Source organism: Kribbella sp. NPDC051770 (assembly GCF_040681455.1).
GTDB lineage: Bacteria > Actinomycetota > Actinomycetes > Propionibacteriales > Kribbellaceae > Kribbella.
In genome coordinates this window covers 18516-65351 of the sequence record NZ_JBFAYT010000011.1, presented here as the reverse complement: position 1 = coordinate 65351, position 46836 = coordinate 18516, and the positions used below count along the sequence as shown (strand labels likewise).

Here is a 46836-nt window from a genome sequence, read left to right as displayed (position 1 = left end):
CAACCTGGGGTGGGTGTTTTGGTGTGTTTTGTCGGGTGTTCTGATAAACTCCCGCCCCATCGCAGACAACTACAAGTTGGGGGGGCGGTTCCCGATCTGGGAACCGCCCCACAGTCATTCCGTCTCAGTTTCCGTCTCAGTTGTTCTACGCCGTGGCGAGTACGCCCGCCGCTCCGTCGTCTGGGTCCTCGTTCTCCGACCGGATCTCGCCCTCGCCAGTGGCCCACAGCAGCCCGCCGACCCGCTTCGCGATGTCGCGGCGGATGGGGTCTGTCATGTGCTGGTAGCGGGCCGCCATCGCCGTCGAGGACCACCCCATGATTCCCATCGCCGCGCGCTCCGTGACGCCCAAAGCGAGCAGCATGGTCGCAGCCGTGTGCCGAGCATCGTGGAGGCGCATCTCTCGGACCTCAGCCCGCTTCAGCAGCGCCTTCCAATCGTGGTAGTCGGTGTTGGGATTCAGAGGTTCACCCGTTGGCGTTGCGAACACCCAACCTCCTTCGGTCCACATCTGCCGAGCCACCCGACGAGCTTCGTCTTGCTCCGCGCGGTGCCGGCGCAGGATCTCCACCAGCTCGTCCGGCAGACCGATCGTGCGCTTTCCTGCACGACTCTTTGTCTCACCGATTAGCGGGTTCGTCTGCACTCGTTCAGGGCAGTAGCCCGCGCCCGGCCGGCCACATTTCCCACCGCACCCGTGGTCGTAAACCGGGCGGAGTCGCGTCCATCTGACGCGCAGCTCGTGAGCCTCCAGCTTGACGTCAGTCCATCGCAATGCGAGCGCTTCACCCTGGCGCAGACCAAGCGACAGCGCGACCGCCCACCGCGCGCCATTCGGCTGCTTGCCTGCCTCCGTCATGATTCGCTGGGACTCCTCGACTGAGTACGGCTCGACATCCTCATCGGTAATCCGTGGCGGCTTTGCGATCGCTGCCGGATTTGCCTTGAGATGCCCGCGCCTCAACGCCTCTCCCAATGCGACCCTGACGGTGCGGTGCGCCTGATGAGCCGTCGCGGGCTTGCTGCCACTCGCCGTCATCCGTCGGTAGAACTTCTCCAGGTGTTCGGGTTCAAGCTTCTGGAGCTTGTGAGCACCGAGGCCCGGAATGAGGTGCGTGTAAACCGCAACGCGGTAGGCGGAGTAGCTGGTGTGCCGAAGGTGCGGCCGTGCGATGTTTTCGAGCCAATGCACCAACCACTCTTCGAGCGTCCACCTCTTGCCCGGTTTCGTGACGACACCCTCGTCACGCTCCTTCTCCAATTCCTTGACCCGGGCAACAACCGCCGCCTTGCTCTTTCGCTCGACGTGCCGCCTGTCCGGCGTCCCGTCGTCCTTCACTCCCATCGTCACCCGGCCATGCCAGTAGCCGTCCGCGCTCTGGTAGATGCTCGATCGACCGTTCGGATTTCGCTTCATCTGTTAGGTCTCCTTAAGCAGCGGTCGCGTTGGTACGTGCCAGGTCACGGAGGCGCTGTACGTAGTCACCGAGGCACTCAGTCGGAATGCGGCGGAGTCGGCCCACGGGTACGGACTCGATCTCGCCAGACATCACGAGCGCGTAGCAGGTTGTCCGGCCGATACCGAGCCGGTTGGCGGCCTCCGCAACAGTGAGCAGCAACTTGCTGGGCAGTACTTCTTCAGTCGTCGACATTCGCTCTGAACTCCCTTGCTCCGTGGTGAAGGTGCTTTGGGTGCTGCGAATCGGCGCGGTCACGCGCTCGCCCTGGTGGTGCTCGTGCCGTCGTCGTCGGCAATGGGTGGAACAGCTCGGGGGACCCAAGGCGTACCAGCCGTACCAGCCTCGTTTTGCCTGGTCAGGGTCGAGGAGGCTTGGTCGGTTGGTACGGCTTGAGCCGTACCAGTGGTGGAAGCCTCTTCGGGGCTGACCTGCGATGTTGAGGCTGGTACGGCTGGTACGGCTTCCCCAGCCGCTGGTTTCGGCTCGGGGCAGTAGCGGCTCCACGCGTCGATGAAGTCGTTGCGGTGGTAGCCCTTGGCTTGGCCGGTGGGGAACCGGATGGTGTCGCTGCGGATCTCGAACTCCCGCAGCAGGTTGCCCATGCGCATCGCGGTGAGTCCGGCCGGGCCCATGGTCGCCCAGGGCGCTTCCGTGTCACTGCGGAGCCGGTCGAGCAAGGTCTGTGTGGGCAGCGCGTCGGCGTCCTGGAACGCGGTGCGGCAGTCGGCCAGCAGCCGTGACGGGATGGAGGTCCCGTCGCCCGCATCGCGGTCGCTGGTGAGCGCTACAGCGGCCTTCCTCGCGGCCCGTGGCCACTGCCCGCCCGCCAGGTCGGCCACGGCGATCATGGGTTCCCAGGTGTCGGCCGCACGGTCTTCCAGCGGCATATCCGGCGTCGCTGCCCGCAGCTCGTTGACGTGACCGGTGAGCCACTGGTTGAGCCGCTGCCGCAGCTCGTCCAGCTCGGGACCGTCACGACGGACCCGGTACGGCGCGACCTCTTCACCAGAAGCGCGGCGACGCATCCGGATCACGGCGGCGCGGTCCTCGATCGTGTCCGGCATCGCTCCAATCCCTGCCAGAGCGGCCATCGCGAACGTCTGGATCTTCTCCACCGACCGCGACCCGGCGTCGTACCGCAGAGCCGGGCGGTTGCGCTGGTGCCCAGCGTTGAGCAAGCCCCGGAGGTCCTCGTTGTCGCCAGCCTTCGGGCCAAAGATCGTGTCCGCCTCATCGATCAGCAGCGTCGGCGGATCGGACGGCGCCATGCCGATCGACCGATAGACCGCCGACGGCGAGGCGTTCACGGTCATCAACGGCCGGTGACTCATCCCTTCGACCATGTCCAGCAGCCTCGACTTTCCACACCGCCGCTCGGGTGCACGGATGACCAGCCGCGGAGCACAGTTCCACGCTGCAACGGCATGCGTAGCGGCGATCCACAGCACGACAGCGGTCGCGGCCGATTGGCTCGGCAGGATGACGTACCGGTCGATCGTGGCGGCCACCTGGTCCAGCAGTTCGGCACCGTCGACCAGCTCGGCGGCGTCGGCCTGGTCGTGGTCGGTGGTGGTCATGCGGCGATCCCTTCGTCACGGAAACCGCCGGTGATGGCGGCATTGATGTCGCGTGGTGTCTGGGCGGCTCGGAGTCCTACGTCGGTCAGTGCGGCGATGGCAGTGGCCTGGTCGAGCGCTCCGGCCGCGACCATCCGCGCGACGCCTCTAGCGGCCCCGTAGAGCGTCGTGCGGCGCTTGCCCTTGGGTGCTTGCCGTACGGCGTCCAGGTGCGCACTCAGGAGCTTGTCGGGGTGGGAGATGCCCCGCCCCGGCGTGGTGGTGATTCGGCCGGCATTGGGCGGCGCGCCAGTCACGGGCGGCGGCGGAAGACACGCGGCGATGAGAGCCGGGGGCATCTCCACCGGGTCACCCGAGCCCTGCCGCCACTGATACGCACGGCCAGTCCGATGGTGAATCGACGGCGGAAGAACGACGTAGCCGCCGTCAGCCTTCACATCGATGCCCGGCCGCGACGGCATCGGACGAGACGGCATGTGCCAACCGGGGTGGCGGTAGTACAGGTGGGTTCCCCACGAGCCAGTGAGGACCTGCAGCGTGCGGGGCGCGATGCCTCTTACTGCAAGGTCAATCAGGCTCGGAGTGCCGCCATGGTCAGGATCGACGTCGACCACCAGGAGGCCAGACACGGCACCGGTACGGACGGCGAGCTGCCCGCCCGGAACGGCGGCGACGATGGCCGCGACGCGGGCCGGATCGGTGGTCGCGGCGTAGAAGCCGTGGCAGGTCAGGTGCCCACAGCTCGCGGGGTCGTGGTCGCCCCCGGCAACGAATGGGCGGCAGGCGCGGCAGTTGGCGACCGGCCGCTTTGACCTGCCGAGCATGAACACCGGCCAGCCACGTCCGGCCGCGTCCAGAGCAGCGGTGAGCATCGGGGGTGGTGTGGTCATCGTGGTTCCTCCCTTGCTGGGTGTTCTGGTCACTTGCGGTCGCCCTTGCTGGTCGCGTTGGTGCCCGCGCCGTGGGTGGCGCGGATGTGGTTGATGACGTGGCGGCCGACCCGGATGCGCAGGCCGGAGCCGTCGCAGCGGCCGCAGTGGCGGTAGGCGTTGCCGAACGGGGACTTGAACTTGCCGACGCCTTTGCAGCGGCGGCACTTCCCGAACGGCCAGATCAGGCACCCGAGCAGGTAGAGCGCGACGGCGAGGGTGACGATGAGTACGACGGCGGCGACCTGTCCGGCCGTCTGGGCGGTGGCGACGAGGTCGCTACCGTGGGTAGCGGCGGTGGAGATAGCGGTAGCGGGGTGGTTGGACACGAGAGGCCTCCAACGGGCTGTTTTTGGGCGTGAGGAGCCGGGGCCGCTACTCGCTACGCGTGAGCGAACGGCCTGGTCAGGTACGGGTTACGGGGTAGCGGGGCGGGTAGCGGGGCCGCTACCGGTAGCCGTGGGGCCGCTACTTCAGCACCCCGCCACCCTCTTGCTGACGATTACTCTGTGTTGCCCGCGGTCGTGGAGCTCGTGCCGTCGCGGCGGGCCATGGCCGCGCGCAGGTCGTCGGCCTTGACGCCCTTGCGGACCGCGCCGTCGCGCTTCACGTTCACGCTCGGGACGTTGAGCGCACGGGCCTGAGCCGAGATCGCCTCCGGCGTCGTGCCGTCGTACTGCTCCGGCATCTGATCGGCCAGCCGACCGGCGATGGTGTCCCAGTGCGCCGCGCTGTCCGGGCCCATCACCACCAGGACGTCGGCCAGGACGTCGCGGCTGCCGCGTTCCAGCTCTTCCCCGGCGGCCTGTCCGGTCAGGGTGCCGAGGCGTTCGCGGTGTGTCCGGGCGGCGGTCAGGATCTTGTCCGCGTCTGACGCGTCCGCGAGGAACGACCGGACGGTCGGGGTGTCGTCGGCCGCCCCGTACAGGTAGCCCACACCTCGGTACTCGTCCCCGACCGGAAGCGTGGAGGCGTCGAAGCCTTCCTGGTAGGCGTCTCCGCCCAGCACAGCTTCGGACACGGTGCGGTTGCCGCACTTGAGCGCGAACCGGACCGCGTGGTTGTCGCGGTAGCGGTTGAACAACCGGCCCACGTCACCCGCACCGACACCGGAGGGCTTCTGCGAGCTGGACAAGATGATGACGCCAGCCGACGGGCCGACGGCCTGGATCCGCGACAGTTTGCCCGCGATCTCCTTGTTGACGGCCTGGTCCTCGGTCTCGAAGTAGACCTGGAACTCTTCCATCACCAGTACCAGGACCCGCAGGTCTGGGTAACGGTGGTCGCGGGCCAGTTCCTCGGTGAGCTTGCCGTCGGGGCACATGTCCACCGGCAGCGTGGTCAGGATCGAGTTGACCTTGTCGATGTGGGTGAGGATCTCGTCCAGGATCGCGCGCAGGTGCTCGATCGGGTCGTCGTCGTTGGGGTTCGGGTGCGTGCCGAACACGGTCCGGTGGGCGACCTTGCGGAACCCGAGCCAGTCCGGGGAGTTCTTGCCGTCCGCAACGATCAACTTCACCCACGGATCCAACGCCGCGTGCAAGGCGACCAGGCGGGCGAAGAACGTCTTGCCCTTGCGGGGCTGGGCACCGACCAGGAGCGAGTTCCACATCAGCTTGAGCGTGACCAGGGCGTCGCGCTCGTCCTTGCCGAGCTTGACGGCCTGCCAGATCGAGCGGGGCTTGCAGTCGAGCAGGTCCGCCCGGCCGACCGCGACAGCCAGCGGGTCGCGGTCGGCGACGAACAGCAGGTGGCGGCGCGAGCTGGACTTGTCCGGGGTCAAGAACACCTGGTTCACGTGCACATCCAGGCCGGAGGCGATCTTCTCGCGGGCGTTGGCGACGTCGGACCAGCCCTTTCCGTACGGGAGATCCACCAGCACCTGAGACCCAGTGTTGCGAGCATCCCTGGACATCGCAGACCCGAACCGGACCTCCTGGTCGGCCCGGTTCGGGTTGCCCAGACCGGCCGCGTAGTAGGCGCGCAGCACGATGTCGGAGTTGAGCTTCCGGAAACGGGGCGCGACCACCGCCGTACCCACCAGGGTCTGACCTGCCGGGCGGCCGTAGTGAGCGAGCCCGGCGACCGCAGCCGCGCCGACAGCGGCCAGACCGGCCACTGGGGCGGCGTTCCAGGCGATCGGCACACCAACCAGCAGGCCCAGGTTCTGGGCCGTCAAAACCGCGCCCCGCCACAGCCGGGTTGCCTTGAGCTGGCGGTGGATCTTCTCCCACTCCTTCAGCTCGCCTGCGTCGGCGGCCTTTTGCTCCAGGGCGAACGAGTTCGGGACCCACCACCAGCGGAGCTGACTGCGCACCAGCCGCGTGAAGCCGCGCCCGGCGAACCAGGACAGCTTCGCGCCGTACCAGGGCGCACGAACCGTGTGGAACAAGGCTGTGTGCCCGGCCCGGTCGAGCGCGCGGCGGATCGTGACCCGCAGGTTCTCCGGCCGCAGGTGGACCGGCACGATCGGTACCCGCGCGGCCTCAGCGACTGCAACGGGCAGGGCCGGGGAGTCCACCGGGACCAGGACTTTGCCCAGCTCGGCATCGGTGGTCTCGTCGTCGTCCAGGACGACTTCGTAGGCGGTGTCACGCGACACCAGCTCGGTACTGGCAGCTGCGCCGGCCGAATCAGACGGGGTGTCGTCGCGGCGGGTGCGGTGGGCGTCCAGGTCGATCGGGTCAGCAACGTGCTCGACAGCTTCGGTCATGGTCACGACTCCCGGTTCTCGGAAGGGCAGGCGGTCTCGGGTGCGTGGATGAGGTGGGCCAGTGCAGCGCCCATGCCGAGCACGGCCACCGGCAGGCAGGCGACGACCGTGGTGATCTGCCAGGGCGCTTGAGTGACCCCGGCCGCCTCGAGGAGGTGATAGGCGACCTGCCCGAGCGCGCCCAGCACGAGCGCCGACAGGGCGGAGACCTTGGCGAACTTGCGGGCCTTGGCCGGGACCCGGCCGGACAGCCAGACCCGCAACGCGAACGCCGCGTAGGTCTCGACGCCGATGGGCAGCGTGATCGCGGAGTTGATCGTGAAGCCATCCGCGATACCGGGCAGCGGGTGAACCACCCCGAATCCGGTCAGCTCACCCAGTCCAACCCAGCCGGACCAGACCGCAACGAACGCGGGCAGCGCCAGCAACAGCACCGGCCAGGACCGAACCGGCTTGCCGTCGGCCGGGGTAGCCGCGGGAACCACCTCGGGCGCTGCCGTCTGGGCGGCAGGAGCCGGGTCTACAAGCGGCGTGACCTGCGAAGATGCCCCCTCCCCCGGCGCGGGAGGCATCTCCTCGTCAGCGTCACTGTGCTCGGGCTCAACCGGGTCCGGGACCGCGTGCAGCCACTGCTCCACCGGGTCCGGCGACGGCTCCGGGGTGGGCTCGGCCAGGGCGTCCAGGATCGTGCGGGCCTTCTCGGCACCGATCCGGAATTCCTTCATGACCCGGTTGCGAGACGGCGTCGAGCCCAGATCGGCGGCGAGCTTGCGCGCGGCCGGGATCAGGTCCTCAACCGGGATCGGGTAGGTGGAGCGAAGCGGGGTGCTCATGCCACGACCTCCGTCGTAGTGTCGTCGGCCAGGTCGTGGCGGGCGGCCAGGACGCGGCGCTCGGCGCGCCGGACTCGACGGCGGTCAAGCACCGACGGTGTGGGACCGGCGTTGAGGTAAGCGATCTCGGCGTCCAACAGGTCCAGCTCGGCGGCGATCAACGGCCATTCACGCTCGATCTCGGCCAGTTCTGCGGTGCTCGGGTCTTCGCTGTTCGCCAGCGGAAGGGAGATGATGCTCACGGGTTGCTCTCCTGTTCGTGAAGGGACGGGCGCAGCCCTGACGCCTCGGCGGGTGCCACCGCCGGGGCGTCGCTGTTCGCGGGCTTCTAGGTCTTGGTCCGCTTGTTCGACTTGTTGGAACAAGTTGCTTGAGTGACATGTTGGTACAAGCCGAATAAGCTTGTCAAGCAGCACACGAGAGGACTTGGGATGCCGGAGACGTTGCAAGAGCGGGTCGCACGCCTGATCCGCGACTCACTAGGCGAGCCGGGTTCACCCCTGCCCAGCGAAGCCGAGCTGGTCGACCGCTACGGCGCCAGCCGCAACACGGTCCGGGCCGCCCTATCGGCGCTGGAGGCCGAAGGGCTGATCACCAGCAGCCAGGGCCGGACCCGCCGCGTACGCGAGATCCGCCGCTGGGAATGGAAGATGGCCGAGTGGGAGAAGGCCCACAACAACGATGGCGATGCCTGGGCCAACACGATCAAGGCCCAGGGCGGCAAACCGCGAAACGATCTGCAGATCCTGTCAATCCAAGCGCCGGCCGACGTCGCCAAAGCACTCCAGATCCCTGCAGGCACAGCGATCCAGGCCCGCAACCGCCTCCGCTGGGTCAACGACGAACCCCACCAGCTCAGCGACTCCTACTTCCCGCCCTTCGTCACCGACGGGAATGACCTCTTCTGGAACCCCAGTGACCTCGGAGTTCCTGGCGGCCTCCTCGCCGCCACCGGTCACAAGCAAGTCCGCTGGCACGACACCCTCACCGCCCGCATGCCCAGCGCCGACGAAGCCCAACGCCTGATGATGGCCCCCGGCACTCCCCTGCTGATCCACAGCCGCGTCGGTTACGACACCGAAGCGCGCCCGGTCCGCTACATGGTCTCCCGCATGGCAGCCGACCGCGTGGAAGTCTCCTACGACCTGAACACGGACGACTGATGCTGATCACCCTCGACGAATCCCACCGCAAACTCGTCCACCAGGTCCGCGACGACGCAGGCGAATGGCTCGCCAGCAAGGGCACTGATCAGTACCGGGGTGGCCTCGATATGAGGCAGGTACACGCGAATATCGACCGCGATTTCGACAACTTCCCTTTTGTTGGCTGGGAGGTTGACGGTCGGGTGGTGGCTGTGATGGCGATAATCGATCCGGAAGCTGACTTCTGGACGCCGGAAGAACTGGCCGAGCCTCAGACCTATATCAGTCGATTTTTCGTTGTAGAGCATGGCAAGGACTACGGGTCTGCACTGCTGGGTGCCGTGATTAGACGAGCGAAAGATGATCGCAAACGCTGGATCCGCTTGAATTGCTGGAGCACCAACACCAGGCTGCACGCGTATTATGCGCGCCACGGATTCGAACACGTGCGCACGGTAGACGTCCCCGGGCGAATGAGTGGAGCTCTCTTCCAACTCAGGCTTGACAAATAGAACCGCTTTGTGCCCACACACCATGTAAGAGGTCGGTTTAATGGAACTAGCCGCAGTTTCCTCAATAACGATCGGCGATCCCTCGCAGGAAGTTTCCATCCCAACCGACGGCATCACGATCTTAGTGGGGCCAAATAATTCAGGTAAGTCGGTGCTCCTCAGAAATATTCACGCAGGTCTCTTCACCGGGAGCGGATACACGCCTGACGCTGGCCACCCAACGTGGCCCTCAAGTGTGACCCTCATCAAAGACTCCAGCGAGCAATCGTTGACTGACTGGCTTGCACCTTGGATTGTAACCGGAGCCTCGGACTCCCCTTTTCCCGGGCACGCAATGATTGCGCGGCACCCCAATAACGACGATCGAATCCCATTATCCTCGATACTGAGCTCATGGAAGATGGATCGCGGCCTCGGTGATGCCTGGCATCTCCTAACAGTAATGCTCGATGGCGAAAGTCGCCTGTCGAAACAACCTCTGCAGACTACCGGGCCTCGAAACCCGTTTCTCGCTCCACAGAATGCTATGGAAAGACTGTGGGACAGTAAAGAACTCGAACTCAAGATCTCCAGCCTGTTTAAAAGGGCCTTTGGGTTCGAGGTATGCGTCAATAGATATTCGCCGCAGGCGGGCAATGGACTCTTAATTGGGACACCCAATCGCCCCGCAGAACCATTGCCACCCAGGAAAGAATTTCTGCTCGAACTCGCTGGATTGCCATCTCTGCTTTCACAAGGAGATGGAATACGCTCGTTTGCAAGCATCCTGATGGCAACTATCGTTACAGGGCCGCCAGTCGTCTTCATTGACGAACCAGAAGCATTTCTTCACCCGCCGCAGGCAAAGCTATTGGGGCGATACCTCGTAGAGGAGACAGCCGACGGAACTCAGATCATCGTCGCCACGCATAGCACCGATCTGATCCATGGAATCTTAAATGGAGCAACCAATCGCGAGATCAAAATAATCCGCCTAAGTCCCGATCACAGCCTCTCCGTACTGCCCAACACTGAGATCGAGCACCTCTGGAGGGATGGCCTACTTCGATACTCCAGAATGCTGGATGGCCTCGTTCACCAGGGCACTGTCGTCTGTGAAGCAGACGCTGACTGTAGGTTTTACGCCGCGGCGATGGATGCAAGAATTTCCGCCGATCACGACGTGCACTTCACTCATGTCGGCGGAAAAGCAAGGATGCCGGAGGCGAGTCTAAAGCTCCGGAAACTGAACCTACGCCCCGCAGTTATTGTCGACATCGACATACTAAATGACGACACGCTTGTTAAGCGTCTAATCGAAGCATCAGGAGGTGACTATAGTGACATCAAGGACGACCTTGCGATCATTCAGAAGGAAGTAGAGAAGAAGGCGAGTATCCCAACCGCAAGGGCATTTAAGGAAGCGGCCCGCCCGATCATGGGTCGCGCTGACGCCAGTCGTATCGATGACGCGGAGGCATCCGCCATTATAGATTCCTTAAAGCGAGATTCTGGCTGGAAGGCCGTGAAAGCCTCAGGCTTACGCGCATTCAAAGGCGACCCTTTGGCCGCAATAGGCCGGGTCTTGCAGCACCTTAAGCATCACGGCATCTTTGTAGTTCCCGTCGGCGAAATCGAAGGCTGGGAACCTTCAGTTTCAGGCCATGGCCCATCGTTTGTAGCGAAAGTGCTTGAATCCGGACTTCACCGAACCCCATCTGCACACGCCCCGAAGGCGGAGTTGGACGGCTTCATCGCAGATCTCACCACCTATCTCGGTCTGTCATCACCAGATCCAAAGGTATGAGCATTTCGGTCATTGACACGTAGTGCAGACGTCGAAATGGCCGCATAGCTGACGACCGGCCGGCGCAGGCCCTGTCGACGCTAAAGCGCTGAGTCATCGCTACGAGTTCGACGGGGCTGCTAGGCCTCGGCGGTCCAGTTCGCTACGCAGATGCTTTCCCACCGCCTCGGTCACCGTCGAATATTCCTCTGCTAGATGCATGATTTGCCTGTCTAGCTTCGCGAGCGCCTGGTCTCTCTCGTCGTCAGGAACCTTGCCCTGCGGGTACTCGATTAGCGATACCCCTGCGGAAGAGCAGAGGTCGATGAGGACGCCGATAGAAGCACGGAGTTCATCATCTAGCACTCGGGACCGCAGTCGCTGGACAGAGACAGTGATCTCCATGGCTTGGTCGCTTAGGTCTTCAGCCAACAGGTACGTCTGACCGGATTCCTTGATCGTCCTTCGATCCTGAAGCGTGATCTGCGTGGCGCTGCGTACCAGGCGTTGCAACTCGTCTTGGAGTTCTAGAAGCGCGTCGCGCTGGAAGCCGTGACGACTCTCCTCTAGCCGTTCGGCGAGCGCATTACGTCGAGCGGCTTCTTCACGACTTGCCGCCCGTCGATCGCGGCCTTCCTCATTGCGGCCCGCGAGCCAGTAGCCGCCGAGGCCACCGAGCAGTGTCGTGATCGGACCGATGATCGCTGACCAGACCGCAACATCCATGAGAGCAACGTAGAACCAGAGTCGTTCTAGGGGAAGAGCTTTTCAGCGCGGAAGAACGGCACGCCGTGGGGCTCTGCCTGCGTCGATAGGAAGCGCCGGCCACAGGTGGGATCATGCGGCAGCAGCATGCCGCCGACCGGTTTCACAACTGGCTGTGACGGGCGGTTTTCCGTCTCAGTTTCCGTCTCATTCGTCATTGTTCGTGCCCGTTCACGGTCGGCCGAATCTTCTCTGGTCGCGGCGGCGCGGGCGTCCATCGTGCGTGCGCGAACACAACTCCGAGGAATTGGAAAGCGTGTTGGGGGCAACCCCTCACGAGTTCGAATCTCGTATCCTCCGCCAGCTTCCTAGAGGCTCAGGGAGTCACGTTTCCGCAGGTCAGAGCGTGATTCGAGTCCTAGAGGCGAGAACGACAGAGGGGCCGGACGCTCAGCGTCCGGCCCCTCTTCTTGTGCCAGGGTCTCAACGAGGGTCTCAACAACCCTTCTCAGGCGGGTATCGGCAGCCCTGCCGAGCCGTCGTCGCCGCGACCCTTCTTCCGCTTCTTCTTCTTCGACTTCTTCCCGGCCTTGCCCTTCGGCCTCGCCCAGATCAGCCCGCCGACCCGCTCGGCGATGTCCATCCGGACCGGCGCGGTGATGTGCTGATACCGCTTCACCATCGCCGACGACGACCAGCCCATGACGTCCATCACAGCGCGCTCGGGCACTCCGAGCAGAAGTAGAACGGTCGCGGCAGTGTGCCGAGCATCGTGCAATCGCCCCTCACGGATACCGGCAGCCGCCAGGATGTCCTTCCACTCCCGGTAGTCTGTGATGCCGCGAAGATCGATGATCATCAGACTGCGACTGCGACCGCAACGACCAGCGGCGGCGACCGTCTATGCACACGCATCAGAGCCCCGTGGGGCACGCCGCTGCCGGACTCCGCATGCACCGCCGTCGAACTGAAAAGCGCGAGTTCGGCGGTTCGAGACGCAGTGGGCCTGCCGGCCCGCCAGCCCTCCGATTCGTGTTCCAAGCTGCGGCTGTCCCAGGTGTCCCACTGTCACAGTTCTCGCGTTGACCTGCGCAAACACCTGGGACAGCGCGCTGGCCGATATCCCAGGTGTCCCACCGGAGTTCGGCTGCCGCCAACTCGGTCGTCCAACGACGTCCGCGACAGTCCGCCGGGCAGAAACTCCACGCCTGAACGAGGGCACGCGATCACCGCCGAATCTCGGATGACGGTCTTGGAAAGCGTCGTGGCGGGACTGCGGCCCCACGGTCCAGGAGTTGGCGACGGTTGGCTACTGCATCACCCCTGCGAGCCAGTGGGGCGGCGGATAATCCCGGGAGGTAAGTCCTTCAGCATCCACCTCCGCGTCTCAGCATGGCTAACGCCATACAGGCCCACATCTGCGAAATACTGCGCAAACGGCTGCAGCCCGGAGTCCTCTTCCCCGAGAGCTTGCAGCAGACACGTAAGCAGCCGGCCGATGGGCTCTGGCGCGGGATCGTCGTCGAACTCGTCCCCGAATGGATAGCTCGCGCTCGGCCCTCCATAACCGGACAGCAGGTGCGGGGGATAGAGATCGTCCAGCAGCATCAAGGATTGCGTCATCGCCCACGTGCCCAAGTCGGCGACACACACGACGCCCAGGCAGTCCCGCGGGTCACGGACCAGCTCTTGATCCTTCTCGTGCAAGAGGCGGCTAATGGTGTCGGCTGCAGGTGTTCGCGTATCCGGAACCTGCGCCGAGTGGGCCAGGAGACCGTAGACGATCTTGCGATTGACTGATTCGTCGCTGCGGCCGATCTGGGCGATCGAGACTGCTCTCTCGATTGCTACTTTGATGTGTTCCGGGCGCAGGGTGGTCTTGCATTCGAAGGCCGCGAGCACCCCCGCAGCAAAATACAGTTTCTTGCCGATCAAACCGCGTGGGTAGGAAGGGCTCAAGACCAACACATCAACCTGTCGGCTCGCCTGACCATCGGACGCCAGGATCCGCCCTTTCGTCACCACGTGATGGGTCGAGGGCAGCCACCTCCTCAGCAGCTCAGCCCAATTCTCCTCTCCCTCATCTCCCGCCGTACCCGGATCCTCTCGGGTTCGGGCATAGATCCGCTGATACTCCAGGGCCATCTCCTGCGCGGCCTGACGAACGAACTCCACCAGATCGTGACTTGGTGCCATCCCGGCAGCATCACCTACCAGCCGCTCAATTGCCACCACTATCACGCGGCGTCGCGCGGTGTTGTCGACTCCGCGCGATAGCGACAGCCGACAGCTAACCATTACTCGACCGGCCGTTACGACCGCTCAACAGCAAATCAGGTCAGTTGCTGCCATCCTTATCGCGTTCTCTGCGCGCGACCCCCTGTCCGAAAAAGTACCCGAGCACCAACAGGAAGCTATTCGAGACAACTTCCGTCGCCGCTGTGCCGACAAACATCGAAACAATCAAAGAGATTGCCAGCAAGAGAAGCAGTACGGCTCCGACAATGCTAGCTATTGATTCACGCTCAAGGAATGTGTGATAGACGGCTGTGCGCCTCTCAAACATGTCCATCTGAAGTTTTTGCCGACGCTCTTCCTGCTGAACCTCGCGTTCTTCGCTGGCCAGCCGCTCTTGCTCCTTCTTCTGGTCAGACTCTGCATCGTCCACTACCTGAAGCAAAGATTCGCGGACCGCGGTATCGGACACCCTTGCGGCGATCGCCTCTCGAATGTCTCGAATCTGCTCCGCGGGTCGCAGCTCCTGCAGCCTCTTCAAGATCAACGACTTTCGGTGAAGAAGTCCAGACCGAAAGACCCGCTGGACTTCATGTCTATCCACGTCATTCCAAGCTGGCAGGATAGAAGCCATATCTTCATCGCGCATAAGAAGATCGAACTGAGCCTTTGATCCATCTAGCAGCCGATTGATCTTATTTAATGAAACTTCCAACTCATCTGAGGTCTGCCTGGATATCTGCGCAAGACTTAGACCTTCCCGCCTAAGGTGCGTCTCAAGAGCGTGCCGAACGTATTTACCCGTCACCGACTTCGATTCGCTCGACGGTCGAGAATCCTCCGACATACTCACGCCTTCTTCCTCACCCAAGGACAGCTTGCTGATGGTCAGTCGGTCCATGCAACATGATCCAGCGGGTCAGTCTGCACCAATTGGGCAGTTCGGACTATCGGTACATGCATGCCTAGCCGGCGGTTCCGTCCACAAACGAAAAGTGCCCGCGCGCTAAACCGATAGGTCGGGATGGCGTTGACACCACCCGTTGCGACCGACCGAAGATGGATCTCTTGCGCGCCGGATCCGCCGCGCGAGACCGATCTTGTTCCAGCTGGCTGGAGGCTGGAACACGATGCAGCTAGTTGAGGGCAGCGCCGTCAGTGCCTCACCATGCCTCCGTTGTGCCATCGGCAGACAGGTCGAGTCTGTTCGCCACGTCTGCCCCCATGCAGAGAGCGGTGCGTGGCCATTCTCATCGGCCACTGGCGCCCGGTAGCCCCTCCCAGTGTTTCAACGTCCAGAGACAGGGCTGAAACACCGGAGCGGCAGCCATGCCTTACAGGGTCTCAACGTGGGTCTCATCCGCAACCGTGCGGGGCAGGTCATCGCGGTTCACGGCTCACCTGCGTAAGGCTCAAGAGGAGGGTCCTGATCTGCTGTGAATATTGCCTCGCGGTCTTGGAGAGCGTGTTGGGGGCAACCCTCACGAGTTCGAATCTCGTATCCTCCGCCAGTTGGACCGAAGGGGTCTCATCGTTCGCGATGGGGCCCCTTCGGTGTTGTATGGGCGCGCGGCTGAGTGGTGGTGAGGCGTGCTGAGTGGCGGCGAGCGCGTTGAACGGGCGGCGCGGTGGGCTGTGCGGGGGCGACCGACTGGGGTAACCGGTGGCGGTCGGGTTTGGGAGCGGGGCTGGGGTGACCTGCAACTCGGGGTGCGGTGTTAGGCGAGTCGGTTCAGGGGGTCGGACCGGTCGGATGGCGCTGCCGGGGGTGCTCGGCGGCGGATCGGCGGCCACGATCGTGACCGTGAGCGCGGGGTGTTTGAAGCCCATCGTCGGAGAGACGCGCCAGCGGTGGCTGGCGTGGGCGAGTATGGCGCGGGAATTTCTGGACTCGAGGTTGGGGTTGACCGATCCGGGCGGAGGGAGAGCCACCGGGTGGGCCTTCGGCGTGGGTGTTGCGGCGTCTGCGGCTACGGCCGACCAGGTCAGGCTTGCTGGGAGCGTTGCTGATAGCAACTTGTTGGGGTCCTTGGGGAGTTCGCATGAGGGTGACCGTTCTGGGCGCTGATGCCTGACAAAGGCGATGGGCAGCGCAAAGGGGAGAACCCAACCGAAAGGCAAGTACGGGTGTTACGTTCGCCGGCATGGTGACGGCGGGAGAGTTTCATGCGGCGGACGGGGTGGAGGACTGGCGGTCGCTCTATCACCTGGTGTCGGCGTACTTCAGGACTGGGTCGTTGGCGCAAGGAGTGGCGCTGGTTGAGGGGATTGGGCGGGTGGTGGGGGACGCCGAGGAGCAGCTTCGGGTTGATTTGCGGGCTGATGGGGTGACTGTTTCGTTGGGGCGGCGGGATGTGGAGGTGGCTCGGCGGATCTCGGGGGTGGCGGCGGAGTTGGGGGTGGTCAGTGATCCGTCGCGGGTGCAGGTGGTGAATTTGATGGTGGATGTGTTGGTGAGTGACGCGGTGGTGCCGTTCTGGCGGGCGGTGTTGGGGTATGGGCAGATCGGGGATGACTACCTGTTTGATCCGATGCGGAGGTGGCCGGGGGTGGGGGTGCAGCAGATGGAGGTTGCGCGGGAAGGGCGGAATCGGGTGCATGTTGATGTGGCTGTTCCGCATGATCTGGCGGAGCAGCGGGTGGCGGCAGCGCTCAGCGCCGGCGGGCGGCTTGTGTCGGACGCGCACGCGCCGAAGTGGTGGGTGCTGGCTGATGCTGAGGGCAACGAAGTTTGTGTGGCCAGTTGGGTGGAGCGGGAGTAGGGCTACTTGAAGACGGGCTCCGTCGTGAGGGTCCGGAGGACGTCGCAGGGTAGGTAGCTGGCCTGGCCTTCGGATTCCCAGCACCAGTCGAGGCACCAGACGCCGTGATCGTCGATGTCGATCTCGGGGATGCTGTTGCACCAGCGGAAGTCGTCGGCGGCGCGGGGTTCGCCGCCGGAGCGGGAGCGGCGGACGGTCTTGGCACGGCGGTCGGCGCGGGGGGCGGGGCCGCGGTCGACCGGGTCGAACGGGCTGAGGGTCGGGCCGTACGGGTCCGCTGAGCGGCGGCGGGCGGAGCGGGGGCGGTTCCGGGCGACGGCCTGCATCAGCGCGGCGAACATCTTGCCCTCGTCGGAAGTGGCCGGCTTGAGGCGGAGCAGCACCAGCGGGTGGGAGTGCTCGTCGCACGGGACCTGCTGGAGCAGCTCGATCGACTGGATGCTGTCGACGGCGATGCGGACCCAGTTCTGGCAGACGGTGCCCTGGGCGAACATCACGTAGTCGTCGCTGTCCTCGGCCGGCTTCAGCATGCCTGGCAGGACGATCGGCGGCTCGAGCTCGTCGCGTTTGAGGCTGTCGAGAAACGCGCGTGGATCAGTTGACTCGGTCATGGTTTCCCCCCATACGGAACGGCCGGAGATTTCAAGCTAGCACCGCGAAATCCGGCACGGAAGGTCGAGGAAAACCTGCCCGATCGGGCAGCGAGCGGCCGAGAGTTCGAGGCTGATGCAAATGTTTGCTTGAGGCAATTGCGCGCTCCTACTGTGAACGGGAACTCGGGGAGGGTGGGCGATGGAGTGCGGATGTTCGGTGGAGATCGGCGTGCTCGGGCCGCTGTCGGTACGGGTCGCCGGGCAGCAGGTCGAGGTCGGCTCGGGGCGGCTCCGGGCGGCGCTCGCGATGCTGGCCAGCGAGGTCGGGCGGACGGTGTCGGTCGAGCGGCTGGCGCAGGCGGTCTGGGGTGAGGAGCTGCCCGCCCACGTCCGCAACAGCACGCAGACGCAGATCACCCGGCTCCGCCGCCTGCTGGGCGGCGCCCGGATCCGGACCGAGTGCGACGGGTACCGGCTCGACGTCGCGCCGGAGCACGTGGACGCCGTACGGTTCGGGCGGCTGCTGCACGAGGCACAGACAGCACCAACCGCTGGCGAGCAGCGAAGGTTGCTGACGGAGGCCCTGCAGTTGTGGCGTGGCAGGCCGTTCGAGGGCGTCGGGTCGCAGTGGCTGGACGAGGTGGAGTCGGAGCGGATCGTCGAGCTCTACCTGAGCGCCCGCGAGCACCGGGTAGACCTTGAGCTCGCCGCCGGCCGGCATGGCGCAGTAGTGGCCGAGCTGCGTGAGCTGACTGCGCGCTTCCCTTTGCGTGAAGCGTTCTGGGCGCAGCTGCTCAAGGCGCTCAAGCAGTCCGGGCGTCCGGCGGAGGCGCTGGCCTGCTACGAGTCCGTACGAGTGCTGCTGGCCGACGAGCTCGGCGCTGATCCCTCTCCCGACCTCAAACGCCAGTACGCCGAACTGCTGTCGGCAAAGGCCGTGCCGCAGCAGCTGCCCGCAGCACGTGGCGTCTTCGTCGGCAGAGCCCAACAGCTGAAGGCGCTGGACGAGGCGATCGACTCAACAGCCGTTGTCCTGCACGGATCCGGCGGCATCGGCAAGACCGCACTGCCCCTGCAGTGGGCGCAGCAACACCAGCAGCTCTTCCCGGACGGCCAGCTGTTCATCGACCTGCAGGGCTACGGCCCCGGCGAGCTGATAGATGCCGCCTCAGCACTCAAGAGCTTCCTGATCGGCCTCGGCGTACCAGAGCACCAGATCCCGTACGACGTAGAGGCGCGCAGCTCCCTACTCCGTACGACACTGGCCGGCCGCCGCTGCCTGCTGCTCCTCGACAACGCCTTCGACGCCGACCATGTCCGCCCCCTGATCCCAGGACCCGGATCGCTCGCCCTGGTGACCAGCCGCAACGAGCTGCACGGCCTGGCGATCCGCGAAGGCGCACCACGGATCGCCGTCGACGAACTGAAAGCCAGCGAGTCGATCGAGCTCCTGCACACCAAGACCGGCGCTACCGACCAGCAAGCCCTGCGGGAGCTCGCCGGCCTCTGCGGCCACGTCCCGCTGGCTCTGTCGATCGCCGCGGTTCGCTGCGACGGCGACATCACAGCGATCGTCGACGAGCTACGGCTGAAGGCCTCAGCGATCGGCGATCTGCGGGCCGTGTTCGTTCGCTCCTATCAAGCACTCGACCCGTACGCCGCCCGCGCCTACGCGGTCGAGCCGACCTAGTGGCAGGACCCTGTCACCCCTGGTTTAAGGCGCGTCAGAAGTCGCACACTGACTGTGACGAGGCCTGTGCTGGGGAGGGACCTGATGAGTTACACGCCGCAATACGCCTGGCAACCGCCACCACCACCGCCTCCTCCGCCACCACCACCTCCGGCCGACCCGCTGGCGGCCGCGGTCGGCAACGCGTCGCTGCTGGGCCTCGGCTACGTGCTGATCAAGCGCTGGGTGCTCGCGATCGTCAACCTGATGGTCGTCGGCTCGCTGCTGATCTTCCTGTTGGTGCTGAAGCAGACCTGGTGCGAGATCGCGCTGGTCGTCTGGTGGGTGCTGGTCGTCGCGCACGGCTGGTTCGTGGCCCATCGGTCGCCACGCAAGGAGTCGAACCTGACCAAGCGCCTGGTTGCGCTCGGCGTCGCGATCCCTGTCCTGCTGGCGATCGGCCTCGTCCGGTACGACGCCGGCCGGATCTCCGGCAAGGTCGACGAGGCCCGTGAGGCCGGGGACTGCGCGAAGCTCACCGACGCCCAGGAGGAGCTGTGGTTCGGGCACCGGCTCGTCGACGCGCCGGGGACCGAGCAGGGCGACGCGGAGGTCGCGCTCTGCGGCCGGCTGGACGAGGCGAAGGCCGTGCTGTCCGTTGGGCTGACTGGTGACTACACCTCGCTGCAGCAGGGATTCGACACGCTCGGCGACGTACTGGCCGAGCCCGGCCACGACAAGACCGTGGACGTGACGCTGAAGGGCTGGCTCGACGACCTGCCGGTGGAGGACCCGTGCCGGACGGTCCGGGTGACCGACTGGCTGCGGCAGCGGGAGGCGACGAAGAACCTGCTCGACCAGTCCAAGGACACGGTCACCAAGACGGCGCCGGCCGCGATCCTCGCGTGCGCGGATCGCCTGCTGGGGCAGAAGAGCTGGGACGCCGCACGCTCGTCGTACCAGCAGCTGGTGAGCCAGTACCCGAAGGACTCGCGGGTGGCGAAGGCGAAGGCCGGGATCCGGCAGGCGACGCTGGCGATCGAGCTGACCAACGTCCGCAAGCTGCTGGCCGAGGACTCGTACTGCGATCACCCGGCGCAGTACAGCGGCGCCCGCCCGTACGCCGGTGGCTTCAACTCCGGGCTGTTCGAGGGCGACGACGAGTACACCAAGCGACTCCCGGCGTCCTGGCGTGCCAGCGACGCCAGCAACGCGGTCGTGATCGTCTGCTCGGAGGAGGCGGTCGACGGCACGTCGCTGCGGACCTGTCCCTACCGGAGCGAGAAGAACCCGCAGAACATCTCCGACGTCACCTTCCACAAGGTGGCCGTCCCGGTGAAGGTCTACGAGCTGCGGACCGGCCGGGTCGTGTCGAACACACGGGTGCAGATCGACGGGCCGGACTGCCCGGCGCGGATCACCTACTCGACGTTCCTGACCAGTTTCGACTACCCGCCGTCGACGCTGCAGGTCGTCCCCTCCAACGCGAACGTCCAAGCGGCCTTCCGGTACCTGTTCCTGCGCTGACTCTCAGTGATCCCTCCGGCGGCTACGGTAGCCGGAGGGAGGCACTGGTGAGTCGTCAGCTTCAGGTTCGGCTGCTGGGACCGCTGGAGGTACTGGTCGACGGCGAGCCCGTGCAGATCACTGCTCCGGGCCAGCGGGCGTTGCTGGCGGCGCTGGCCGTTCGAGACGGCTGGGTCGACGCTGACGAGTTGGCCACCCAGCTGTGGGACCAGCGGCCGAGCAATCCCCGCGCTGCGCTGCAGAACGCCGTACTGCGGTTGCGGCGAGCGCTGGGCGCCGAGCAGGTGCTGTCGGGGCCAGCCGGGTACCGGCTGGTCGCTGACGTGGATGCCCTGTGCGACGAGGACGACTTCCACCTGTGGCGCGGTGAGCCGTTCGAAGACTGCGGCACCGACGCACTGCGTGCCGCCTACGGTCCGGCGCTGACCGAGCGCTACCTGCGGGCAGTAGAGCGGGCAGACCTGCCGGCTGCTCAGCTGCAGGAGCTGGCGAGCAAGCACCCCCTGCGGGAGTCGCTCTGGCTGCGGCTGATCGTCGCGCTGGAAGAGCAGGGCCAGCGCGACCAGGCGCTCAAGGCTTACGAGACAGTGCGCGCGCACCTGGCCGACCAGCTCGGTGCTGACCCGTCGGAAGAGCTGCAAGCAGTCCACCGGAGGCTGAGCGAGCCACCGGTGGGCGACGACGGCTTGAGCGCCGTACGGCGAGGTAGCAGGCTCGCTGTCGTGTACGGCGAAGGCCAGGCCGCGCTGGTCCGCCGGTGGGCGCAGGAGCAGAGCTTCCCCGACGGGGAGATTCGCCTTGATTTGCAGGGATCTGCTGCGCAGTGCGCCGACCTGCTCCGCGCGATGGGCGTGACCGAGATCCCCGAGCGGCTCGAGGAGCAGTCCGCGCTCTTCCGCACGGTCACCGCCGGCCGGCGGATGCTGGTGCAACTCGACAACGCGTGCGACGCCGAGCAGGTGCGCCCGCTGCTGCCGGGCCGAGGCCCGATGGTCGTGGTGACCAGCCGGGCCCCGATCCAGGGGCTGCAGGTGCGCGAGGGCGCGGTGGCGATCAGAGCAGGGGGATGAGGATCGCCTCCTCGGTGTCGAGGTGCGTGGTGAGCTCTTCGATCAGGCGATCGACTTCACCCAGTACGTCGGCCGAGCGGCCGCCGCGGACCAGCTCCTGCAACTCGTCGAGCAGCAAGGCGATCTTGTCGTGGTCGGCCTGCAGCGCGGTGATCTCGGCCGTGAGCTCGGGGTAGCGGTCGAGCAGCACCGGGAAGATGCCTGTGCTCTCGCCGGTGTGGTGGTTGTGCAGGCCCTGACAGACGCTCAGGCAGTTGATCCGCAGCTGGGCGCCGAGTGCGCTGCCCGACGTCGCGACCTCACGACGGATCAGCGCGAGTTCGCGGCGGAACGTGGTGTGGATGGCGACGAGGAACTCGCCGAACGTGGGCGAGCCGGAGGCGAGCACCGGCGGGCCGGCCTCGACCGGGGTCAGTACGACGACCGGGATCGTGCGCGTGGTCCGGCGCTGGTACTCGCCCCAGCCGGCGTCGGCCTCGACCAGGCGGGCGAACGTCTCGTCCCGCTCGGCGCCCGCGAGCACGGTCGCCTCCGCGTCGTACGTGAATGCGCCGGACTCGACGGTGGCGCGCGGGAAGGCGAGCAGGTTGTGGAACCAGTCGGGGTGCTTGGGGCCGCCGCCGGCCGAACCGACGACGAGCACGCGGCCGTCGGTGTCGGGGTAGTAGCCGAGCACCGCCGTGTGCGGGCGGCCGCTGCGAGCGCCCTTGGTGGTGAGCAGGAGCAGGCGAGCGCCCTCGAAGGGGCCGCCGACCTGGCCCTGGTTGGCGCGGAACTCCGCGATGATCTGGTCGTTCAGCATTCAGGTCCTTTCCGGAGATGGGCAGGGCAAAACAGCCCGCGGACGTACGCAGGCAGGAGGTGTCCAAGAGGGCGCGGCAGAACCCACGCGCCGATCAGTGGAAACAACAGGCGGGCCGCGATCGGCCCTCGCCGCGCTCAGAACGCGGCCGGGAACCCTACTCGTGCATGGCTCGAAGCCGACCCGGCAGTCACGTCGAGAAGCGTACGGCATCGCCGGGTGCACGGAACAGGCTTCTGCGTAGGGGAGAATGCGCGGGTGGAGGAGATCCCGTTGCGCGACCGGCTGGTGCTGGCCGGCGTCGAGCTGCTCGAGCAGGACGGCGCGGCGGCCCTGTCCCTGCGGGCGATCACGCGCCACGTCGGCGTCTCGCACGGCGCGCCCCGGCGGTACTTCCCGACCCACAACGCCTTGCTGGCAGCGATTGCCGCCACTGGGTTGGCCGACCTCGCCGCCCGGCTGACGGCGCCCGCGGACGGGTCGCCCCGCGACCAGCTGGTCGCGCTCGGCCGCCGGTACCTCGACTTCGCCGCCGAGCGGCCGGCGATGTTCGAGCTGATCTTCCGCCACGACCTCCTGGAAGGGGCCGGGGGCAACCTCCGTACGACGACGCTGCCGCTGCTCGACGTACTGACGAAGCTGGTGGCCTCCTCAGCGCCGGACGACGCCGCGGAGCGGACTGTCTCGCTGTGGACCAACCTGCACGGGCTCGCAATACTGCGAGCAACGAAGGCGCTCGACCTGGTGCTGGACGATCCACAGCTCGACGGGTTCGTCAGGCGAGCGGTGGACGCGCACCTCAGCTGAGCTCGAGGCCTCCGTCGACGGTGAGCACCTGACCGGTCAGCCAGCTGGAGGCGGCGAGATGCAGGAGCCAGCCGGCGACCTCCTCGGGTTCGCCCCGACGACCCAGCGGGATCCGCGCCGCCTCGTCGGCCTTCACCTGCTCGACAAGCTCGGCCGGAAGCCCCGCGGCGGTCAGAGCTTCCGACTCGGTCGGCCCGGGCGCGACCGCGTTGACGCGGATCTGATCATGCGCCAGTTCGAGAGCCCAGCTGCGGGTCAGCTGCTCGATCGCGGCCTTGGCCGCGGCGTAGTGGGCGGCGCCCGCGAGAGGGCGATGGCCGAAGGTGCTGGACACGTTGACGATGGAGCCCTGGGTCGCGCGCAGGTGCGGGAGCGCGGCCTGGGCCAGCAGGCTCGGCGCGGTGACGTTGACGGCGAAGAGCGCCTCGATCCGCTCGGCCGAGACGTCCGGGAGCGGCATCAGGTCGAAGGCCCCGGCGTTGTTCACGAGTACGTCGAGCCGCCCGAACCGCTCGATCGCCGTGGCGACGACCAGTTCGCCGGCGCCCGGGCCGCAGAGATCGACCGGCAACGCCTCCACCCCGCCCAACTCCCGCAGGGGCTCCGGACGCCGGCCCACGGCCAGCACCTCCGCACCCGCCGCGACGAACAACCGCGCCGCGGCACGACCGATCCCCGAACCGGCCCCGGTCACGATCACCACCCGCCCGCCGAAGTCCGCCATGCTCCGCCCACGCTTCCCACCGACGTCCTGCACGACCGCTCCTCGAATTGTTGTTCGATGTTCGTAGAACGTCGAACAAGCTACCATCGACCCCATGCGCGCGACCCAGCACCCCGAGCTCACCGCGATCGGGCTGACCGAGGTGATGGCGGCCCTCAGCGACCCGGTCCGGGTCGGGCTGGTCCGCGTTCTGGCCGACGGCCAGGAACGCGGCTGGGGTGAATTCCGGGCACCGGTCGCGAAATCCACGCTGAGCCACCATTTGCGCGTTCTGCGCGACGCCGGCCTGACCCGGACCCGCAAGGAGGGCACCCGCTGCTGGGTGACCCTGCGTGGCGAGGACGTCGAGGCCCGCTTCCCGGGCCTGCTGTACGCCGTACTCTCGGCCGCCGAAGCCGACGGCACCGGCGATCAGGTGGGCCTGGAGATCACCCGGTCCTCACACTGAGTGATCGCCGCAATTCAGAACGCGACAATTCCGCGTTTCGGACCGGGCCGGGCTGAAATCCTTCGGGATTCCCCAGAAAAAGGTGGAGGAAACGTGTAACACACTTCACCTTGTGACGATAAAAGGTCTGAGCGGCCTGGCTGGGGGGCTTGGTGGACGCTCCGGTGCTTCTTCGGGATCACCGGTTGTGAGGTGGGGGCCCCAGCAGGTGCTCGCCCGGGGCGGGGCGAGCACCTGCACCAGGGGACCTCACCGAAATGGGGGGTAGTAACAGGGGGGAAGCAGTACAGGGGGAAACAACGGGGAACTCTCCAGGGGGGCCTGAGAGCGAACCAAACGAAAGAGCCGGCGTCGACCAGGTGGGTCGACGGCGGCTCTTTCGTTTGTCCAGGGCCGGTCAGCCCTTGATGCCCACGTTCGCCATCCCCTCGACGAAGCGCCTCTGGGCGAAGACGAACATCACGATCATCGGCAGCGTCGCCAGCGCGGTCCCGGCCATCAGGTACGGCCACTGCACCTCGGCCGGGTTCTGGGCGAAGATCGCCAGGCCCAGCTGGAGCGGGCGCATCGAGTCCGACGTGGTGATCATCAACGGCCAGAGGAAGCCGTTCCAGGCCGCCTCGATCTGGAACACGCAGATGGTGATCAGCGCCGGCTTGATCAGCGGGGTCATGATCCGCCAGAAGATGCCGAACTCGCCGAGCCCGTCGACCCGGGCCGCCTGGGCCAGCTCGTTCGGGACCGACACGTAGAACTGCCGGGCCAGGAAGGTGAACAGCGGCGCCGCGCCCAGCGGGATGATCAGGCCCCACCAGGAGTTCAGCCAGCCGATGCCGCCCTGACCGAGGATGTTGTTGCCGCCGAACAGCGGGATCGACTTCACGATCAGGAACAGCGGCACCAGCAGGATCTGGAACGGCACCAGCAGCAGCGTGATGAAGTACGCCAGCAGCGCCTTCGCGCCACGGATCGGCAGCTTGGCCAGCGCGTAGCCGGCCGTCGTACAGACCGCCAGCGTGAACGCCGTCTCACCGACCGCGATGAACAGGCTGTTGCGGAAGTAGCGCAGGAACGGCGCGGTCTGCATCGCCTCGACGAAGTTGCGCCAGCGCAGCTCGCCGGGCAGCCAGGAGAACTTGGCGATCTCCAGCTCGTTCTTGAACGCCGTCAGCACCATCCACAGGAACGGCATGATCATCAGGATCGCGCCGACCGTCAGGACGACGTACAGCAGGATCCGGCCGATCCGCAGCGTCGACGGCTTGCTCTCGCCGACCACGGACACCGTTGCGCTAGTCATTGACATCCGCCCTCTGCAGCAGGCGTCCGAGACCGATGAAGATCGCGATCAGGATCATCATGATCACCGTCTCGGCGGACGCGAAGCCGAGTCGGAGTGCCTGGAACGCGTTCTGGTAGATGTCGAGCACCAGCACCGTGGTTTCGGTGCCGGGACCGCCCTTGGTCATCACGTAGACCAGGTCGAACACCTGGAAGGTGCCGGCGATCGAGGTGATCAGGACGAAGAACTGGACCGGGCCGAGCGCCGGCCAGGTGACGTTCGCGAACTTCTGCCAGCGACCGGCACCGTCCAGCGACGCCGACTCCAGCAGGTCCCGGGAGACCCCCTGCAGCGCGGCCAGGTAGATGATGATCTTGGTGCCCAGGCCCTGCCAGATGCCGACCACCATCAGCGACGGCAGCGCCGTCCCCGGGTCGGACAGCCAGGCGCTCGGCGCGAAGCCGAACAGGCTCAGGAACCCGTTGGCCAGACCCGAGCCCGGGTTGTAGATCCACAGCCAGATCGTCGCCACGGCCACGGTCGCGGTGACGGTCGGGATGTAGAAGGCGGTCCGGAAGAAGCCGAGGCCGCGGATCTTCTGGTTCAGCCCGAGCGCGATCAGCAGCGAGATCGCCATCGAGACCGGGATCACCACCACGGCGTACAGGATCGTGTTGACCAGCGCGGCCCGGAAGTCCTGGTCGCGGAACAGGTCGGTGTAGTTCTGGAAACCGACCCAGGCCCAGGAGTCACCGAAGCTGTAGTCGGTGAAGCTGAGCACCACCGCGGCGATCACCGGGATCACGATGAAGATCCCGGAGTGCAGCAGGGCGGGGGCGATCAGCAGCCAGCCGGCCCGGACCTGGCTGCGGATCAGCTTGCGGCTGTCCTTGCCAGGGGCAACGGTACGGGGGGTCGCGAGGGCGGGTCCGGTACGTTCGAGAGTGGCGCTCATCGGGACTGTCCTGCCAGGTTGGCCAGCACCTTGGCGGGATCCTTCTGACCGAGGACCGCCTGGGTGAGCTGGGCGTCGAAGTTGGCCCGCATCTCCAGCCAGTTCGCCGAGCCGCCCTCGTAGATGGCGAGCTCGAGTCCGCCGGCGACGAACTTGCTCAACGGGTTGGACTGGGCCTGCGGCGAGTTCACCGCGTCCTTGTACGCCGGGATCTTGCGGTTCAGCTTGGCGATCGCGTCGACGGTCGCCGGCTCGGTCAGCGACTCGATGAACGACCAGGCCGCTTCCTTGTGCCGGCTGCGGGAGCCGATCGAGGCCAGGTCGCCACCGACGAACTCGACCTCGGTGCCGCTGTTGAACCGGAAGAACTTCAGGTCGTCGCAGTTGGCCTGGCCGACACCCTTCTCGGAGCAGTCGACGGCCCCGCCGACGATCCCCATCGCCGCGTCACCGGTCAGCACCAGCGGCTGCGCCGAGGCGTTCTGCTGGCCGTACGGCTGGACGTTGTTGATCATCGACTTCAGCCAGTTCAGCGTCTCCAGGCCCTTCTCGTTGGAGTAGTTGGCCTGGCCGTCCTTGTACAGCGGCGTCCCGGTCGAGGCGAGCAGCGTCGTGTAGGTCTGCCGGAAGCTGGTCGGCGCGGCCAGGTCGAAACCGGACCGGGTGATGGTCCCGTTCGCGTCCCGCTTGGTGAGCTTCTCGGCGGCCACCTTGATCTCGGCCATCGAGGTCGGCGGCTTGTCGGGGTCGAGCCCGGCTTCCTTGAAGGCGCTGATCCGCAGCGCGGCGGCGCGCGCGTCGGCCAGCAGCGGGTAGGCGTAGATCTTGCCGTCGTACGACGCCGACGGGATCAGCGCGCCGATGCTCTTGTCCCGGATGGTGTCCGCGGTGACCCCGTAGTCGCCGAGGTCGGCGAACAGCCGCTTGGAGGCGAAGGTCTGGATCCAGCCGACGCCGGTCACCATCACGTCGTACGGGATGCCGGCCGCGATCGAGGTGGAGATCTTCTCGTTCAGGTTGCCGTAGGTCGCGTAGTCCGGCTCGACCTTCATCTTCGGGTACTTCTTGTTGAAGTCTTCCGCGACCTTCGCGAACGCCTTCCGGCCGTCGTTGCTGGCCGGGAACGACGGGAGCAGAACCCGCAGCGTCCCGGTCGCCTCGGCAGGCGGGACGCCGTCCGTACTCTTGTCGATCACCCCGTTGCCACAGGCGCTCGCGACCAGTCCGACCGCGGCCACGAGCACCGCCAACCCAGCACCACGTCTCACAGGGGAACTCCTTCGCTGCCGTGCGCGTCCGGGCGGGTGACGACCGGCGCACCGAGTGCAGCGAAAGTATGGGAAAGGGCTTTCCCCGTCAATACCCTGGCGCTCGAATGATCAAATTCGATCAGCGAGTGCCGCTCCACAGGACTCGCGGACACGGAGTTCCGGCAGGAGGCTCAGGTGCTGGGTCGCCGATCGGCGGCCCGGAGCGCCCTTCAGGCGGCGCAGCAGCAGCTCGCAGGCGGTCTCGCCGAGCTGCAGCTTCGGCGGGCAGACCGCGGTCAGCGGTACGACGGCCAGCGCGGCGGTCTCGTCGTTGTACGCGATCACGGCCAGGTCGTCGGGCACCCGCAGCCCGCGCTCCATCGCGCGCTCGACCAGCCGCGCCGCGTGCTCGTCGGAGTGCACCAGGACCGCGTTCGCGCCGTGCGCCTCGCACTCGGCCAGGAACGCATCGAGCTTCGCGACCGTGTCCGGGTCCTCGCCGCGGGCCGGCAGCACCACCGGCGAGACGAACAGGTCGACGCCGAGCGCGGCCGCCGCCTCCGCGATCCCCTTCCGCAGCCAGTACGCCGTGACGCTGGCGTTCAGGTTGATCCCGATCCGGCGGTGGCCGAGCGAGACCAGGTGCCGCAGCGCGAGCATCGCGCCGTACGCGTGGTCGGTGCGGACGTGGTCGTACTCGTGCAGCGCGTCGGGGAAGCCGAACGCGCGCTCCATCAGCACCACCGGTACGTCGATCGCGTCCAGCCGCGGGCCGACCTCGCCGGCCCGGCTGTCCCCGAGCGCGGTCGCCAGCAGCAGCCCGGCGACGCCGAGGCCGAGGATCTTGTCGATCCGCTCGGCCTCGACCTGCTCGTCGTACCCGGAGACGCCGAGCACCAGGCGCGCGCCGTACCGGTCGGCCATCGCCTCCGCGCCGCGGATCACGTCGGTGTAGTAGAACGTCGAGCTCGGGACGACCAGGCCGACCGTCAGCTGGCTGCCCGGCGTCGTGGCGCCGGCCGAACCGGTGCCGACCGCGCCGCCGTGCACGCGGCGGAGCAGTCCGGCGGCATCCAGCTCGGCGAGGTCACGGCGTACTGTGATCGCGGACACGCCGAGCTCGGCGGCCAGCTCGGCCACCCGGAGACGCCCGTGCCGGCGCAGGCTGCGCAGGATCAGCTCGTGACGCTCCGGTGCGAGCATGCTCGGCCCCCAAACGATGGTCGTTGTGATCTGACCGTGATTGTTTGTGATCATACGATCATCTGTGTGCCGACGAACCAGGAGGAACCGCTGTGAGTGAGGCCGGCCGCCGGACCAACGTCGTGATGGCCAAACTGTCGCTGGTCGGTGACCTGCTGATGCTGCAGCTGACCTTCCTGCTGCTCAGCTTCGGCATCGTCACCCTGTTCCCGGCCGCGTTCGCGTTCCAGCGGGTGCTGCCGTACGCGATCGGGCAGGAGCACCCGGCGCTGATGCGCCGGTTCTTCGGTGAGTTCAAGTGGTGCTTCAAGCGGTTCTGGCTGTCCGGGCTGGCCCTGTACTTCGGCGGCGTGGCACTCGCGTTCGGGCTGTTCTTCTGGGCCTCCACCAACGGACCGGTCCGGATCGCCGCGCTCGCCGTCCTGGTTCCGCTCAGCGGGATGATCGTCGGGCTCTACCTGAGCGCGCTCGCGGTGATGCCGGACGCCGAGGACGACGCGACCACGCGCAGCGCGTTCCGGTCGGCGAACCTGTTCCTGCTCCGGCGGTCGCTCGCCGTGGCCGGTGGTGTGGTCGGGCTGGCCACCTGGTTCCTGGTGATCGGGCGGCTCCCGACACTGTTCGTGATCGGCTCCGGGCTGGTGCCGGCACTGATCGCGTACTGGATCGCGAAGCCCGCTCGCCGAAAAGAATCGGGGACCGTGTCGATCTGAGCCGCGCTGGTTCGACGTAGGGGTGTAAGCAAACCTACGGATCAGAGGAGAACCAGCATGTACGCGACCACCGAATCCCTGGCGACGCCGCCGGCCGTGCAGGGCGGCGGCAGGTCCCGCTGGCTCGCCCTCTACACGCTCTGCGCGGGCATGTTGATGATCGTGCTCGACGTGACCGTGGTGAACGTGGCGCTGCCCGCGATCCAGGACGACCTCGGCTTCACGAGCTCGTCGCTCGCCTGGGTCGTGAACGCCTACCTGATCGCCTTCGGCGGCCTGCTCCTGCTGGCCGGGCGGCTCGGCGACCTGCTCGGGCGGCGGAACATCTTCGTCGCCGGTCTGGCGCTGTTCACCGCCGCGTCGGTCTGGTGCGGGCTGGCCGGGTCGCAGGAGATGCTGGTCGCGGCGCGCTTCCTGCAGGGGGTCGGCGGCGCGCTGACCTCCGCGGTGATCCTCGGCATGATCGTCACGCTGTTCCCCGAGCCGCGCGAGCAGGCCAAGGCGATCGGCGTCTACGCGTTCGTCGCCTCCGCGGGCGGGTCGATCGGGCTGCTCGCCGGTGGTGTGCTGACCCAGGCGATCAGCTGGCACTGGATCTTCTTCATCAACCTGCCGATCGGCATCGCGACCGCGTGGCTGGCTGTGCGGCTGATCGGTCAGGACAAGGGTCTTGGTCTGGGCCGCGGGACCGACGTACCGGGTGCTGTGCTGATCACCGCGGCGCTGATGGTCGGCGTCTTCACCATCGTCAGCCCGGCCGCCGAGCTCGGGTGGACCGCGCCGCGGACGATCGCGCTCGGCGCGCTCACGCTGACGCTGCTCGCCTGCTTCGTCGTACGGGAGTCCACTGCCGCCAACCCGCTGGTGCCGCTGCGGATCTTCCGCTCCCGCACGCTGACCGGCGCGAACCTGGTCCAGGCGCTGTCGTCGTCCGGGATGTTCGGGATCTTCTTCCTCGGGTCGCTCTACCTCCAGCGCGTCCTCGGGTACGACGCTCTGGAGATCGGCCTCGCGTTCCTGCCGACCACGCTGGTGATGGGCCTGCTGTCCGTCCGGTACTCCGAGAAGCTCGTGATGCGCTTCGGCCCGCGCCGCCCGCTGATCGCCGGCCTGTCGCTGATCGTCGTCGGCCTCGCCCTCTTCACCCAGGCGCCCGTCGGCGGCAGCTACGTCGTGCACGTGCTGCCGGTCCTGATCCTCCTCGGCCTCGGCGGCGGCGTCTGCTTCCCCGCGCTGATGGGCCTGTCGATGTCCGACGTGAAGCCCGAGGACGCCGGTCTCGCCTCCGGCCTGATCGGTACGACGGCCGAGGTCGGCGCCGCCCTGGGCCTCGCGGTCCTCGCCACCCTCTCGGCCACCCGCACCGAGTCCCTGGCGGCTGCCGGCAAGCCGGCGTTGGACGCGCTGACCAGCGGTTTCCACTACTCCTTCGCGGTAGCCGCCGTGATCGTCGCGGCCGCGGTCGTCATCGCCTGCACGCTGATGCGCCCGAAGGTGTCGGAGGCCAAGACCGCCGAGGCCGCCGAAGCCGCCGAGGCCCTGGAAGCCGTCTGACCGCCAGACATCACGTCGGGCTCGGATCAGCCGTCGGGGCCTCGAACACCTCCTGGGGGCCTCGGACAGGTCATAACTTGTCCGAGGTCCCCGTTTTCTGTCCGCGCCCCCGGGTCCTGGCCGACCGGGCGGCGCGGCGGGTTGATCAGTGGTGGGTGTCGGCGGCTCGCGCGTGACGGCTGCGCTCCCGGACGATCCCGATGACGGCAAGCAGGACACCAGAAGGGACGCCGACGAGCAGGCCGATCCGCTCGCCGCCGAACTCCGACACCAGTGCAAAGCAGCAGGTCACCAAGAGTGCGGCCACGATCGCGCCGTACAGGACAGGGTGGGCCCGTGCCCACCGGTCCACGCGTCCGTCGGCCAAGGGCTTCGCGCCGACGGTGGCCCCGAGGGCCATCAAGCAGATGAACGCCGCGAACGCGATCTCGTGCGGGGCGTGGTCGTCGGGCAGGTTGACCAGTGTCACCACCGCGAGCCCCACGCTCCCGAAGCGCACCAGGCGCGGTGGTGGCTCCAGCGAGCCGTCCTCGAGCATCGTCCAGCCGATCCCCCTCATGACCTCGGATGATGCGGGGCCGGTTCCGGGTTTGTCCACAAGCCCGTGGGGGCGAGGTCGTGGAATGGGGGTGGGATGGGGAAGGATGTGGGCCAGTCAGTTGGACGTAGAGGGGAACGGCACAGTGGGTTTGCAGTCGATCGAGCAGCGGATCGCCGACGAGTTGGGGGTCGGGGTCGGGCAGGTGAAGGCGGCGGTCGGGCTGCTGGACGAGGGTTCGACGGTTCCGTTCATCGCGCGGTACCGCAAGGAGGTCACCGGGGAGCTCGACGACGCGCAGCTGCGCGATCTCGAGGAGCGCCTGCGGTACCTGCGGGAGCTCGAGGAGCGCCGGAAGACGGTGCTGGAGTCGATCGAGAGCCAGGGCAAGCTCGACGACGCGCTGAAGGCGTCGATCCTGGCCGCGGAGACCAAGTCCCGGCTCGAGGACATCTACCTGCCGTTCAAGCCGAAGCGGCGGACCAAGGCGATGATCGCCCGCGAGGCCGGGCTGGAGCCGCTCGCGGACGGGCTGCTCAGCGACCCGTCGTACGAGCCGCTGGCCGCGGCCGCGGTGTTCGTGAACGCCGAGGCCGGCGTCGCCGACCCGCAGGCGGCGCTGGACGGCGCCCGCGCGATCCTGGTCGAGCGGTTCGCCGAGGACGCCGACCTGATCGGTGAGCTGCGGGAGCGGCTCTGGTCGCAGGGCCGGCTGGCCTCCACGGTCCGCGAGGGCAAGGAGACCGACGGCGCGAAGTTCTCCGACTACTTCGACTTCGACGAGCCGTTCGGCAAGATGCCGTCGCACCGGATCCTGGCGATGTTCCGCGGCGAGAAGGAGGACGTGCTCTCGCTGAGCGTCGAGCCGCTGCCGGCCGGTGTCGAGGTCGACGGCCCCACGGAGTACGAGACGACGATCGCCCGCCAGAACGGCATCGAGAACCAGGGCCGTCCGGGCGACAAGTGGCTGGTCGAGACGGTCCGCTGGGCCTGGCGGACCAAGATCCTCGTGCACCTCGGCATCGACCTGCGGATGCGGCTGCGGCAGACCGCCGAGGACGAGGCGGTCCGCGTCTTCGCCGCGAACCTGCGCGACCTCCTGCTGGCCGCCCCGGCCGGGACGCGCGCCACGATGGGTCTCGACCCGGGCTTCCGGACTGGTGTCAAGGTCGCCGTCGTCGACGCGACCGGCAAGGTCACCGCGACCGGCGTCATCTACCCGCACGTCCCGCAGAACCAGTGGGACAAGTCGATCGCCCAGCTGGCCGCGCTGTGCGCCGCCCACCAGGTCGACTTGATTGCCATCGGCAACGGTACGGCGTCCCGCGAGACCGACAAGCTGGCCGCCGAGCTGATCGCCAAGCACCCGGAGCTGAAGCTCACCAAGGCGGTCGTCTCCGAGGCCGGCGCGTCCGTCTACTCGGCGTCGGCGTTCGCCTCGCAGGAGCTGCCCGGCATGGACGTGTCGCTGCGCGGCGCGGTCTCGATCGCGCGCCGGCTGCAGGACCCGCTGGCCGAGCTGGTGAAGATCGACCCGAAGTCGATCGGCGTCGGCCAGTACCAGCACGACCTCCCGGAGAACTCGCTGTCCCGCTCGCTGGACGCGGTGGTCGAGGACTGTGTGAACGCGGTCGGCGTCGACCTGAACACGGCGTCCGCGCCGCTGCTCACCCGCGTCTCCGGTATCACCCAGGGCCTGGCCGACAACATCGTCCAGCACCGCGACACCTACGGGCCGTTCGCGTCCCGTACGGCGCTCAAGGAGGTGCCGCGGCTCGGCCCGAAGGCGTTCGAGCAGGCGGCCGGCTTCCTGCGGATCCCCGACGGCGCCGACCCGCTGGACTCCTCCAGCGTGCACCCGGAGGCGTACCCGGTGGTCCGCCGGATCCTGGACAAGACCGGCTCGGAGCTGAAGGCGCTGATCGGGAACACCGCGGCGCTGCGCTCGGTGAAGGCCGCGGATTTCGTCGACGAGACCTTCGGTCTGCCGACCGTGACCGACATCCTGGCCGAGCTGGAGAAGCCGGGGCGCGACCCGCGGCCGGCGTTCAAGACCGCGTCGTTCGCCGAGGGTGTGGACAAGATCGGCGACCTGAAGCCGGGGATGAAGCTCGAGGGCCAGGTCACCAACGTGGCGGCGTTCGGGGCGTTCATCGACATCGGTGTGCACCAGGACGGGCTGGCCCACGTGTCGGCGCTGTCGAAGAACTACGTGAAGGACCCGCGCGAGGTCGTCAAGCCGGGCGACATCGTCAAGGTGAAGGTGCTCGAGGTCGACATCCCGCGGCAGCGGATCTCGCTGACGCTGCGGCTGGACGACGAGGTCGGTGCGCCGACGTCCGGGCGTTCGGGCGGCGGGCAGAACCGCGGCCAGGGCGGCGGCGGTCGCGGGCCTGGTGGTCAGGGTGGACGCGGGCCGGGTGGTCAAGGCGGTGGTCGTGGTCCGGGTGGCCAGGGCGGGCGTGGTCCGGGTGGACGCGGCCCGGCCGGTGGTCAGGGCGGCAAGGAGACTCCGATGGACGAGGGGTCCCTTGCGGACGCCTTCCGGAAGGCCGGGTTCACGGTGCGCTGAGCGTACGACGTACTGGAACCGAGGCTCGGCAGTTGCTGCCGCGGCCGGCAGCTGCCGAGGGTCGGCAGTTGCCGGCCGGCAGCTGCCGAGCCTCGGTTGCCTCGGGCACCTGAACGCGCACGTGGGGGTGAAGACGGTGGTGCCGTCGTCGACCCGGGCCTCGGCGTTGCTCAGATGCGGATGGTCTTCTTCGCCGAACAGCTCTTGTACCCGGTGCGCGTGTTCGTGTTGCACACGTAGACGTCGATCCGGGAGCCGGCCCCCATGAAGGGTCCACGGGCGACCGCGCCTCCGTGGCAGCTGCCGTCCGAGAGCGTGTGCCAGACGCCCGAGATCGTGTAGTGCAGCACCGCCCCTCGCGCGTCACAGCTCTTGTCGGTGACGAGCAGAGTGACGGCCTCGCTGGCCGCGACGGACACCTGCCCCGACGCACCGCCGTCCGGCGAGGTGATGAACGTCGTGGCGGCATGCGCCGGGCTTGCCACCACCACCCCGCTCAGCAGTACCGCGCCTCCTACGAGTGCCCCCAGTGCACGTGCCTTCATCAGTCCTCCGCGAGAGATCTCCCGAGCAGGCTCGCGCCCGCCCGCTGGATGGGTCGCGACAGTACGAGTCGTCGCCGACGGGTCGCTGCCCGTACCGCACCCGTACCGCGAGGCCGAGCGGGGACTCAGGTGTCGATGGGGGCCGGGGTCCGGCGGGACCAGAGGTAGTAGATCGCCGCGGTGACGGCCAGGCCGATCAGCCAGGAGATGTCGGCGCCGCCGAGGGCCTCGGTGATGGGGCCGGTGTACAGCTTCTGGGCCAGGAAAGGGATCTGTGCCGCGATGCCCACGGCGTACGAGATGAGCGCGACGGCGTTCCAGCGCCCGTACCGGCCGTCGGGGTCGTAGAGCGCGGGGACGTCGACGCGTTCACGGGAGATCAGGTAGTAGTCGATCAGGTTGATCGCGCTCCACGGCGTGAAGACCATCAGCAGCACCAGCACGAAGTTCTTGAAGTTGTCCAGGAAGTCCGCCGAGGCGAAGATCGCGACCAGCACCGACACAAGTAGGAAACAGCTCGTGTACGCCGCCCGCGCGGCCGGGCCGATCCGCGTCGCCCGGCTGAACGCCGACACCGTGGTGAGCAGCGTCATCGAGCCGCCGTACGCGTTCAGGCAGTTGACGGCCAGCTTGCCGACGACGATCACCAGGTAGATCAGCAGCGCGACGCCCGCCGGACCGGCCAGGTCGCCGAGGTAGCCGACCTGGTTCGCCAGGAACCCGGCGCCGCTGGCCGCGACCAGCGCGCCGAGCGTCATCGACCACTGCGACCCGATCACGCTGCCGAGGAACGTCGCGAGGAAGGTCGTCCGCTCGGGGGTGTCGGCGGGCAGGTAGCGCGAGTAGTCGGCGACGTACGGGCCGAAGGTGAGCTGCCAGCCGGCGCCGAGCGAGATCGCGAGCAGGAACGTGACGACGTCGAACGGCTTCGCGCCGAGCAGCGCGCCGACGTCGGCAGTGATCAGCAGGCGGATCCCGAGGTAGGTGAAGCCAAGGATGCCGAGGACCGTCGCGACCCGGCCGAGCAGGTGGATCCAGCGGTAGCCGAGCGTCGCGATCACCGCGGTGAGGACGCCGAAGACGATGATCCCGACGGCCGCGGTGTCGACGTGCAGGATCTTGTTGACCGCCTGCCCGGCCAGGACCGTGCCGGTCGCGGCGAAGCCGAGGTACATGATCACGACCAGCACCAGCGGTACGACGGCGCCGTACACGCCGAACTGGGCGCGGCTGGAGATCATCTGCGGCAGCCCGAGGCGCGGGCCCTGGGCCGCGTGCAACGCCATCACGATGCCGCCGAGCACGTTGCCGATCAGCAGGCCGACGATCGCCCACAGCGCGTCGGCGCCGAACACGACCGCGAGGGCGCCGTCGACGACCGCCGTGACCTGCATGTTCGCGCCGAACCAGAGCGTGAACTGACTGACCGGAGTCCCGTGCCGCTCGGCGGCCGGGACCACGTCGATGCTGCGCCGCTCGATCGCCTCTGCCATGTCCTCCAGGTTGCCCGCGACAACCAGTCTCTAACGCCCTAGTGTCGAGCGGTGAGCATCTGGGGGAACCGGGACTTCCGGCTGGTGTGGGGCAGCGGGACCGTGTCGGGCGTCGGGTCCTGGTTGCTGGTGGTGGCGATCCCGTTCCACGTGTTCCAGCTGACGGGATCGGCAGCGGCGACGGGGCTGACCTTGGCGTTGGAGGCGCTCCCCGCGCTGGTGCTGGGACCTTGGGCGGGGGTGCTGCTGGAGCGCTGGGACCTGGCGCGGGCGATGTGGGTCGCCGATCTGGTCAGCGCGGCCGCGGTCGGGCTGATCCTGTTCGCCGATCGGCCGGAGCGGCTGTGGATGATCTACCTGGCCGTCCTGGTCGAGAACATCGCGACGACGGTCTTCCGGCCGGCGTCGCGGGCGCTGCTGCCGAGCGTCGTCGGGACCGGACGAGAGCTCGCGGCAGCGAACGCAGCGCGGGCGTTCGCGGGGAGCGCGACACGGCTCGGCGCTCCACCGCTTGGCGCACTGCTGCTCGCCGGCCCGGGGATCGAGTTCGTGCTGGCCGTCGACATCGCCAGCTATTTGTTGTCAGCGGCAATGATCGCCGCGGTCCGGACCCGGCCGGAACGGGCCGAGCAGACGCCGATGCGACCGCTCGCCGGGCTCCGGTACGCCGTACGGTCGAAACCGCTGCGCGGCCTGCTGGCCGGAAACGGCGTCTTCCTCACAGCGAACGCCGGCCTGACCGCACTGCTCGTGCCGCTGATCGTCGAACGCCTGCACGCTCCGGGCTACGCGGTCGGCTACGTGTTCTCCGGGCTCGGCGCCGGCTACCTGTTCGGCGCCGCGATCAGCGTGAAAGCCCTGTCCTGGTTGGGGATCCGTGACCTGATCGCCACCACCCAGCTCGCCACCGGCGCGGCGTTCTTCGCGCTGGTGAACGCCCCGAGCATCCCGTGGGCTATCGCGGCCGCCGTGCTGATCGGGCTGCCAGGCAGCGTCCTGCTGATCACGACCGAGACGACCGTGCAGCGCGTGACCGCGCCGAACATGCTGGCCCAGGTCGGCGCGCTGTTCTTCGCGGTCGACGCGCTGGCGGCGGTCGTCGGCGCGCTCGCGGCGCCCGCGCTCACACTGGTCGCCGAGCTGCCGCTCACGCTCAACCTGCTCGCCGCGTTCGCCGTACTGGCCGCACCGATCACGCTGTACGCCGTACCGGGGCATCCGGGCGAGCTGACGCGGAAGCCCTCCTAGACCAGGTCTTCCAGGTGCCCGCCCGGGTCGCCGAGGTGGACGGCCGTTGCCTTGGGCTCGTAACCGAGGCGGCGGTAGATCCGGTCGGCGCCTTCGTCGCCAGGCGTCAGCCAGGCGAGATCGGCGCCGGCGGTCTCGAACGCCACCCGCGTCGCGTACGCCGTCGCCAGAGCGCCCAGACCGCGACGCCGGTGCGAGTGCACCGTGCCGACCCCGGCGACCTCGGTGACGCCGTCGGCGACAGCGGTCCAGGAGGCGGTCGCGACCGGCGCGCCGTGGTCGCGGATGAGGACGGCGCCGCCGTTGGCTGGGTCGGGCTGGAAGGTGGTGGTGACATCGTCGGTCTCGTAGGCGTCGGCGGCCACCGCAGTGGACGCCGCGTGGTCGTCCTCGGACCCCACGAACGACGCGGTGACGCCCTCCGGCAACGAAGGCACGACCAGCCCGGCCGGCTCGACCGCCAGCAGCGGCGGCCGCGCCCGCACGATCATCCCGTACTCGGTCAGCGCCTCCGCGAGCCCCGGATTCGCCTCCTCCACAAGCTCCGCGTGCACCCACCGCCCCTCGGCAGCGAACGCCTGCCGAATCGTGTCGAGCGCCCACGACACCTCGTCCGGATCGAACGGCGTCCCCGGATCGGCCGCGAGCATGGACGACAGGAACCACACATCCTCGTCGTGCAGCAACCCGACAAGCGGACCCGCGACGATCTGACGGCGGCTCCGAGACAACCCTGACAACTGAGCGGCGGCAATCCGCGCGGCGATCCCCATCCCCCGACCCTAGACGCTGCCTCGTTCCATCAGCGCGCGGACGTCGTACGCCGCCCGCGCGGTGGCGATCTCGTTCTGGTGCGTCTCGGTCCAGGTGACCAGCGACTGGATCGTCGCGTGCAGCGTCACGCCGAGCGGGGTGAGCTCGTAGTCGACCCGCGGCGGCACGACCGGGTGGACGGTACGCCGTACCAGCCCGTCGCGCTCCAGCTGCCGCAGCGTGACCGTCAGCATCCGCTGGCTGACCCCGTCGATGGTCTTCTTCAGCTCGGTGAAGCGCAGGCTGCGGCTGTCGAGCAGCGCGATCACCAGCAGCGACCACTTGTCGCCGATCCGGTCCAGGATCTGTCGGACCTCACAGTCCTCCCGGGTGTCCCACTGGAAGGCGTCCTCGGTGCAGCAGGAGTAACCCGGTTCCTTTGAAGTGCCTTCTTCCATACTCCCCGATGGTTCCGCACGATGGTGTCAGTTACAAGAGAGAACCGAACCCTTGAGGAATCCGAATATGTCAACGAATCTCGGCCCCCGTGCGTGGGCCGTGCTGCTGGTGCTGTGCGGCGCGATCTTCCTGGAGGGCATCGACATCTCGATGATGGGCGTCGCGCTGCCGTCGATCCGGGCCGACCTCGGCCTGTCCACCGGCGAGCTGCAGTGGGTGGTCAGCGCCTACGTGCTCGGGTACGGCGGTTTCGTGCTGCTCGGAGGCCGCGCGGCCGACCTGCTCGGCCGGCGGCGGATGTTCGTCGGCTGGCTGGCCGTCTTCCTGGTCTTCTCCGGCCTCGGCGGGCTGGCGAACGACGGCTGGGTGCTGATCCTGGCTCGCTTCGTCACCGGTGTCGCGGCCGGCTTCATGACGCCGGCCGGACTGTCGATCATCACCACCAGCTACCCGGAGGGCAGGCAGCGCAACCAGGCCCTGCTCGTGTACGCCGGGATCGGCGCCGCCGGCTTCTCCCTCGGCATGGTCGTCGGCGGCCTGCTCACCGCGGTCGACTGGCGCTGGGTCTTCTTCGCGCCGGTGCTGTTCTCCGCAGTCCTGCTGACCGCGGCCCTGGCCCTGCTCCCGAAGGAAGCGGCGGTGCGCACGAAGCTCAGCGGCTTCGACCTGCCCGGCGCACTCACGCTGACCGGCGCGATGATGCTGCTCGTCTCGACCGTCGTCCGGGCCCCTGACGTCGCGGCCGGCCAGACGGCCGGGACCGCGATCGCAGGCCTGCTGCTGCTAGTCGCGTTCGTCGCGATCGAACGCCGTACGGCGGAACCGCTGGTCCGGTTCGGCATCCTGCGCAACGCCGGCCTGATCCGGGCCAACCTCGGCGCCGTGGCGCTGGTCGGGTCGTTCGTCGGCTTCCAGTTCATCGCGGTGCTCTACCTGCAGGAGCTGCGGCACTGGTCCGAGCTCGAGACCGGCCTGGCGCTGATGGTGATCGGCATCGACTCGATCCTCGCGCCGACGCTGACGCCGTGGCTGGTCAACCGCTTCGGCAACGGGCGCGTGGTGCTCGGCGGGTTCGGGTTCGCCGTGGCGGCGTACGCGTTGTTCCTGCCACTCGGCGCGGACTGGACCTATCTCGCGATGCTGCCGACGTTCCTGCTGCTGGGGCTGGCGTTCTCGCTCACGTACGGCCCGCTGACGATCGCCGCGACCGACGGCGTCGCGGAGGAGGAGCAGGGGCTGGCCGGTGGCGTGCTCACGACGTCGTTCCAGTTCGGGGCGGCGCTCGGCCTGGCCGTCGTCGCGGCGGTCCTCGCCACGGCCGACGAGCTGACCGTCGCCGACTTCCGGACCGCGCTCGTCGTACCGCTGGCCGGCGCCCTGCTCGGCCTCGCGGCCGGTGCTCCGGGCCTTCGCGTACGGCGTACTGTGGCCGCTCGATAGCGCAGGGTTACCAGGACGTCCGACAATTCAGCGCTCATCGAAAACCCTTGGCGGGCGGCCGAATCGTTACCGGTAAATCCCTGCAAACAATCTTGACAGCGGCTCGCCGGCCAGGGCCCCGGAACCGGTCCCATCCCTGCCTGACCAGGGGTTTTCCTTCGCGCGTCAGGGACGGCGTAAGGCCTCTGTAAAGGTCCTTGCCGGTCTATTCCCGGGATAGTGCTTTTTGAGGTGTTCTTTCCTTACCACCCGTGAGCACGTGAGATCGGTCACCGGCTTCCTCACTGTCGGCAACCATCTCGACGCCCATGGTCCCCTCACAGACCGAAGGACACGCCCCCATGACCGAGTCGCTGGAGAACCCCGCAGAGCAGCGCCGCGTGCGGGTCTGGTTCGGCGCTCACACGATCGCCGACCACACCGCGACCGTTGACCAGGCAGCACAGTACGAAGAGGCCATGCGGCGGCGGTTCGCCTCGCTGCGGGTCACCAACGAGCCCGCTCTCGTCGGCAGCCCGGTCCGATGACCACCCGCCCGACACTGCTCGGCTACGTCCGCGCCGACGCGCTCAGCTGCGCGGAGGAGCTGGCCGCCGCGACCGATGCCCTGGTCGCCTACGCCACCGCCGAGGGGTTCACCCTCGGCACGGTCTACACCGAGCGGGACGCCGCCCAGTCCGCCGCGTTCAACGCGCTGCTGGACGAGGCGAAGCGGACCGACGTCCGCGCGGTCGTCGTACCGACGCTGCAGCACGTCGGTACGGCCGGGTCGCCCGGGGCGGCCCAGCACCTCGAGTTCCACCAGGCCCAGACCTGGGCGGCGAGCCCGAGGTAACCCCTCAGCAAGCGGAGCCGCCGTCTTGACCCCTGCATCGGCGGCGGTTCCGCTCTCCAACCTCCACAGCTGCACCGGGAGTGCCCGGGTGGTAGTGGACCAACCAAGGCCCCACCGGCTGCTACCGGTGGGGCCTTGTCGTTGCCTCAAGCAATGATCTTGTAGCCGTAGCGCTTCATCACGGCGGCGGTGCCGGCGTCGAACCGGCCGGTCACCGGGAGCTTGAACTTCTGCTGGATCTTGCGGGTCATCTGCTGGAAGTGCACCCGCCACGGGACGCCGGCCGGCGGGCGGGTCTCGTGGACGCCGATCGCCGCGACCTTCGGGTGCGCGGCCCAGGCCAGCACCTGGGCGCGGTCGGCGCCCCAGACGCCGCTCATCGAGTCGTGCGTGCGGGCGTACTCCATCGCGCCGAGCGAGATCGTGGTGTTCGGCTGCGGCGGGGCGACGGCGGCGGGCGGCGTACCGGGGTGGTGCTTGAGGTAGATCTCCCAGGTCATCCCGTAGTAGCCGGGCGGACCGTCGTCGGCGCCGCGGTTCGCGAGACCGTTCTTGCGGCGCTTGTACTCCGCGATCTGGTGGGCCGCACCGCGGGAGAGGTCCTTGTCGCCGGCTGCGATGGCGTGGACGTGGAACGGCCAGTTGCCCTGCGCCGGCGTACGCAGCCAGGCAGCGAAGCCGACCTGGCGCATGGCGAGGACGACCGCCTTGCGCTGTACGGCATTCAGATGCTCGACGGCAAGGTCGACCGCGCCGCCGCCGTCGTGCGTGCCCGCGGAGGCGGCGACGCCGCCCTGGTTGTACGAGCCCTGGATGATCGTGAACGGCACCTTCGCCAGCTTCTCGGCGGCCTGGAGCATCGCGACGGTCCGCGTGCAGAGCGCGGCGCCCCGCCAGGACATCCTTGCCTCAGGCATCAATCGCCTCGCCGGTCGCGGCGAGCCCGGCGTTCTCAGCGGCGTTCTCGCCGGCGCCGAGCAGCAGCGCCGCGTCCTCGGCCGCGCCCAGGGTCTCCAGCTCGTCCAGGTCGGCCTCGAGCAGCTCGTCGTCGTACGGCCGTGCGTCGGTCATCGTGCACCTTCCCCCACCTCACGTCCGGGGCCTCCCCTGCCCACGGAACCGCCGTTCAGCGTAGGCAGCGCCGGGTCATCCGTCCATGGCGGCGCGAGCGTTACAGGTTCCAGCGTTCGAGGAATGCAAAGTTTTCGCTCCGGACCGCGTGTGACGAGGTCGTGGTGGGGTACCTGTAGTCATGTCCCGCGGTTCAGTCGGCCCCATTCGGGCATGGGTGGAGCTCACCGAGCCGCGAGTTCTCCCACTGAGGGGCGGGAGAACGACCGAAGAGGACGGGCGCATCCCACGGTGCGCCCGTCCCCTGGCCACCCTCCACCGCCGCCCCCGGTGAATCCTCGTGCCGGTCTACCGCGCGCCGATGCGCTCCCGCCGCGACGACGTCCCCGAAGGTCTCGCCGTCGACCGCGCTCTCACGCTCGGCCTCTGCGGTATCGGCGGCATCCTCCAGCCACCACCGGCCACCCTCGACGATGCGGTCGCGCGGCTCAGCACGGCGTACGACGAACGCACGGCTCGCCGCCTGCAGCGCTTCGCCGAAGTCCCCGAGGGTGCGACGGTCTGGACCCGTGAGCCCGACGGGCTCTACCACCTCGGTCACCTCACCGGCCCGTGGAAGTACGACGCCTCGCCCGAGGCCGAAGCAGCCGACCTCGTGCACGTCCGGAGCTGTGTGTGGACCCCGGCACCCGACGTACCGGCTGCTGTCGAGTACGCGTTCTCCCGTGGTGGGCGGAACTTCCAGCGGATCCGCTCAGAGGGCTGAGGCGACGAACAGGTAGCGGTTGAGGCTGAAGAAGTAGGAGTCGGCCTGGCTGCGGAGGTCGTCGGCCCAGGCTTCGGCTTCCTCGGGGGTGATGCCGGCCCGGCCGGGAACGAAGGTGGAGACGATGTCGATCAGGCCGGCGCTGTAGGTGCGGTAGTCGAAGCCTGCGTTGAGCAGGGGGACGACCTGCAGGTGGGTGCGGGTGAAGCCGGCCTTGTCGAGGGACTCGCCGAGGGTGCGCGGGAGGTGCGGGTCCTGCAGGTGCTCCTCGAAGGCCTTCATTACGCGGGTCATCCGGGGGTCGTCGCCGGAGCGCCAGACGATCGAGCCCCAGTCGGTGTCGAGCAGCAGGACGCGGCCCGCGGGGCGCAGGACGCGGCGGATCTCGGCGAGCGCGCCGGCCACGTCGTCGACGTACTCGAAGACCTGCGTCGACACGACCACGTCGAAGCTCTCCGCGCCGTACGGGAGCCGCGCCGCGGACGCCTGCTCGAGCTCGACCCGCGGACCGTCCGGTACGTCGGCGCGCGTCCCCGCGATCGCGAGCATGCTGTCGCTGATGTCGACACCGCAGACCCGCCCCTCCGGGCCGACCTCGGCGGCCATCTCCGCCGCCAGCAGCCCCGGCCCGACGCCCACGTCGAGCACCCGGTCCCCCGGCCGCAGCGCGAGCGCCGTCCGCACGATCCGTCGCTGCTCGACCACGTCCGGGGTCGTGTACATCGCCTCGATCTGCCGCGACACCGCCGGGTCGAACTCCAGACTGCTCGTGCCATCCCCCTCAACCATGCTGCCCATCATGATCCGCCCGGCGCTGTCCGGCGAGGGCACACGCAAGGGCAGATCGGGGCAGCTGAGCGCAGTGATCGAGGCCCTGCAGCGCGTGACAGATCCGGCCGGTCGGCCGGCGACGGCGACGGCGGCGGCGACGGCGCAAGATGCGCCCGGGCGGCTGGAAGCGCGGGCCCGCCGAAATCCGGTCGGCACGCGACGGCCTGGCGCGCTAGCGTGCCGGGCGTGATCGAGTTGCCGCGGTCGTTCCTGGAGATGCCCCGCTGGTGGACCGAGGGCGCCGACTGGCTGGCGGCGCTGCCGGGCGCGATCGAGCAGCAGTGCGCGCGCCGGGGGCTGACCATCGCCGGCCCGCTCGCGCACGGCTCCAACGCGGTCGTCGTACCGGTCGAGCGCGGCAGCGAGAGGTTCGCGCTGCGGATGGCCCCGCCCGGCGACGAGGTCGCCGAGCAGACCACGGCGCTGCGCTGGTGGGACGGCCGGGGCACGGTCCGCCTGTACGACGCCGACGTCGCGCGCGGCGCGATGCTGCTGGAGTTGCTCGGGGAGCCGCTCGACGAGCGGCCGATCGGGGAAGCGGTCGAGGTGCTGGGTGGGTTGATGCGGCGCCTCGGGGTCGAGGGGCCGGCCGATGCCTTGTCCACACAGGAGATCGTGCAGGCTCGCGCGGCGGTGATGGAAGGCCAGATCGCGGGGCAGATCGGGGCAGTTCAGCGGCCCCGGATCGAGGCGGTTCCGCTGCCCTACCTGAGGGCCGCCCTCGCGGTCGCCGACGAACTGGTGAGTTCGTCAGCGACCGCGGCGGTGAACGGCGACCTGCACTCCGCGCAGGTCCTCCGCGGCGATCGCGAGCCGTGGCTGGTCGTCGACCCGGTCCTCTACCGCGGCGACATCGAGTTCGACCTCGGCCGGATCCTGTGGACCCGGCTCGACGAGATGGCCGGCGACGCGGAGATCCGGCGCTGCTTCGACACCGTCGTACGAGCAGCCGGCCTCGACCACTCGTACGCACGCGACTGGGTGATCTTCAGAACGGTCGACTACTGGCTCTGGGGCCTGAGCGTCGGGCTGACGACGGACCCGGTCAGATGCCAACGCCTCCTGGACGCTATGAGCCGGTAGTGCCGGCGAGGGCCAGGACTCCCGGGGCGGCGGTCAGCCCGGTGGCGTTGACTGTCCGGACCGTCGCCCACGAACCGTCCGAGCGCCGGATGGTGTGCCGGACGATCTGGCCGGAAGCTGCGAGGTCGATGATGCCGACCTGCAGCTCGCCGCCGACGTTCGCCGCGCTGATCGCCATCGGCCTGTAGTTGGCCAGGACGGTCACCTTCCTGAACCGCTGCCAGGTCGCATCCGCCCGGCGTACGGCGTGGTAGACCTCGCTGGAGCCGCTCACCACCAGCACGTGCAGCTGCGAGCCGATCCCGGCCAGGGCCACGTCGAGCACGCCGTTCGCGATCGTCCCGGCGCTGGTCTCGATGTTGCCCCAGCCGGTCCAGGTCCCGCTCGAGCTACGGATCGCGTGCAGGAGCTTGCCGCCCGCGAGGACCGCGGTGTCGATCGTCGTACCGACTCGTGTGGTGGCGACCCGGGTGATCGTTCCGAACGACCGGAGGGTCGTCCAACGCTCCTGCCAGCTCCCAGCCGACGAGCGGACGGTGTGGAAGAGCGCGGTGCCCCTTTCCGAAGCACCGAAGACGTGCAGCTCGCTCCCGAGCGAAGTCACCGCAACGTGGGGCGCACCCGTGGTCGGGCCTGACTGCGACGGGATGGGCGTGAATCCCGTCCAGGAACCGTCCGAGCCGGCCAGTACTCCGTGACTCGGAGCTCCGGTGTTGTGCGCCGCGACCAGGTGGGTGTCCGCGGACAGTCCTGCGGCCGAGACGCGGTAGAGCGTGCCGCCGGTCGTGTCGAGCTGCTCCCAGCTCGAGTCCCACGTGCCGTCCCCGGCACGCGTCCGGCGCATGAGGAGCCCGTTCGCCTGCCCCACCAGTACCTGCGCGTCAAAGTCGGCGGGAGCGGCCGCCGCCGGGGTGAACGCACCGAGGCGCGTGCCGACCACAGCGGCGGCAGGGACGGCGAGCAGCGAACGCGTGAACTGCCGACGGTTGAGCGAGACCATGTCGATTCCTTGATCCAGAAGAAGCTTGCGGACCAAGAAATTCTGCTCACCACCGAGTGCGCGCCGCTGCCCGTACTCCGCCCGTACCCGGTCCGGAGACGGCAACCCGAGTTCGCCGCGGGAGATACGAGTCTCCGACTCACAGCACTAGACCGGCAGCCTCAGCACCGGTCGAACACAGGCGAGTCAGCGAATGATTGCTTTCGCCCAACTGGCCCCAGCCCACGATGGATACGCCGCCTGTGCGAGCACGTGGTTCTTTCGCACCAGCAGCTTGGCGACCGGCTCAGGTCGGCCTTGAAGCAACGCGTCGTGAACCCGCCGTCCGATGCCCTTGCGTTCATGGTCGGGATGGGTGGCGAACTCACGGGACATGTACATCGGGACCGGCTCTGTCGGGAGATCCCACGAGAGGTACATCGAGTGCAAGTCATCCCAGATCGCGCCCTGTTGGTCGCATCGACTGCCATAGGCGTAGCCGACTATAGCGCCGGCGATTTCGCGTGGCGACCAACTCGAAATCGCGACCCGGAAGATACAGCTCGACCAGGCGAACCCAGAAATGATCCGGGTGAAACCAGCTGGTCAAGATCGCTCACACCGCTCTGACTATCTGTGTGGCTGGTACAGATCCAAGGACTTCATTGATCAAAGCAACGATTGGCCGAATCTGGCTCTTGCTCAGCAGGCCCTGAAGGGCGGCCGACGCGTGTTGCGCACCGGTCGCGACATCCCCGGAGTTCACCATCCACAGCAACCGTTGATCGCCCGGTCGTGCGCCGACTCGCCACTACACATGGCCCTTTGAGCTTTGTGGCGATCGCCACCTCCCTCAGCCCAGAACCAACCTCAGCCTTATACTGTTCTTCTCTCTGTTCTTCTCTCTGTTCTTCTCTCTGTTCTTCTCTCTGTTCTTCTCTCTGTTCTTCTCTCTGTTCTTCTCTCTGTTCTTCTCTCTGTTCTTCTCTC

46 protein-coding genes are annotated in these 46836 nt (G+C 67.7%); 18 read left to right on the top strand and 28 right to left on the bottom strand.

Annotated features, from left to right (window positions below):
• Nucleotides 1-145: 145 nt before the first annotated feature.
• From AB0M01_RS30610 to AB0M01_RS30575, 8 genes are all read right to left on the bottom strand, one after another.
• Complete coding sequence (locus AB0M01_RS30610; RefSeq protein ID WP_363675631.1) at nt 146-1417, bottom strand: site-specific integrase; 1272 nt, start codon at nt 1415-1417, stop codon at nt 146-148.
• Between the two features lie 13 nt (nt 1418-1430).
• Nucleotides 1431-1652 (bottom strand): helix-turn-helix domain-containing protein, encoded by a 222-nt coding sequence (locus tag AB0M01_RS30605; protein WP_363676003.1) that lies wholly within the window; start codon nt 1650-1652, stop codon nt 1431-1433.
• A 59-nt stretch (nt 1653-1711) separates the two neighbouring features.
• On the bottom strand, nt 1712-3037 hold the full coding sequence (locus tag AB0M01_RS30600; RefSeq protein WP_363675629.1) for a DUF3631 domain-containing protein: 1326 nt from the start codon (nt 3035-3037) through the stop codon (nt 1712-1714).
• A complete protein-coding gene (locus AB0M01_RS30595) occupies nt 3034-3927 on the bottom strand; it encodes a bifunctional DNA primase/polymerase (protein WP_363675627.1) in 894 nt (297 codons plus the stop codon). The genes AB0M01_RS30600 and AB0M01_RS30595 overlap by 4 nt, the downstream gene beginning before the upstream one ends.
• A 29-nt stretch (nt 3928-3956) precedes the next feature.
• Nucleotides 3957-4295: a hypothetical protein gene (locus tag AB0M01_RS30590; RefSeq protein WP_363675625.1), complete on the bottom strand. Its 339-nt coding sequence runs from the start codon at nt 4293-4295 to the stop codon at nt 3957-3959.
• Between the two features lie 173 nt (nt 4296-4468).
• Nucleotides 4469-6679 carry a cell division protein FtsK gene (locus tag AB0M01_RS30585; protein WP_363675623.1) on the bottom strand — a complete coding sequence of 737 codons (2211 nt, stop codon included), beginning with the start codon at nt 6677-6679 and terminating at the stop codon, nt 4469-4471.
• 2 nt (nt 6680-6681) lie between these two features.
• Nucleotides 6682-7512, bottom strand: coding sequence for an ABC transporter permease (locus tag AB0M01_RS30580; RefSeq protein ID WP_363675621.1), 831 nt, complete (start codon nt 7510-7512; stop codon nt 6682-6684).
• Nucleotides 7509-7754: a DUF6284 family protein gene (locus tag AB0M01_RS30575; RefSeq protein ID WP_363675619.1), complete on the bottom strand. Its 246-nt coding sequence runs from the start codon at nt 7752-7754 to the stop codon at nt 7509-7511. Before AB0M01_RS30575 ends, AB0M01_RS30580 begins: the two co-directional genes overlap by 4 nt.
• A gap of 189 nt (nt 7755-7943) precedes the next feature.
• Here AB0M01_RS30575 and AB0M01_RS30570 point away from each other — a divergent pair, with 189 nt between their 5' ends.
• The 3 genes from AB0M01_RS30570 (at nt 7944) to AB0M01_RS30560 (ending at nt 10955) form a co-directional block, all read left to right on the top strand.
• The gene (locus tag AB0M01_RS30570) at nt 7944-8675 is read left to right on the top strand and encodes a GntR family transcriptional regulator (protein ID WP_363675617.1); all 732 of its coding nucleotides are present in this window, start codon (nt 7944-7946) and stop codon (nt 8673-8675) included.
• Nucleotides 8675-9169, top strand: a complete 495-nt coding sequence (locus AB0M01_RS30565; RefSeq protein WP_363675615.1) for a GNAT family N-acetyltransferase — start codon at nt 8675-8677, stop codon at nt 9167-9169. The genes AB0M01_RS30570 and AB0M01_RS30565 overlap by 1 nt, the downstream gene beginning before the upstream one ends.
• A gap of 526 nt (nt 9170-9695) precedes the next feature.
• On the top strand, nt 9696-10955 hold the full coding sequence (locus tag AB0M01_RS30560) for an AAA family ATPase (protein ID WP_363675613.1): 1260 nt from the start codon (nt 9696-9698) through the stop codon (nt 10953-10955).
• Nucleotides 10956-11054: 99 nt separating this feature from the next.
• Here the strand turns inward: AB0M01_RS30560 and AB0M01_RS30555 are convergent, their stop codons facing one another.
• The 4 genes from AB0M01_RS30555 to AB0M01_RS30540 form a co-directional block, all read right to left on the bottom strand.
• Nucleotides 11055-11660: a hypothetical protein gene (locus AB0M01_RS30555; RefSeq protein ID WP_363675611.1), complete on the bottom strand. Its 606-nt coding sequence runs from the start codon at nt 11658-11660 to the stop codon at nt 11055-11057.
• Nucleotides 11661-12147: 487 nt separating this feature from the next.
• Nucleotides 12148-12498 (bottom strand): tyrosine-type recombinase/integrase, encoded by a 351-nt coding sequence (locus AB0M01_RS30550; protein WP_363675609.1) that lies wholly within the window; start codon nt 12496-12498, stop codon nt 12148-12150.
• A gap of 458 nt (nt 12499-12956) precedes the next feature.
• The gene (locus tag AB0M01_RS30545) at nt 12957-13835 is read right to left on the bottom strand and encodes a DUF6602 domain-containing protein (protein WP_363675607.1); all 879 of its coding nucleotides are present in this window, start codon (nt 13833-13835) and stop codon (nt 12957-12959) included.
• A 142-nt stretch (nt 13836-13977) separates the two neighbouring features.
• On the bottom strand, nt 13978-14775 hold the full coding sequence (locus AB0M01_RS30540) for a hypothetical protein (protein ID WP_363675605.1): 798 nt from the start codon (nt 14773-14775) through the stop codon (nt 13978-13980).
• Between the two features lie 1243 nt (nt 14776-16018).
• Here AB0M01_RS30540 and AB0M01_RS30535 point away from each other — a divergent pair.
• Nucleotides 16019-16636 carry a VOC family protein gene (locus tag AB0M01_RS30535; protein WP_363675603.1) on the top strand — a complete coding sequence of 206 codons (618 nt, stop codon included), beginning with the start codon at nt 16019-16021 and terminating at the stop codon, nt 16634-16636.
• A gap of 2 nt (nt 16637-16638) precedes the next feature.
• Here AB0M01_RS30535 and AB0M01_RS30530 read toward each other — a convergent pair whose 3' ends face one another.
• Nucleotides 16639-17247, bottom strand: coding sequence for a hypothetical protein (locus AB0M01_RS30530; RefSeq protein ID WP_363675601.1), 609 nt, complete (start codon nt 17245-17247; stop codon nt 16639-16641).
• A gap of 181 nt (nt 17248-17428) precedes the next feature.
• Between AB0M01_RS30530 and AB0M01_RS30525 the strand changes: the two genes are divergently transcribed.
• From AB0M01_RS30525 to AB0M01_RS30515, 3 genes are all read left to right on the top strand, one after another.
• Entirely contained in the window at nt 17429-18919 is a 1491-nt protein-coding gene (locus tag AB0M01_RS30525; RefSeq protein WP_363675599.1) for a BTAD domain-containing putative transcriptional regulator, read from the top strand.
• Nucleotides 18920-19003: 84 nt separating this feature from the next.
• Nucleotides 19004-20425 carry a hypothetical protein gene (locus tag AB0M01_RS30520; protein WP_363675597.1) on the top strand — a complete coding sequence of 474 codons (1422 nt, stop codon included), beginning with the start codon at nt 19004-19006 and terminating at the stop codon, nt 20423-20425.
• A 47-nt stretch (nt 20426-20472) separates the two neighbouring features.
• On the top strand, nt 20473-21495 hold the full coding sequence (locus tag AB0M01_RS30515; RefSeq protein WP_363675595.1) for a BTAD domain-containing putative transcriptional regulator: 1023 nt from the start codon (nt 20473-20475) through the stop codon (nt 21493-21495).
• Here the strand turns inward: AB0M01_RS30515 and AB0M01_RS30510 are convergent.
• Nucleotides 21479-22297, bottom strand: coding sequence for a nitroreductase/quinone reductase family protein (locus tag AB0M01_RS30510; RefSeq protein WP_363675593.1), 819 nt, complete (start codon nt 22295-22297; stop codon nt 21479-21481). The genes AB0M01_RS30515 and AB0M01_RS30510 overlap by 17 nt on opposite strands.
• A gap of 258 nt (nt 22298-22555) precedes the next feature.
• Here AB0M01_RS30510 and AB0M01_RS30505 point away from each other — a divergent pair, with 258 nt between their 5' ends.
• Complete coding sequence (locus tag AB0M01_RS30505) at nt 22556-23104, top strand: TetR/AcrR family transcriptional regulator (RefSeq protein ID WP_363675591.1); 549 nt, start codon at nt 22556-22558, stop codon at nt 23102-23104.
• Here the strand turns inward: AB0M01_RS30505 and AB0M01_RS30500 are convergent.
• Complete coding sequence (locus AB0M01_RS30500; protein ID WP_363675589.1) at nt 23097-23861, bottom strand: SDR family oxidoreductase; 765 nt, start codon at nt 23859-23861, stop codon at nt 23097-23099. The two genes, AB0M01_RS30505 and AB0M01_RS30500, sit on opposite strands and share 8 nt — an antisense overlap.
• Before the next feature lie 61 nt (nt 23862-23922).
• On the opposite strand from AB0M01_RS30500, the gene AB0M01_RS30495 reads away from it, so the two are divergent.
• Entirely contained in the window at nt 23923-24276 is a 354-nt protein-coding gene (locus AB0M01_RS30495) for a metalloregulator ArsR/SmtB family transcription factor (RefSeq protein WP_363675587.1), read from the top strand.
• 397 nt (nt 24277-24673) lie between these two features.
• Here the strand turns inward: AB0M01_RS30495 and AB0M01_RS30490 are convergent, their stop codons facing one another.
• The 4 genes from AB0M01_RS30490 to AB0M01_RS30475 all read right to left on the bottom strand — a co-directional run bounded on the left by AB0M01_RS30490 (nt 24674) and on the right by AB0M01_RS30475 (nt 28966).
• Nucleotides 24674-25576, bottom strand: coding sequence for a carbohydrate ABC transporter permease (locus tag AB0M01_RS30490; RefSeq protein ID WP_363675585.1), 903 nt, complete (start codon nt 25574-25576; stop codon nt 24674-24676).
• Nucleotides 25569-26513 (bottom strand): sugar ABC transporter permease, encoded by a 945-nt coding sequence (locus AB0M01_RS30485; protein ID WP_363675583.1) that lies wholly within the window; start codon nt 26511-26513, stop codon nt 25569-25571. The genes AB0M01_RS30490 and AB0M01_RS30485 overlap by 8 nt, the downstream gene beginning before the upstream one ends.
• Nucleotides 26510-27781, bottom strand: coding sequence for an extracellular solute-binding protein (locus AB0M01_RS30480; protein WP_363675581.1), 1272 nt, complete (start codon nt 27779-27781; stop codon nt 26510-26512). The genes AB0M01_RS30485 and AB0M01_RS30480 overlap by 4 nt, the downstream gene beginning before the upstream one ends.
• Nucleotides 27782-27892: 111 nt before the next feature.
• Entirely contained in the window at nt 27893-28966 is a 1074-nt protein-coding gene (locus AB0M01_RS30475; protein ID WP_363675579.1) for a LacI family DNA-binding transcriptional regulator, read from the bottom strand.
• A 92-nt stretch (nt 28967-29058) separates the two neighbouring features.
• On the opposite strand from AB0M01_RS30475, the gene AB0M01_RS30470 reads away from it, so the two are divergent.
• Nucleotides 29059-29679, top strand: a complete 621-nt coding sequence (locus AB0M01_RS30470; RefSeq protein ID WP_363675577.1) for a DUF624 domain-containing protein — start codon at nt 29059-29061, stop codon at nt 29677-29679.
• Between the two features lie 57 nt (nt 29680-29736).
• Nucleotides 29737-31233 (top strand): DHA2 family efflux MFS transporter permease subunit, encoded by a 1497-nt coding sequence (locus AB0M01_RS30465; RefSeq protein ID WP_363675575.1) that lies wholly within the window; start codon nt 29737-29739, stop codon nt 31231-31233.
• A 145-nt stretch (nt 31234-31378) separates the two neighbouring features.
• Here the strand turns inward: AB0M01_RS30465 and AB0M01_RS30460 are convergent, their stop codons facing one another.
• Nucleotides 31379-31792 carry a hypothetical protein gene (locus AB0M01_RS30460; RefSeq protein WP_363675573.1) on the bottom strand — a complete coding sequence of 138 codons (414 nt, stop codon included), beginning with the start codon at nt 31790-31792 and terminating at the stop codon, nt 31379-31381.
• A 124-nt stretch (nt 31793-31916) separates the two neighbouring features.
• Between AB0M01_RS30460 and AB0M01_RS30455 the strand changes: the two genes are divergently transcribed.
• Nucleotides 31917-34343, top strand: a complete 2427-nt coding sequence (locus AB0M01_RS30455) for a Tex family protein (RefSeq protein ID WP_363675571.1) — start codon at nt 31917-31919, stop codon at nt 34341-34343.
• Nucleotides 34344-34513: 170 nt separating this feature from the next.
• Here the strand turns inward: AB0M01_RS30455 and AB0M01_RS30450 are convergent, their stop codons facing one another.
• Together AB0M01_RS30450 and AB0M01_RS30445 are read right to left on the bottom strand one after the other, a co-directional pair.
• A complete protein-coding gene (locus tag AB0M01_RS30450) occupies nt 34514-34888 on the bottom strand; it encodes a hypothetical protein (protein WP_363675569.1) in 375 nt (124 codons plus the stop codon).
• Nucleotides 34889-35013: 125 nt separating this feature from the next.
• A complete protein-coding gene (locus AB0M01_RS30445; protein WP_363675568.1) occupies nt 35014-36381 on the bottom strand; it encodes a cytosine permease in 1368 nt (455 codons plus the stop codon).
• A 51-nt stretch (nt 36382-36432) separates the two neighbouring features.
• Between AB0M01_RS30445 and AB0M01_RS30440 the strand changes: the two genes are divergently transcribed.
• Nucleotides 36433-37629, top strand: a complete 1197-nt coding sequence (locus tag AB0M01_RS30440) for an MFS transporter (RefSeq protein WP_363675566.1) — start codon at nt 36433-36435, stop codon at nt 37627-37629.
• Here AB0M01_RS30440 and AB0M01_RS30435 read toward each other — a convergent pair.
• Nucleotides 37626-38402, bottom strand: a complete 777-nt coding sequence (locus tag AB0M01_RS30435; RefSeq protein WP_363675564.1) for a GNAT family N-acetyltransferase — start codon at nt 38400-38402, stop codon at nt 37626-37628. The two genes, AB0M01_RS30440 and AB0M01_RS30435, sit on opposite strands and share 4 nt — an antisense overlap.
• A 9-nt stretch (nt 38403-38411) precedes the next feature.
• Nucleotides 38412-38840, bottom strand: a complete 429-nt coding sequence (locus AB0M01_RS30430) for a helix-turn-helix domain-containing protein (RefSeq protein ID WP_363675563.1) — start codon at nt 38838-38840, stop codon at nt 38412-38414.
• A 67-nt stretch (nt 38841-38907) separates the two neighbouring features.
• Here AB0M01_RS30430 and AB0M01_RS30425 point away from each other — a divergent pair, with 67 nt between their 5' ends.
• The 3 genes from AB0M01_RS30425 (at nt 38908) to AB0M01_RS30415 (ending at nt 41116) form a co-directional block, all read left to right on the top strand.
• Entirely contained in the window at nt 38908-40281 is a 1374-nt protein-coding gene (locus AB0M01_RS30425; RefSeq protein ID WP_363675561.1) for an MFS transporter, read from the top strand.
• Between the two features lie 341 nt (nt 40282-40622).
• Nucleotides 40623-40808 carry a hypothetical protein gene (locus AB0M01_RS30420; RefSeq protein ID WP_363675559.1) on the top strand — a complete coding sequence of 62 codons (186 nt, stop codon included), beginning with the start codon at nt 40623-40625 and terminating at the stop codon, nt 40806-40808.
• Entirely contained in the window at nt 40805-41116 is a 312-nt protein-coding gene (locus tag AB0M01_RS30415; RefSeq protein ID WP_363675557.1) for a recombinase family protein, read from the top strand. Before AB0M01_RS30420 ends, AB0M01_RS30415 begins: the two co-directional genes overlap by 4 nt.
• A gap of 146 nt (nt 41117-41262) precedes the next feature.
• Here the strand turns inward: AB0M01_RS30415 and AB0M01_RS30410 are convergent, their stop codons facing one another.
• Both AB0M01_RS30410 and AB0M01_RS30405 read right to left on the bottom strand, forming a co-directional pair.
• Nucleotides 41263-42033 (bottom strand): hypothetical protein, encoded by a 771-nt coding sequence (locus AB0M01_RS30410; protein ID WP_363675555.1) that lies wholly within the window; start codon nt 42031-42033, stop codon nt 41263-41265.
• The gene (locus AB0M01_RS30405; protein WP_363675553.1) at nt 42026-42187 is read right to left on the bottom strand and encodes a hypothetical protein; all 162 of its coding nucleotides are present in this window, start codon (nt 42185-42187) and stop codon (nt 42026-42028) included. The genes AB0M01_RS30410 and AB0M01_RS30405 overlap by 8 nt, the downstream gene beginning before the upstream one ends.
• Nucleotides 42188-42548: 361 nt before the next feature.
• Between AB0M01_RS30405 and AB0M01_RS30400 the strand changes: the two genes are divergently transcribed.
• Nucleotides 42549-42953: a GAF domain-containing protein gene (locus AB0M01_RS30400; protein WP_363675551.1), complete on the top strand. Its 405-nt coding sequence runs from the start codon at nt 42549-42551 to the stop codon at nt 42951-42953.
• On the opposite strand, the gene AB0M01_RS30395 is transcribed toward AB0M01_RS30400, so the two are convergent.
• A complete protein-coding gene (locus AB0M01_RS30395; RefSeq protein WP_363675549.1) occupies nt 42942-43742 on the bottom strand; it encodes a methyltransferase domain-containing protein in 801 nt (266 codons plus the stop codon). The two genes, AB0M01_RS30400 and AB0M01_RS30395, sit on opposite strands and share 12 nt — an antisense overlap.
• Before the next feature lie 228 nt (nt 43743-43970).
• On the opposite strand from AB0M01_RS30395, the gene AB0M01_RS30390 reads away from it, so the two are divergent.
• The gene (locus AB0M01_RS30390) at nt 43971-44867 is read left to right on the top strand and encodes an aminoglycoside phosphotransferase family protein (protein WP_363675547.1); all 897 of its coding nucleotides are present in this window, start codon (nt 43971-43973) and stop codon (nt 44865-44867) included.
• Here AB0M01_RS30390 and AB0M01_RS30385 read toward each other — a convergent pair.
• A complete protein-coding gene (locus AB0M01_RS30385; protein ID WP_363675545.1) occupies nt 44854-45867 on the bottom strand; it encodes a hypothetical protein in 1014 nt (337 codons plus the stop codon). The genes AB0M01_RS30390 and AB0M01_RS30385 overlap by 14 nt on opposite strands.
• Between the last annotated feature and the right edge of the window lie 969 nt (nt 45868-46836).

Coding starts and splice junctions, on each gene's coding strand:
- AB0M01_RS30600 (WP_363675629.1), bottom strand. CDS start 3,037: ATGACCACCACCGACCACGACCAGGCCGACGCCGCCGAGCTGGTCGAC.
- AB0M01_RS30405 (WP_363675553.1), bottom strand. CDS start 42,187: ATGACCGACGCACGGCCGTACGACGACGAGCTGCTCGAGGCCGACCTG.
- AB0M01_RS30535 (WP_363675603.1), top strand. CDS start 16,019: ATGGTGACGGCGGGAGAGTTTCATGCGGCGGACGGGGTGGAGGACTGG.
- AB0M01_RS30430 (WP_363675563.1), bottom strand. CDS start 38,840: ATGGAAGAAGGCACTTCAAAGGAACCGGGTTACTCCTGCTGCACCGAG.
- AB0M01_RS30425 (WP_363675561.1), top strand. CDS start 38,908: ATGTCAACGAATCTCGGCCCCCGTGCGTGGGCCGTGCTGCTGGTGCTG.
- AB0M01_RS30510 (WP_363675593.1), bottom strand. CDS start 22,297: ATGCTGAACGACCAGATCATCGCGGAGTTCCGCGCCAACCAGGGCCAG.
- AB0M01_RS30560 (WP_363675613.1), top strand. CDS start 9,696: ATGGAAAGACTGTGGGACAGTAAAGAACTCGAACTCAAGATCTCCAGC.
- AB0M01_RS30435 (WP_363675564.1), bottom strand. CDS start 38,402: ATGGGGATCGCCGCGCGGATTGCCGCCGCTCAGTTGTCAGGGTTGTCT.
- AB0M01_RS30605 (WP_363676003.1), bottom strand. CDS start 1,652: ATGTCGACGACTGAAGAAGTACTGCCCAGCAAGTTGCTGCTCACTGTT.
- AB0M01_RS30610 (WP_363675631.1), bottom strand. CDS start 1,417: ATGAAGCGAAATCCGAACGGTCGATCGAGCATCTACCAGAGCGCGGAC.
- AB0M01_RS30495 (WP_363675587.1), top strand. CDS start 23,923: ATGCGCGCGACCCAGCACCCCGAGCTCACCGCGATCGGGCTGACCGAG.
- AB0M01_RS30385 (WP_363675545.1), bottom strand. CDS start 45,867: ATGGTCTCGCTCAACCGTCGGCAGTTCACGCGTTCGCTGCTCGCCGTC.
- AB0M01_RS30550 (WP_363675609.1), bottom strand. CDS start 12,498: ATGATCATCGATCTTCGCGGCATCACAGACTACCGGGAGTGGAAGGAC.
- AB0M01_RS30585 (WP_363675623.1), bottom strand. CDS start 6,679: ATGACCGAAGCTGTCGAGCACGTTGCTGACCCGATCGACCTGGACGCC.
- AB0M01_RS30490 (WP_363675585.1), bottom strand. CDS start 25,576: ATGACTAGCGCAACGGTGTCCGTGGTCGGCGAGAGCAAGCCGTCGACG.
- AB0M01_RS30465 (WP_363675575.1), top strand. CDS start 29,737: ATGTACGCGACCACCGAATCCCTGGCGACGCCGCCGGCCGTGCAGGGC.
- AB0M01_RS30595 (WP_363675627.1), bottom strand. CDS start 3,927: ATGACCACACCACCCCCGATGCTCACCGCTGCTCTGGACGCGGCCGGA.
- AB0M01_RS30450 (WP_363675569.1), bottom strand. CDS start 34,888: ATGAAGGCACGTGCACTGGGGGCACTCGTAGGAGGCGCGGTACTGCTG.
- AB0M01_RS30520 (WP_363675597.1), top strand. CDS start 19,004: ATGAGTTACACGCCGCAATACGCCTGGCAACCGCCACCACCACCGCCT.
- AB0M01_RS30475 (WP_363675579.1), bottom strand. CDS start 28,966: ATGCTCGCACCGGAGCGTCACGAGCTGATCCTGCGCAGCCTGCGCCGG.
- AB0M01_RS30395 (WP_363675549.1), bottom strand. CDS start 43,742: ATGGTTGAGGGGGATGGCACGAGCAGTCTGGAGTTCGACCCGGCGGTG.
- AB0M01_RS30445 (WP_363675568.1), bottom strand. CDS start 36,381: ATGGCAGAGGCGATCGAGCGGCGCAGCATCGACGTGGTCCCGGCCGCC.
- AB0M01_RS30530 (WP_363675601.1), bottom strand. CDS start 17,247: ATGACCGAGTCAACTGATCCACGCGCGTTTCTCGACAGCCTCAAACGC.
- AB0M01_RS30525 (WP_363675599.1), top strand. CDS start 17,429: ATGGAGTGCGGATGTTCGGTGGAGATCGGCGTGCTCGGGCCGCTGTCG.
- AB0M01_RS30420 (WP_363675559.1), top strand. CDS start 40,623: ATGACCGAGTCGCTGGAGAACCCCGCAGAGCAGCGCCGCGTGCGGGTC.
- AB0M01_RS30485 (WP_363675583.1), bottom strand. CDS start 26,513: ATGAGCGCCACTCTCGAACGTACCGGACCCGCCCTCGCGACCCCCCGT.
- AB0M01_RS30570 (WP_363675617.1), top strand. CDS start 7,944: ATGCCGGAGACGTTGCAAGAGCGGGTCGCACGCCTGATCCGCGACTCA.
- AB0M01_RS30460 (WP_363675573.1), bottom strand. CDS start 31,792: ATGAGGGGGATCGGCTGGACGATGCTCGAGGACGGCTCGCTGGAGCCA.
- AB0M01_RS30555 (WP_363675611.1), bottom strand. CDS start 11,660: ATGGATGTTGCGGTCTGGTCAGCGATCATCGGTCCGATCACGACACTG.
- AB0M01_RS30540 (WP_363675605.1), bottom strand. CDS start 14,775: ATGGACCGACTGACCATCAGCAAGCTGTCCTTGGGTGAGGAAGAAGGC.
- AB0M01_RS30415 (WP_363675557.1), top strand. CDS start 40,805: ATGACCACCCGCCCGACACTGCTCGGCTACGTCCGCGCCGACGCGCTC.
- AB0M01_RS30565 (WP_363675615.1), top strand. CDS start 8,675: ATGCTGATCACCCTCGACGAATCCCACCGCAAACTCGTCCACCAGGTC.
- AB0M01_RS30545 (WP_363675607.1), bottom strand. CDS start 13,835: ATGGCACCAAGTCACGATCTGGTGGAGTTCGTTCGTCAGGCCGCGCAG.
- AB0M01_RS30410 (WP_363675555.1), bottom strand. CDS start 42,033: ATGCCTGAGGCAAGGATGTCCTGGCGGGGCGCCGCGCTCTGCACGCGG.
- AB0M01_RS30400 (WP_363675551.1), top strand. CDS start 42,549: ATGCGCTCCCGCCGCGACGACGTCCCCGAAGGTCTCGCCGTCGACCGC.
- AB0M01_RS30580 (WP_363675621.1), bottom strand. CDS start 7,512: ATGAGCACCCCGCTTCGCTCCACCTACCCGATCCCGGTTGAGGACCTG.